The organism is Herbihabitans rhizosphaerae, from assembly GCF_004216555.1.
Lineage (GTDB): Bacteria > Actinomycetota > Actinomycetes > Mycobacteriales > Pseudonocardiaceae > Herbihabitans > Herbihabitans rhizosphaerae.
Genome location: NZ_SGWQ01000003.1, coordinates 618,274 through 672,644, shown reverse-complemented (window position 1 = coordinate 672,644; position 54,371 = coordinate 618,274). Strand labels below are relative to the sequence as shown.

General features: G+C 70.1%; 65 protein-coding genes and 1 tRNA gene (2 of these 66 only partly in view). 35 read left to right on the top strand and 31 right to left on the bottom strand.

The genetic code is table 11. The annotated features are described in order from the left end of the window. On the top strand, positions 1-136 hold the end of the coding sequence (gene arfB, locus EV193_RS12925; protein ID WP_242613332.1) for an alternative ribosome rescue aminoacyl-tRNA hydrolase ArfB. Its footprint begins 290 nt before the window's first position; the window shows 136 of its 426 coding nt (coding positions 291-426); the start codon falls outside the window, past its left edge; the stop codon is at positions 134-136. A 13-nt stretch (positions 137-149) separates the two neighbouring features. Here the strand turns inward: arfB and EV193_RS12920 are convergent, their stop codons facing one another. Then, the gene (locus EV193_RS12920; protein WP_130344269.1) at positions 150-335 is read right to left on the bottom strand and encodes a DUF3073 domain-containing protein; all 186 of its coding nucleotides are present in this window, start codon (positions 333-335) and stop codon (positions 150-152) included. A gap of 204 nt (positions 336-539) precedes the next feature. Between EV193_RS12920 and EV193_RS12915 the strand changes: the two genes are divergently transcribed. Beyond that, the gene (locus EV193_RS12915; RefSeq protein WP_130344268.1) at positions 540-1,433 is read left to right on the top strand and encodes a DUF8083 family protein; all 894 of its coding nucleotides are present in this window, start codon (positions 540-542) and stop codon (positions 1,431-1,433) included. 188 nt (positions 1,434-1,621) lie between these two features. Here the strand turns inward: EV193_RS12915 and EV193_RS12910 are convergent, their stop codons facing one another. The 5 genes from EV193_RS12910 to EV193_RS12890 all read right to left on the bottom strand — a co-directional run bounded on the left by EV193_RS12910 (position 1,622) and on the right by EV193_RS12890 (position 6,308). Further along, complete coding sequence (locus tag EV193_RS12910; protein WP_130344267.1) at positions 1,622-2,185, bottom strand: RsiG family protein; 564 nt, start codon at positions 2,183-2,185, stop codon at positions 1,622-1,624. A gap of 46 nt (positions 2,186-2,231) precedes the next feature. Next, on the bottom strand, positions 2,232-3,083 hold the full coding sequence (locus EV193_RS12905; RefSeq protein ID WP_130344266.1) for a beta-keto acid cleavage family enzyme: 852 nt from the start codon (positions 3,081-3,083) through the stop codon (positions 2,232-2,234). A 106-nt stretch (positions 3,084-3,189) separates the two neighbouring features. Then, a complete protein-coding gene (locus EV193_RS12900) occupies positions 3,190-3,684 on the bottom strand; it encodes a LysE family translocator (RefSeq protein ID WP_242613355.1) in 495 nt (164 codons plus the stop codon). A 97-nt stretch (positions 3,685-3,781) separates the two neighbouring features. After that, complete coding sequence (locus EV193_RS12895; RefSeq protein ID WP_130344264.1) at positions 3,782-5,050, bottom strand: epoxide hydrolase family protein; 1,269 nt, start codon at positions 5,048-5,050, stop codon at positions 3,782-3,784. A 67-nt stretch (positions 5,051-5,117) separates the two neighbouring features. Then, positions 5,118-6,308 (bottom strand): MFS transporter, encoded by a 1,191-nt coding sequence (locus tag EV193_RS12890; protein ID WP_242613331.1) that lies wholly within the window; start codon positions 6,306-6,308, stop codon positions 5,118-5,120. Between the two features lie 115 nt (positions 6,309-6,423). On the opposite strand from EV193_RS12890, the gene EV193_RS12885 reads away from it, so the two are divergent. From EV193_RS12885 to EV193_RS12860, 6 genes are all read left to right on the top strand, one after another. Continuing rightward, the gene (locus EV193_RS12885) at positions 6,424-7,950 is read left to right on the top strand and encodes a DHA2 family efflux MFS transporter permease subunit (protein WP_130344263.1); all 1,527 of its coding nucleotides are present in this window, start codon (positions 6,424-6,426) and stop codon (positions 7,948-7,950) included. Then, positions 7,931-8,533 (top strand): acyl-CoA-like ligand-binding transcription factor, encoded by a 603-nt coding sequence (locus tag EV193_RS12880; protein ID WP_130344262.1) that lies wholly within the window; start codon positions 7,931-7,933, stop codon positions 8,531-8,533. Before EV193_RS12885 ends, EV193_RS12880 begins: the two co-directional genes overlap by 20 nt. 270 nt (positions 8,534-8,803) lie before the next feature. After that, the gene (locus EV193_RS12875; protein WP_130344261.1) at positions 8,804-9,043 is read left to right on the top strand and encodes a hypothetical protein; all 240 of its coding nucleotides are present in this window, start codon (positions 8,804-8,806) and stop codon (positions 9,041-9,043) included. A gap of 50 nt (positions 9,044-9,093) precedes the next feature. Continuing rightward, complete coding sequence (locus EV193_RS12870; protein ID WP_130344260.1) at positions 9,094-9,417, top strand: ArsR/SmtB family transcription factor; 324 nt, start codon at positions 9,094-9,096, stop codon at positions 9,415-9,417. Beyond that, positions 9,414-9,887 carry an SRPBCC family protein gene (locus EV193_RS12865; protein WP_130344259.1) on the top strand — a complete coding sequence of 158 codons (474 nt, stop codon included), beginning with the start codon at positions 9,414-9,416 and terminating at the stop codon, positions 9,885-9,887. The genes EV193_RS12870 and EV193_RS12865 overlap by 4 nt, the downstream gene beginning before the upstream one ends. Before the next feature lie 5 nt (positions 9,888-9,892). Beyond that, on the top strand, positions 9,893-10,519 hold the full coding sequence (locus EV193_RS12860; protein WP_130344258.1) for a maleylpyruvate isomerase family mycothiol-dependent enzyme: 627 nt from the start codon (positions 9,893-9,895) through the stop codon (positions 10,517-10,519). A gap of 2 nt (positions 10,520-10,521) precedes the next feature. On the opposite strand, the gene EV193_RS12855 is transcribed toward EV193_RS12860, so the two are convergent. Beyond that, complete coding sequence (locus EV193_RS12855; protein ID WP_130344257.1) at positions 10,522-10,944, bottom strand: hypothetical protein; 423 nt, start codon at positions 10,942-10,944, stop codon at positions 10,522-10,524. A gap of 202 nt (positions 10,945-11,146) precedes the next feature. Here EV193_RS12855 and EV193_RS12850 point away from each other — a divergent pair, with 202 nt between their 5' ends. Beyond that, the gene (locus EV193_RS12850) at positions 11,147-12,199 is read left to right on the top strand and encodes an aldo/keto reductase (protein WP_130344256.1); all 1,053 of its coding nucleotides are present in this window, start codon (positions 11,147-11,149) and stop codon (positions 12,197-12,199) included. 12 nt (positions 12,200-12,211) lie between these two features. On the opposite strand, the gene EV193_RS12845 is transcribed toward EV193_RS12850, so the two are convergent. From EV193_RS12845 to EV193_RS12835, 3 genes are all read right to left on the bottom strand, one after another. Further along, positions 12,212-13,060 carry an NmrA family NAD(P)-binding protein gene (locus EV193_RS12845; RefSeq protein ID WP_130344255.1) on the bottom strand — a complete coding sequence of 283 codons (849 nt, stop codon included), beginning with the start codon at positions 13,058-13,060 and terminating at the stop codon, positions 12,212-12,214. Between the two features lie 150 nt (positions 13,061-13,210). Further along, a complete protein-coding gene (locus EV193_RS12840; protein WP_130344254.1) occupies positions 13,211-13,603 on the bottom strand; it encodes a PPOX class F420-dependent oxidoreductase in 393 nt (130 codons plus the stop codon). 52 nt (positions 13,604-13,655) lie between these two features. Then, positions 13,656-14,753 carry an alpha/beta hydrolase gene (locus tag EV193_RS12835; RefSeq protein WP_130344253.1) on the bottom strand — a complete coding sequence of 366 codons (1,098 nt, stop codon included), beginning with the start codon at positions 14,751-14,753 and terminating at the stop codon, positions 13,656-13,658. A gap of 79 nt (positions 14,754-14,832) precedes the next feature. Here EV193_RS12835 and EV193_RS12830 point away from each other — a divergent pair, with 79 nt between their 5' ends. The 4 genes from EV193_RS12830 (at position 14,833) to EV193_RS12815 (ending at position 17,413) form a co-directional block, all read left to right on the top strand. Continuing rightward, positions 14,833-15,804: an SDR family NAD(P)-dependent oxidoreductase gene (locus EV193_RS12830; protein WP_130344252.1), complete on the top strand. Its 972-nt coding sequence runs from the start codon at positions 14,833-14,835 to the stop codon at positions 15,802-15,804. Positions 15,805-15,841: 37 nt separating this feature from the next. Then, the gene (locus EV193_RS12825; RefSeq protein WP_130344251.1) at positions 15,842-16,399 is read left to right on the top strand and encodes an NADPH-dependent FMN reductase; all 558 of its coding nucleotides are present in this window, start codon (positions 15,842-15,844) and stop codon (positions 16,397-16,399) included. Between the two features lie 63 nt (positions 16,400-16,462). Continuing rightward, positions 16,463-16,888, top strand: a complete 426-nt coding sequence (locus tag EV193_RS12820) for an organic hydroperoxide resistance protein (RefSeq protein WP_130344250.1) — start codon at positions 16,463-16,465, stop codon at positions 16,886-16,888. Positions 16,889-16,936: 48 nt separating this feature from the next. Then, positions 16,937-17,413, top strand: coding sequence for a Dps family protein (locus EV193_RS12815; protein WP_130344249.1), 477 nt, complete (start codon positions 16,937-16,939; stop codon positions 17,411-17,413). A gap of 25 nt (positions 17,414-17,438) precedes the next feature. Here the strand turns inward: EV193_RS12815 and EV193_RS12810 are convergent, their stop codons facing one another. Then, complete coding sequence (locus EV193_RS12810; RefSeq protein WP_130344248.1) at positions 17,439-18,290, bottom strand: S1 family peptidase; 852 nt, start codon at positions 18,288-18,290, stop codon at positions 17,439-17,441. A 136-nt stretch (positions 18,291-18,426) separates the two neighbouring features. Between EV193_RS12810 and EV193_RS12805 the strand changes: the two genes are divergently transcribed. Next, positions 18,427-18,972, top strand: a complete 546-nt coding sequence (locus EV193_RS12805; RefSeq protein ID WP_130344247.1) for a GNAT family N-acetyltransferase — start codon at positions 18,427-18,429, stop codon at positions 18,970-18,972. Here the strand turns inward: EV193_RS12805 and EV193_RS12800 are convergent. Genes EV193_RS12800 through EV193_RS12790 form a run of 3 tightly spaced genes read right to left on the bottom strand, consistent with a single transcriptional unit; the run spans position 18,959 to position 22,671 of the window. Beyond that, entirely contained in the window at positions 18,959-20,785 is a 1,827-nt protein-coding gene (locus tag EV193_RS12800) for a S9 family peptidase (RefSeq protein WP_130344246.1), read from the bottom strand. The genes EV193_RS12805 and EV193_RS12800 overlap by 14 nt on opposite strands. Before the next feature lie 51 nt (positions 20,786-20,836). After that, the gene (locus tag EV193_RS12795; RefSeq protein WP_207222600.1) at positions 20,837-21,835 is read right to left on the bottom strand and encodes an NADP-dependent oxidoreductase; all 999 of its coding nucleotides are present in this window, start codon (positions 21,833-21,835) and stop codon (positions 20,837-20,839) included. Then, positions 21,832-22,671, bottom strand: a complete 840-nt coding sequence (locus EV193_RS12790) for an NAD(P)H-binding protein (protein WP_130344244.1) — start codon at positions 22,669-22,671, stop codon at positions 21,832-21,834. Before EV193_RS12790 ends, EV193_RS12795 begins: the two co-directional genes overlap by 4 nt. Positions 22,672-22,751: 80 nt before the next feature. On the opposite strand from EV193_RS12790, the gene EV193_RS12785 reads away from it, so the two are divergent. Further along, positions 22,752-23,684: a helix-turn-helix transcriptional regulator gene (locus EV193_RS12785; protein ID WP_130344243.1), complete on the top strand. Its 933-nt coding sequence runs from the start codon at positions 22,752-22,754 to the stop codon at positions 23,682-23,684. Between the two features lie 189 nt (positions 23,685-23,873). On the opposite strand, the gene EV193_RS12780 is transcribed toward EV193_RS12785, so the two are convergent. Further along, positions 23,874-24,086: a KTSC domain-containing protein gene (locus EV193_RS12780; RefSeq protein ID WP_130344242.1), complete on the bottom strand. Its 213-nt coding sequence runs from the start codon at positions 24,084-24,086 to the stop codon at positions 23,874-23,876. Between the two features lie 44 nt (positions 24,087-24,130). Between EV193_RS12780 and EV193_RS12775 the strand changes: the two genes are divergently transcribed. After that, a complete protein-coding gene (locus EV193_RS12775; RefSeq protein ID WP_130344241.1) occupies positions 24,131-25,681 on the top strand; it encodes a nucleotidyl transferase AbiEii/AbiGii toxin family protein in 1,551 nt (516 codons plus the stop codon). Positions 25,682-25,831: 150 nt separating this feature from the next. On the opposite strand, the gene EV193_RS12770 is transcribed toward EV193_RS12775, so the two are convergent. Then, positions 25,832-25,905, bottom strand: a tRNA-Pro gene (locus tag EV193_RS12770). A gap of 37 nt (positions 25,906-25,942) precedes the next feature. Further along, the gene (locus EV193_RS12765) at positions 25,943-26,857 is read right to left on the bottom strand and encodes a metallophosphoesterase (RefSeq protein ID WP_130344412.1); all 915 of its coding nucleotides are present in this window, start codon (positions 26,855-26,857) and stop codon (positions 25,943-25,945) included. A gap of 126 nt (positions 26,858-26,983) precedes the next feature. Here EV193_RS12765 and EV193_RS12760 point away from each other — a divergent pair, with 126 nt between their 5' ends. Beyond that, complete coding sequence (locus EV193_RS12760; RefSeq protein ID WP_130344240.1) at positions 26,984-27,454, top strand: GatB/YqeY domain-containing protein; 471 nt, start codon at positions 26,984-26,986, stop codon at positions 27,452-27,454. Here EV193_RS12760 and EV193_RS12755 read toward each other — a convergent pair. Continuing rightward, positions 27,451-27,957: a permease-like cell division protein FtsX gene (locus tag EV193_RS12755; protein WP_130344239.1), complete on the bottom strand. Its 507-nt coding sequence runs from the start codon at positions 27,955-27,957 to the stop codon at positions 27,451-27,453. The genes EV193_RS12760 and EV193_RS12755 overlap by 4 nt on opposite strands. Positions 27,958-27,988: 31 nt before the next feature. Then, positions 27,989-28,669: a FadR/GntR family transcriptional regulator gene (locus tag EV193_RS12750; protein ID WP_130344238.1), complete on the bottom strand. Its 681-nt coding sequence runs from the start codon at positions 28,667-28,669 to the stop codon at positions 27,989-27,991. 47 nt (positions 28,670-28,716) lie between these two features. Between EV193_RS12750 and EV193_RS12745 the strand changes: the two genes are divergently transcribed. Continuing rightward, complete coding sequence (locus tag EV193_RS12745) at positions 28,717-29,970, top strand: CynX/NimT family MFS transporter (protein ID WP_130344237.1); 1,254 nt, start codon at positions 28,717-28,719, stop codon at positions 29,968-29,970. Here EV193_RS12745 and EV193_RS12740 read toward each other — a convergent pair whose 3' ends face one another. Together EV193_RS12740 and EV193_RS12735 are read right to left on the bottom strand one after the other, a co-directional pair. Further along, positions 29,971-30,636 carry a thiaminase II/PqqC family protein gene (locus EV193_RS12740; RefSeq protein ID WP_242613330.1) on the bottom strand — a complete coding sequence of 222 codons (666 nt, stop codon included), beginning with the start codon at positions 30,634-30,636 and terminating at the stop codon, positions 29,971-29,973. It abuts the gene before it with no gap. A gap of 417 nt (positions 30,637-31,053) precedes the next feature. Next, entirely contained in the window at positions 31,054-33,588 is a 2,535-nt protein-coding gene (locus EV193_RS12735) for a penicillin-binding protein (protein ID WP_130344236.1), read from the bottom strand. A 227-nt stretch (positions 33,589-33,815) separates the two neighbouring features. On the opposite strand from EV193_RS12735, the gene EV193_RS12730 reads away from it, so the two are divergent. After that, on the top strand, positions 33,816-34,118 hold the full coding sequence (locus EV193_RS12730) for a WhiB family transcriptional regulator (RefSeq protein WP_165401329.1): 303 nt from the start codon (positions 33,816-33,818) through the stop codon (positions 34,116-34,118). Here EV193_RS12730 and EV193_RS12725 read toward each other — a convergent pair whose 3' ends face one another. From EV193_RS12725 to EV193_RS12710, 4 genes are all read right to left on the bottom strand, one after another. Further along, entirely contained in the window at positions 34,119-34,712 is a 594-nt protein-coding gene (locus EV193_RS12725) for a dihydrofolate reductase family protein (RefSeq protein WP_130344235.1), read from the bottom strand. Between the two features lie 215 nt (positions 34,713-34,927). Further along, entirely contained in the window at positions 34,928-36,043 is a 1,116-nt protein-coding gene (gene bagB, locus EV193_RS12720) for an ATPase BagB (protein ID WP_130344234.1), read from the bottom strand. Next, on the bottom strand, positions 36,040-37,044 hold the full coding sequence (gene bagA, locus EV193_RS12715; protein ID WP_130344233.1) for an ATPase BagA: 1,005 nt from the start codon (positions 37,042-37,044) through the stop codon (positions 36,040-36,042). The genes bagB and bagA overlap by 4 nt, the downstream gene beginning before the upstream one ends. A gap of 57 nt (positions 37,045-37,101) precedes the next feature. After that, positions 37,102-37,353, bottom strand: coding sequence for a hypothetical protein (locus tag EV193_RS12710; protein ID WP_130344232.1), 252 nt, complete (start codon positions 37,351-37,353; stop codon positions 37,102-37,104). Between the two features lie 126 nt (positions 37,354-37,479). Between EV193_RS12710 and sp36 the strand changes: the two genes are divergently transcribed. From sp36 to EV193_RS12690, 4 genes are read left to right on the top strand one after another with little or no spacing between them, the layout of a single operon-like run. Then, entirely contained in the window at positions 37,480-37,638 is a 159-nt protein-coding gene (gene sp36 / locus EV193_RS12705) for a Sp36 family protein (protein WP_130344231.1), read from the top strand. 4 nt (positions 37,639-37,642) lie between these two features. Then, positions 37,643-38,098, top strand: coding sequence for a RidA family protein (locus tag EV193_RS12700; protein ID WP_130344230.1), 456 nt, complete (start codon positions 37,643-37,645; stop codon positions 38,096-38,098). Between the two features lie 31 nt (positions 38,099-38,129). Next, a complete protein-coding gene (locus tag EV193_RS12695) occupies positions 38,130-38,759 on the top strand; it encodes a hypothetical protein (protein WP_130344229.1) in 630 nt (209 codons plus the stop codon). 34 nt (positions 38,760-38,793) lie between these two features. Continuing rightward, positions 38,794-40,134, top strand: coding sequence for a hypothetical protein (locus EV193_RS12690; RefSeq protein WP_130344228.1), 1,341 nt, complete (start codon positions 38,794-38,796; stop codon positions 40,132-40,134). Between the two features lie 116 nt (positions 40,135-40,250). On the opposite strand, the gene EV193_RS12685 is transcribed toward EV193_RS12690, so the two are convergent. Then, positions 40,251-41,153 (bottom strand): Gfo/Idh/MocA family protein, encoded by a 903-nt coding sequence (locus EV193_RS12685; protein ID WP_130344227.1) that lies wholly within the window; start codon positions 41,151-41,153, stop codon positions 40,251-40,253. A 31-nt stretch (positions 41,154-41,184) separates the two neighbouring features. Between EV193_RS12685 and EV193_RS12680 the strand changes: the two genes are divergently transcribed. From EV193_RS12680 to EV193_RS12655, 7 genes are all read left to right on the top strand, one after another. After that, positions 41,185-42,054 (top strand): NUDIX hydrolase, encoded by an 870-nt coding sequence (locus EV193_RS12680; RefSeq protein WP_242613329.1) that lies wholly within the window; start codon positions 41,185-41,187, stop codon positions 42,052-42,054. Between the two features lie 52 nt (positions 42,055-42,106). Then, complete coding sequence (locus tag EV193_RS12675) at positions 42,107-42,889, top strand: MBL fold metallo-hydrolase (protein WP_130344409.1); 783 nt, start codon at positions 42,107-42,109, stop codon at positions 42,887-42,889. 52 nt (positions 42,890-42,941) lie between these two features. Next, positions 42,942-43,088, top strand: a complete 147-nt coding sequence (locus EV193_RS33245; protein ID WP_165401328.1) for a hypothetical protein — start codon at positions 42,942-42,944, stop codon at positions 43,086-43,088. Positions 43,089-43,340: 252 nt separating this feature from the next. Continuing rightward, positions 43,341-43,673, top strand: a complete 333-nt coding sequence (locus tag EV193_RS12670; protein WP_130344225.1) for a hypothetical protein — start codon at positions 43,341-43,343, stop codon at positions 43,671-43,673. Continuing rightward, complete coding sequence (locus EV193_RS12665; protein WP_130344224.1) at positions 43,670-44,236, top strand: DUF3558 family protein; 567 nt, start codon at positions 43,670-43,672, stop codon at positions 44,234-44,236. Before EV193_RS12670 ends, EV193_RS12665 begins: the two co-directional genes overlap by 4 nt. 18 nt (positions 44,237-44,254) lie before the next feature. After that, a complete protein-coding gene (locus EV193_RS12660; protein WP_130344223.1) occupies positions 44,255-45,730 on the top strand; it encodes a hypothetical protein in 1,476 nt (491 codons plus the stop codon). A gap of 3 nt (positions 45,731-45,733) precedes the next feature. Then, positions 45,734-46,492 carry an ESX secretion-associated protein EspG gene (locus EV193_RS12655; RefSeq protein WP_130344222.1) on the top strand — a complete coding sequence of 253 codons (759 nt, stop codon included), beginning with the start codon at positions 45,734-45,736 and terminating at the stop codon, positions 46,490-46,492. A 10-nt stretch (positions 46,493-46,502) separates the two neighbouring features. Here the strand turns inward: EV193_RS12655 and dnaN are convergent, their stop codons facing one another. Together dnaN and EV193_RS12645 are read right to left on the bottom strand one after the other, a co-directional pair. Beyond that, a complete protein-coding gene (gene dnaN / locus EV193_RS12650; protein ID WP_130344221.1) occupies positions 46,503-47,624 on the bottom strand; it encodes a DNA polymerase III subunit beta in 1,122 nt (373 codons plus the stop codon). 10 nt (positions 47,625-47,634) lie between these two features. Next, entirely contained in the window at positions 47,635-48,204 is a 570-nt protein-coding gene (locus tag EV193_RS12645) for a TetR/AcrR family transcriptional regulator (RefSeq protein ID WP_130344220.1), read from the bottom strand. Positions 48,205-48,316: 112 nt separating this feature from the next. Here EV193_RS12645 and EV193_RS12640 point away from each other — a divergent pair, with 112 nt between their 5' ends. Further along, positions 48,317-49,144 carry an alpha/beta fold hydrolase gene (locus tag EV193_RS12640; RefSeq protein WP_130344219.1) on the top strand — a complete coding sequence of 276 codons (828 nt, stop codon included), beginning with the start codon at positions 48,317-48,319 and terminating at the stop codon, positions 49,142-49,144. A gap of 1 nt (position 49,145) precedes the next feature. Here the strand turns inward: EV193_RS12640 and EV193_RS12635 are convergent, their stop codons facing one another. The 3 genes from EV193_RS12635 to EV193_RS12625 form a co-directional block, all read right to left on the bottom strand. Then, complete coding sequence (locus tag EV193_RS12635; protein WP_130344218.1) at positions 49,146-50,378, bottom strand: MFS transporter; 1,233 nt, start codon at positions 50,376-50,378, stop codon at positions 49,146-49,148. 537 nt (positions 50,379-50,915) lie between these two features. Further along, a complete protein-coding gene (locus EV193_RS12630; RefSeq protein WP_130344217.1) occupies positions 50,916-51,590 on the bottom strand; it encodes a Crp/Fnr family transcriptional regulator in 675 nt (224 codons plus the stop codon). A 154-nt stretch (positions 51,591-51,744) separates the two neighbouring features. Next, positions 51,745-51,987, bottom strand: coding sequence for a hypothetical protein (locus EV193_RS12625; RefSeq protein ID WP_130344216.1), 243 nt, complete (start codon positions 51,985-51,987; stop codon positions 51,745-51,747). A 209-nt stretch (positions 51,988-52,196) separates the two neighbouring features. Between EV193_RS12625 and nth the strand changes: the two genes are divergently transcribed. The 4 genes in view from nth to EV193_RS12605 are tightly spaced (each overlapping or abutting the next) and all read left to right on the top strand, a layout consistent with a single transcriptional unit that may run on beyond the window. Beyond that, positions 52,197-52,931, top strand: coding sequence for an endonuclease III (gene nth / locus EV193_RS12620; RefSeq protein ID WP_130344408.1), 735 nt, complete (start codon positions 52,197-52,199; stop codon positions 52,929-52,931). After that, a complete protein-coding gene (locus tag EV193_RS12615) occupies positions 52,928-53,539 on the top strand; it encodes a TlpA family protein disulfide reductase (protein ID WP_130344215.1) in 612 nt (203 codons plus the stop codon). The genes nth and EV193_RS12615 overlap by 4 nt, the downstream gene beginning before the upstream one ends. Beyond that, complete coding sequence (locus EV193_RS12610; protein ID WP_130344214.1) at positions 53,536-54,243, top strand: NUDIX hydrolase; 708 nt, start codon at positions 53,536-53,538, stop codon at positions 54,241-54,243. Before EV193_RS12615 ends, EV193_RS12610 begins: the two co-directional genes overlap by 4 nt. Continuing rightward, positions 54,240-54,371, top strand: partial view of a MarP family serine protease gene (locus tag EV193_RS12605; RefSeq protein WP_130344213.1) — the 5' portion only. It continues 1,053 nt past the right edge of the window; 132 of the gene's 1,185 nt are visible here — the first part of the coding sequence; its start codon is at positions 54,240-54,242; its stop codon lies beyond the right edge, outside the window. The genes EV193_RS12610 and EV193_RS12605 overlap by 4 nt, the downstream gene beginning before the upstream one ends.

The window sequence follows — 54,371 nt, the reverse complement described above, 5'->3', positions numbered from 1 at the left end:
CAGAGAAGCAGCCGCCCCGCCGCCACGTGAGCGCAGGCAGACGAAACCGAGCAGAGGTGCTCGGGAGCGTCGCCTGACCGACAAGCGTCGGCGGGGTGACACCAAGCGGGCGCGGCGCGCCGGGTTCGACGAGTGAGGGGGACGGGCGCTCAGCGCCGGTCGTAGTCCTCGTACTCGTCGGCCGTGTCGTCGGAACGGTCACCGTCGTGGCCATCGCCACGGGACTCCGACCCTGACAGCTCGCGCTGCAAGGCATCGAAGTCTGTATTGGGAGTGCTGTACTTGAGCTCCCTGGCCACCTTCGTTTGCTTGGCCTTAGCTCGGCCGCGCCCCATGGCTCGACCCCCTCGCACAAGGACGGGGCGGCCGGGGGATCGGCGGCCCCGCTCATCTCGACAACTGATTCCTGCTAACTACCGTACCGTGCCGACCCGGTTCCATGCGACGCGGCACGGTGTGCGGAGCCCGACATTACGTCGAGATCCGCCGGCCGGTGGGTCAGGCGCGAGGCGCGCCGGCGGTCGTGACACGATGCCGAGGTGCCTCGTCCGTTCGTCGCCTACCTCAGGGTGTACGAACCGCTGTCTTCTTTCGACGCTCCGTGGCGGGACCGGCTCCAAGCAGTGGTCGACGCGGGTCCGATCGACCGAACGGTTGCCGGTAGTCGCGAACAGGAAATGTGGCTCAAGTCACAGTTCTCTCTGCCGGCTTCACTGTTCCCTGGCGAGCTTCCGGACGGCCGCGCGCTCCCGCCCACGCCGAACGACGTCCTCGTGCTCGACCCGGCCGTGGTACCGGTCGAGGAGGGCACGACCGTAGGGCCGGGGCCGCTGGTGTGCCCGCTGGACGTGCGCACCCGCTCGGCCGCGGCACTCGTCGGGTTCCTGTCCACCGCCACGCCCACGCTGCGCGAGGCCGCGCTGCCGGCCTCGGTGGCGACGATCCGCAAGCGCGCGACCGAGGTGCTGTCCGGGCAGTCGAAAAGCGCGGTGCACGTGGTCTCGATGACCTGGACGGTGCCGCTGCCCTGGTTCTCGATGGTGGACCCGGACCGCCGGCACGTCGTGGTGGCGACCCGGGACGATCCCGCGCGGACGTGCTGCTGGCGGATCGCCATTGTCGACGCGCGCAAGCGGATCGACCGGGCACACGCGCTCGCCGTCGACACGTTCGGCGACGAGGGGCCGACCAAGATCCTGGCCGACACTGACCGGTGGCTCGCGAACTTCGACGAGGCGTCGGCGGTGGAGCTGGACTACGGCGGGCTGGTCCAGTTGCTCGACGACGACGAGCTGGTCGGTGACACCTCGGCGCAGGACGTCAACGCGATCGTGGACGCGCTGGAGAACGGCGACGCCGAAGAGGTCGCCGAGCGGTTCGAGCGCCTCCGCGACTTCTGGGGCGAGCTGGCCCTGCGCGAACGCTTCAACTAGGGGCCTTTTCCAAGTTGCGTGGGTGGTTGCTTAGGGCACGCCCAGGCGGCGATCTACGGCGTTGGCGCCCGCTCGAGTATGCCCAATACGAGTCGCTCCCATCACACGACCCGATGTAGCTCAGCTCATCCACCTGGACGCGCCCGGTGGGTCACCCTGCGAGGACGGGAAAGAAAATAGCCTCGCGGTCAGGCGTCGTCGCCGCGTTCGGCGGCCAGCAGCTCGTCCACCGAGGCGCTGCCGGCGCGGTACCGGCTGCCGATCTCCTCGTTGAGCCGGTCCATCACGACCTGCACCTCACGCCGGCGCGTGGACACCGACCCCTCCTCCTCGCGGTACGTGCGCAGCGCGAGGTCGAGCTTGTCGTCGGCCAGGTTCGACACGTCGGACAGGTCGGCGTCGGACACCAGCGCCTCCACGTGCCGCCGGTGCGCCTCGGCGCGGGACGGCTCGAGCGTCTGGTGGCGGCCCGATCCCATGGCCGGCCCGACCGCGTTGTCGGCCAGGATCGTGGCGAGATGCTCCAGCACCGACGAGGTGTCCCCGGTGGCGCGCCGCTTCTGCTCGGCGAGCACGATGTCGATCCGCCCGTGCAGCAGCCGGCGCAGGTAGGACAGGTCGGTCTCCTCCTGCGCCGCGTCGTCACGGCGGGCCCGCACCTCGGTGAGGTCGAGCGAGGCGAGGTCGGTGACGTACTCCGGGTCGAGCACCCGGTCGATCCGCCGACGTCCCCCTGGACGCACTTCGATCACGAGGCCATCCTCCGGTAAAGGGCGGCGTGATGCCACCTTGTTTGGCTCAGCCGGCACGCACGCCGAGCAACTCCCGGACCTCGTCGACCGGCAGCGGCGGGCGCTGGGCGATCCGCGCGATCCCGGCCGCCCTGGCGACGAGCTGCGCGTTGTCCTTCACCCGCTCGCCGCGAGCGTAGGAGATCGTGTCCTCCATGCCCACCCGTACGTGACCGCCGGCGGACAGCGCGGCGAACATCACCGGCAGCGTGGAGCGGCCGACGCCGGTGGCGGAGAACGTGGCGCCCTCGGGGATCATGCGCAGCGCCGCGACCACGGTCTCGGTGTCGCCCGGCATGCCACCCGGCACGCCCATCACCAGGTCGAGGTGCACGTGGCCGCCCGCGGGCAGGCCGTGCTCGTCGAGCAGCCGGCGCAGCGCGGCGAGGTGGCCAAGGTCGAAGATCTCGTACTCGGGGACGATCTCGCGCTCCCGCATGCCCTTGTGCAGCTCGACGATGAACTCCCAGCGGTTCATGAACACGTCGTTGCCGAAGTTGACGGTGCCCATCGTGCAGGAGGCGGAGTCCGGCATCGCGTCGAGCACGCGCAGCCGGTGCTCCTCCGGATCGGTGACCGCGCCGCCGGTGGAGAGCTGGACGATCAGGTTGGTCTGCTCGCGCAGCGCGGCCACGGTGTCCTTGAGCCGCTGCGGATCGAGCGAGGGCTTGGCGTCCTCGTCTCGGATGTGCACGTGGATCATCGACGCGCCGACGCGCTCGCAGTCCTGTGCGGTGGAGACGAGCTCCTCGATCGTGACGGGCAGGTTGGGCACGTCGGACTTGGCGTGCTCGGCACCGGTCGGCGCGACCGTGATCACCGTGCCGTGTCCACCGGGGCGTGCTGTCGACGATGACATGCCGCGATCCTGACACATCCCATCGGCCCGGGGACCGGCCAGGCGTATCCCGATAGCGTGGACATCGTGGAGTTCGCCGAGGTTCTCAGGCGGCGCCACTGGGGTGCTACTGGTTCGTGAAGGCGAGCTTGGCTCCCATCGCGGCGAACGCGCCGGCGAACGTGCGGCGCATCCAGGTGAGTACGGCCGGCCGGGAGATCACCCGGTCGCGGATCAGCGCGGCGAACGTGCCGTAGCCGACGAACACGACGAACGTGAGCGCCATGAACACCGCGCTCAGGCCGACCATGTGCGGCACCGCGCCGGACTGGCCAGCCGGCACGAACTGCGGCAGGAACGCGAAGAAGAACAGCGTCAGCTTCGGGTTCAGCAGGTTCACCAGCACGCCGGACATGATCACCTTGCGCACCAGCAGCGGCTGCTTGTCCTGCTCGACGGTGAGCGCGCCCTTGTCCCGCCAGGTCGCCCATGCCATGTACAGCAGATAAGCCACGCCCAGGTACTTGATCACCTGGAACGCCACCGCGCTGGTGTGCGGCAGCGCGGCGAGACTTGTCCGCCTCCCCGCGATTCCCCAGTATTGGGTGCCTTTCGCGGTCAGCGGCGGTTGCGTCGTCACCGTGGCTGAGTCGCGTCACGTTCCCCTTGGGTGCGGTTGACAAGGTGTCAGCGTTGAATCTCCTTGTGTGTCAACGGGTTCAGCGCAGGGCTCGGGCGAACGCGCGCAGTTCGGAGGTGAAGATGGCCGGCTGCTCGAACGCGGCGAAGTGCCCGCCGCGCGCCACCTTGTTGAAGTACACGAGCTTGTCCTTGAAGACGCGCTCCGCCCACACCTTCGGCATCGGCACGAGCTCCTTGGGGAAGGTGGTGTACCCGACCGGCACCGTGACCTCGGACGGCTGCGTGGGGTCGCGCATCGCCTCCCAGTAAATACGAGCCGACGACGCACCGGTACCGGTCAGCCAGTACAGCGTGATGTCGTCGAGGATCTTGTCGTAGCCGAACTCGTCCTCCGGGCGCCCGCCGCTGTCGGTCCAGTCCACGAACTTCTCGAAGATCCACGACGCCTGGCCGAGCGGCGAGTCGACCAGCGCGTAGCCGACGGTCTGCGGCCGGGTGCGCTGCTGCTCGAAGTAGCCGGATCCCTCCTCGGCGAACCACTTGAAGCGATCCAGCGCCGCCTGCTCCTCCGGCGTCGGCGGGCCCTGCAGCGGCGGCTCGGAGATGAACGCCATGTTGAGGTGGATCGCGGTGAGGCCGGGCGCGCCCATCTCGGCCATGCGCTGGGTGATGCCGGCGCCCCAGTCGCCGCCCTGCGCGAGGTACCGGCCGTATCCGAGGCGCCGCATCAACTCCGTCCACGCGCGCGCGATCCGGGTGAGGTTCCAGCCGGTTTCCGTTGGCTTGTCGGAGAATCCGAACCCGGGCAGCGACGGCGCGATGACGTGGAACGCGTCCTCGGCACGGCCGCCGTGCGCGGTCGGATCGGTCAGCGGGCCGATCACGTCGGCGAACTCCAGCACCGAACCGGGCCAGCCGTGCGTGAGCAGCAGGGGCGTGGCGTTCTCGTGCCGCGAGCGCACGTGCAGGAAGTGGATGCCGAGCCCGTCGATCTTGGTGCGGTACTGGCCGAACGCGTTCAGCCGCGCCTCGGTCCGCCGCCAGTCGTACCGGTTGAGCCAGTGCCGCGCGAGGCCGCGAACCTGCTCCAGCCGCGCGCCCTGCGAGATGTCCGGCACGGTCTCGCGCTCGGGAAACCGTGTGGCGGCGAGCCGCCGCCGCAGGTCCCGCAGCACTGCCTCCGGCACGTGCAGACGGAACGGCGTGATCGCACCGGTGGCCGGCGGGACGGCGAACTCGGCCGCGCCGTCCTGCTCCGCGCTCGCGGCCAGCGAGCCGAGCGGAACGGCGGCGATCCCGGCCGCCGCCGAGGTGAGCATGCCTCGTCGTGAGATTCCCTCTACCATGGTTGGCCCCCTCTTGGTCGACTGATGTGGACGCTACGCGGCGGGTCCGACAAAATCGACGCTTGGCTTATGGCGCAACGGTTTCCGGGGTTCGCCTGCCGCGAACAACGGCGACGGCGGCGATCGCGGCGATGATCAGCCCGCCGATCCCGGCTGCCGCGTAGCCCCAGCTCGGCGAGGAGTGGTCCATCACGAACCCGATCACCGGGGTGCCGGCCGCGCCGCCGAGGGTGAGCGCCGCGCTCTGCAGGCCCATCGCCTCACCCCGGACCGCGGCCGGCGCCAGCGTGCTGACCGACTCGGCGGTGGCGGCCAGCGTCGGCGCGCACATCAGGCTCATCGGGAGCACGGCCAGCGCGAGGATCCACCAGGCGTCTCCGGCGAGCCCGATCGGCACGCAGAGCGCACTGAGCAGGGTCAGCAGCACGACCGAGGGCAGTGATCGCCGCACCACGCCGTGCACCAGTCCGCCGACCATCGACGCCACGCAGCTCGCCGCGATCACCACGCCGGTCAACGGCAGTTCGCCGTAGGCGCGCAGGTCGGCGATGATCGCGACCTCCATCCCGGCCAGCACGAACACCGCGGCGCCGCCGACGAGCAGCACGGCGATCAGCCGACCGGTGAGCCACTCCTTGCGCGGCGGGCGGGCCTGGCCGACCGGTGCCTCGTCCTCGCTGCGCACGGCCGGGTTGACCAGATAGACGGCGGCGCCGAGCACGACGATCGTGATGCCGAGCCAGGTCAGCGCGGCTCTGGTGCCGGCCTGGGTGCACAACAGCACGGCGAGCGTGGGGCCGAACATGTAGGTGAGTTCGACGGAGATCGAGTCCAGCGAGTACGCGGTGCGCCGGGACTCCGGCGGTACGAGCGCGGCGATCGCCTGCCGGCCGATCGACATCGCCGGCAGGATCAGCATGCCGCCGACGAACCCGAGCGCCAGCAGCAGGGCGTAGGGCACGCGCGGCGCGACGATCCAGAACAGTGCCTCGCCGATCGTGGTGATCAGGACCAGCGTGCGCAGGCCGTACCGGTCCACGAGCCGGCCGGCGATCGGCCCGCCGACCGCGTGCCCGATGGTGACCACCGCGCCGGCGAGGCCGGCGGCGCCGTAGGAGTGGCCGAGCCCGACCGCGACGTGCAGCGTGACCGCCATGCCGCTGGCCGTGGACGGGATGCGCGCGAAGAACATGAGCACCAGCAGCGACTTGATTCCCGGCGTGGCAAGTAGCCGGCGGTAGTGCTGCATACCCGGCATCAGAGCACAGTGGTACGACGGTCCCAAACCTCGTTTCGGCACCGGGCCACTGGCGCGCTCGCCAAACTGACAGCTACTATCAAAATCAAGCAACTATCAGTTTGGGGTGACTGTCATGACGGATACACGAAGGTGGTGGGCGCTGGGCGCGCTCTCGCTGGCCATGCTGACCTTGGGGCTGGACATCACCGTGCTGAACGTCGCGATGCCGACGCTCGCGGTGGACCTGTCCGCGTCGACCGGCGAGCTGCAGTGGTTCAGCAACGCGTACACGCTGGTGATGGCCGCGCTGCTGCTGCCGGCCGGCATGCTCGGCGACCGGTTCGGACGCAAACGGCTGCTGCTCGGCGCGCTCGCGATGTTCGGGCTCGCGTCCGCGGTGTGCGCCTGGGCGTCCGACCCGGAGACGCTGATCATCGGGCGCACGCTGCTCGGGCTCGGCGCGGCGTTCATGATGCCGCTGTCCATGGCCGTGCTGCCGGTGATCTTCCCGGAGCCGCGCGAGCGGTCGCGGGCGATCACCATCTGGGTCACGTCCACCTCGATCGGCATGCCGCTCGGGCCGATCCTGGGCGGCTGGCTGCTCGACGAATTCTGGTGGGGCTCGGTGTTCCTGATCAACCTGCCGCTGATCGCCGCCGGCATGCTCGCGGTGGCGCTGTTCGTGCCGGAGTCGCGCGGCCAGGAGCGGCGTCGCGTCGACGTACTCGGCATGATCACCTCGGGCGTCGGCCTGCTCGGCGTGACCTACGGCCTCATCGACGCCGGCGAGCGCGGCTGGACCGATGCCCGCGCGCTGCTGACGATTGCCGGTGGCATGCTGGTGCTCGTCGGTTTCGTGTTGTGGCAGCGGCGGGCGCGGTCCCCGCTGATCGACCTGTCGCTGTTCTCCTCCGCGCGGTTCACCTGGGCGACGGTGCTCTCCACGATGGTCAACTTCGCCATGTTCGGCCTGCTGTTCGTGATGCCGCAGTACTTCCAGGCGGTCGGCGGCTCGGACGCGCTGGAGACCGGGCTGCGGCTGCTGCCGATGATCGCCGGGATCGTGGTCGGCGCGAAGGTCGCCGGCGCGCTGGTCCCCCGGTTCGGCGCGAAGATCACGATCGCGGTCGCGTTCGTCCTGCTTGCGATGGCGTTGACAGGTGGTGCGACCACTGGGATGACGACACCATATGGCTACGTCGGTGCGTGGATGGGTGTGCTCGGCGTCGGAGTCGGTATGGCGATGCCGACGGCGATGGACGTCGCCACCGGCGAGCTGAGTACCGAGCGTGCCGGCGCCGGTTCGGCGCTGATCCAGTCGCTTCGGCAGGTCGGCGGCACCATCGGGGTGGCGATCCTGGGCACGGTGCTCAGCTCCGGGTACCGCGCGCGGCTGGACCTGGACGGGGTGCCGGCCCAGGCGGTGGACGCCGTGCGGGACAGCGTCAACTCCGGTGCGGCGGTGGCCGACGCGCTGCGGTCGCCGGCCCTGCTCGACTCGGTGCGCGGCGCGTTCACGCACGGCATGTCGGCCATGATGTGGACGTGTGCGGGGCTTGCCGTGCTGGGCGCGGTGCTCGCGGCGGTGTTCCTGCCGAGCCGTGTTGAGCGATCCGATGTCCGGCAAGGAGAATCGAGGGATGACCTCGTCGCCATCTGACCATGTGGGGCTGCGCGAGCGGAAGAAGGCCAAGACCCGCGCGGCGCTCCGCGAGCACGCCATGCGGCTGTTCGAGGAACAGGGCTACGCGGCGACCACGGTCGAGCAGATCGCCGAGGCGGCGGAGGTCTCGCCGAGCACGTTCTTCCGGTACTTCCCCACCAAGGAGGAGGTCGTGCTGGCCGACGACGTCGACCCGATCGCGTTCGCGGCGTTCCAGGCGCAGCCGGCCGAGCTGTCCCCGCTCCAGGCTCTGCGGGCGACGATCACCGACGTGTTCGGCGCGATGTCCGAGGATGTCTGGGAGTGGGAGCGGCGCAGGCAGGTGTTGATCGCGAGCGTGCCGGAGTTGCGGGCGGCGATGGCGCTGCGACTGTTCGACCTGGCCGAGGAGTTGGCCGAGCAGGTGGCCGAGCGGGTCGGTCGGGACGCCGGCGACTTCGAGGTGCGCAACTTCGCCGGCGTGATCATGGGCATGTCGCTGGGGCTGATGTCGTCGAAGGGATTGCCCGCGGGACAGCCTGACTACCGCGTGTTCGTCGACCGTGCCCTCGCACATCTCGAGGAGGGCCTGCCGCTCTGAGCCACGGTGCGGCGGGACCCCTCCCGGGGCCTCGCGGGCATGCTTCGTCCATGTCCGACTCCACCGCGAGCCCAGTCGCCCCGGTCGGCGCGTTCGTCGCCGGTCTGCTGTTCGCCGCCGGTCTGCTGTTCGCCGTCGGGGCCCTGCCGTGGGCGATGCAGTACGGCTACGAACTGCGGCCCTACGACACGGCGAACAGCCTGGCCTTCGCCTTTCTGTTCGTCATGCTCGGCGTGATGACGGTCATCGGCGGCCGGGGGCGTGCTGATCATGGCGCCGATCTTCGTGGTGGGCTTCGGCGTGCTGCTGGCGATTCCGCTGTTCGAGACGCTGCCGAAGCTGGACGGCGCCTCGCCCGACGTGACGCTGGTGTTCACCGTGTCGGCGGTGGTGCTGCCGGCGAACCTCGTCGGGCTGGCGCTGTTGTTCAGCTCGACCGTGCGCGCGTACTGCACGGCGGTGGACGCACACCGCAAGTCTCTGATCGAGCAGCGCCGCCGCAGTCGGTAAGCTACCGCGAACGGTTGACTTACACTTACCGTTAGTCCAGACTTACCGACATGTCGACCTCCGCCGCCACCGTTCTCGACGCGCTCGGGGACGGCCACCGCCGCTCGATCATGGAGCACCTCGCCGAGGGGCCGCTCGCCGTCGGTGTGCTGGCCGATCGGCTGCCGATCTCCCGGCCGGCCGTCTCGCAGCACCTGCGGGTACTCAAGGAAGCCGAGCTGGTCGTGGAGTCCGCGGCCGGCACGCGCCGCTTCTATCGCGTGAACCCGGCGGGGCTCGCCGCCGTGCGCGAGTACTTCGACCGGTTCTGGTCGACCACCTTGGACAACTTCGCCGCGCTGGCCGAAACCGAGAGCACGAGGAGCACGTCGTGAGCACCAACTCGACCACCGAGATCCAGGTCCACCGCACGGTGAGCGTGCCACTCCCGCCGGAGCGGGCGTTCGACCTGTTCACCGCGAGAATGAGCGAGTTCTGGCCGTCGGAGCACTCGATCGGCGAGTCGGCGCTCGCCGAGGTCGTCGTGGAGCCGAGCGACGGCGGCCGGTGGTTCGAACGGGGTGTGGACGGTGCCGAGTGTGACTGGGGCAGGGTCGCCGAGTGGGCGCCGCCCGGTCGGCTCGTGCTGTTGTGGCAGATCGGCGCGGACTGGCGGTTCGACCCCGAGTTGGAGACCGAGGTCGAGGTGACGTTCACCGAGGAGTCGCCCGGGCGCACGCGCCTGGACCTGCGGCACCGGCACCTGGAGCGGATGGGTGACAAGGCCGAGGTCATGCGTGGCGTGTTCGACTCGCCCGGCGGCTGGGCCGGAACGCTCGCCAACCTCGTCGACCTGGTTGGCTGACACGTATGGCAGATATCAAGAGCCTCGCCCGCGACGAACGGCAGGCGCTCGCCGACTTCCTCGCCACGCTGTCGCCGAGCCAGTGGGACGTGCGGACGCTGTGCACCGAGTGGACCGTCCGCCAACTGGTGGCGCATGTGGTCAGCTACGAGGACCTGGACCGGCGCGCCCTGGTGCGTCGGTTCGCCGAGGGGCGGTTTCTGCCCGGCAAGATCAACGCGGTCGGCGTGGCCGAGGCGGGCGGGCTGGAGCCGGACGAACTGCTGGCCAAGCTCCGCATGTGCGTGGATCCACGCGGGTTCACCACGGGGCTCGGCGGTCGGATCGCGCTGGTCGACGGCATGATCCACCACCAGGACATCCGCCGGCCGCTCGGCCTGCCGCGCGAGATCCCGGCCGAGCGGCTGCTGCCCGCGCTGAGCTTCGCCATGAAGGCACCGCCGATCCGCGCGTTCTGGCGGGCGCGCGGCCTGCGGCTGGTGGCGACCGATCTGGACTGGAGCAGCGGTCGGGGGCCGGAGGTGCGCGGCGCGGGCGAGGCGATCATGATGGCGGCCGCCGGCCGGCGTGGAGTGGTCGGTGAGCTGACCGGGCCCGGTCAGCCGACACTCGCGCGCCGGCTCGGCGGCTGACCTCAGTTCGATGCGGGCAGGCCGAACCCGTTGCCGCGCAACAGTTCCAGCACGGCGTCGAGTTTGCCGTCCACGGTTTCGAAGCGTCGGTCGACAACCTCGAACCTGCTGTCCATGTCGGCTCGAAGGCCGTCGAACTTGGTTTCGAGACGTTCGAACTTGGCCTCAAACTTTGTGTCCATGCCGTCGACCTTGGTGTCGAGGCCGTCGACCTTGGTGTCGAGGCCGTCGAACTTGGTTTCGAGACGTTCGAACTTGGCTTCGAGACGTTCGAACTTGGCTTCGAACTTCGCGTCGATTCCGTCGACCTTGGTGTCGAGGCCATCGAACTTCCGATCAAGCAGCATGATCTTGCGGTCCAGCGCGGTGTATCGGGCGTCGACCAGGTGGTACAGGTCGTGTACGTCGTTGCGCAGCTGATTCACCGCGTGGTTGAGCTCTGTCTGACTCCGCACGGGCTTCCCTTCGTGTCGAGCGCCGGGCGTCCACTGTGCCGGCGCGAGGTGTCGTGACCCAAGGATCGCCCGGCGACAGGCCGTGGTTCGGCGACGAGTGGCGATCTGTGGATAACACGGACCTTGTGGATAACTTGACCTGGAGCGCGCTCCAGCTTCTAACGTTCCGCGCATGCGCTACCGAAAACTGGGCCGTACAGGCATCGAGGTCAGCACGCACTGCCTCGGCACGATGATGTTCGGCTCGGTGGGAAACTCTGATCACGACGATTGTGTGCGGATCGTGCACGCCGCACTCGACCAGGGAATCAACTTCGTCGACACGGCGGACATGTATTCCACCGGCGAGTCCGAAGTCATAGTCGGAAAGGCGCTGCGCGACCGCCGCGACGACGTGGTGCTGGCGACGAAAGGGCATTTTCCGCTGAGCGAGGGCCCGAATCGAAGCGGCAATTCCAGGCGCTACCTGACCACCGCCGTCGAGGGCAGCCTGCGGCGGCTGGACACCGACTGCATCGACCTCTACCAGGTGCATCGGCCCGACGCGGACACCGATATCGAGGAGACGCTGGGCACCCTGACCGACCTCGTGCGGCAGGGCAAGATCCGCGCGTTCGGCTGCTCGACGTTTCCCGCCGAGGAGATCGTCGAATCGCACAATGTCGCAGAGCGGCGCGGCCTGTACCGTTTTCGGACCGAACAGCCGCCCTATTCCCTGCTGGCCCGCGGAATCGAACGCGACATTCTCCCGGTCTGTCAGCGGTACGGAATTGGTGTACTCACCTGGAGTCCGCTCGCCTACGGGTTCCTGACCGGAAAGCACCGAACGGCCGGCGGCACCGATTTGTCCACCGGCCGCGCGGCGTTGAAGCCGGCGCATTTCGACCCGGAGAACCCGGAGACCGCGGTCAAGCTGGCCGCGGTGGAGCGGTTCGCCGAGGTGGCCGACGGGCTCGGCCACACGCTCCCGCAACTCGCGATCGCGTTCACCGTGGCGCACCCCGGCGTGACGTCGGTGATCACCGGTCCTCGGACGATGGAGCAGTTCGAGGACCTGCTCAAGGGCGCCGCGCTCACCCTCGACGACGAGACGCTCGACCGGATCGACGAGATCGTGCCGCCCGGCACCAACCTCTACGAGCCGAACCGCGGGTTCCCGTCGCGGGTGATCACCGACCCGACGCTGCGCCGCCGCCCGCTCGGAGAACGGGCGGCGGCCAGCTGAGTCACCGGAAAGTCACCGGAAATCGTCGGCGTGGTCGGCCGCCCATTGGGCGAACGTTCGGCCACGCCGGCCGGTGACCTGCTCGAAGTCCGGCGCGACATGGGCGTTCGACTCGGGGTCGGCGCCCATGTCGAGGAACCATTCGATGACCTCGTCCGGATAGACCGACTGCCATTCCTCGCGCGCCTGTTCCGGAGTGAGCTCGTCGAAGGTGACCTCGGCGCCGATCGCCTCGCCGATCAGGCGCACGGCGTCGCGGCGGCGGACCGGCTCGGGACCGGTCGGCCAGTACGTCGCGCCGGCGTGGCCGTCCTCGAGCAGCGCGGTCATGATCACCGCCGCGATGTCCGCCTCGTGGATCATCGCGCTGTTCCACCCGCCGAACGGCGCGCGCACCCGGCGGCCGGACTTGACGGACTCCGCCCAGTCCAGTGTGTTGGCCATGAACTCGCCGGGGTACACGTGTGTCCACTCGAGACCGGAACGCTCGATCGCTTGCTGCACAAGGCGATTCGGCTTCTCCAGCGGGTGTTCGTCGTCCTTGCTCGGGTCGTTGTGGCCGAGGTGGGTGAGCCGCCGCACCCCCGCCCGCTCGGCCAGCGCGACGATCTGCTCCGCCGTGCTCAGCACGCCGTAGCCGTTCATCGCGATCAGGTGCATCCGCTCGACGCCGGTCAGCGGATCGACCAGCGTCTCCGGCTTTCCGAGGTCGCCGTAGACGACCTCGACGCCGGCCGGCGGTTTCCGCCCGATCGCTCCGGGGTAGCGGGTCAACGCGCGCACCTTCTCACCCGCGTCGACGAGCTGGCGGACGAGGCTGGAGCCGACGGTTCCGGTCGCGCCGGTAACCAGGATGGGCATTCTGTCCTCCATTAAGGCATGCCGAGAAACCCCACGTGGGGGCGAATTGGCGATAACCCATCCTTAATCATGCGGCACTCGAAAGTCAAATGTGAAATGTCGGTTCACGTTTCAATTCGCGAATGTATGTTCGCGTTTATGTAGACGAATTCAGACCGCGAAGTCGATCACCTTGTGCGGCCGCACGCGCACGATGTACCGCACGACCTCCGGCGGCTCCGGCGGCGCGTCCTCGCCCACGTACTCGTGGGACAGCCGGTTGCCCAGCGTGTTGCCCGGATCCTCGACCAGCTCGGCGATGCCGCGGATATCGCTGGTGCGGTACGGGTTCGCGGTGTCGAACAGCGAGATGCTGACCCGGGGATCGCGCGCCACATTGCGTGCCTTGCGGCGATCCGCGCGGGTGGTGAACAGCACGTCGTCGCCGTCGCTGGTCACCCAGATCACCGACGTGTGCGGCGATCCGTCCTCGTTCAGCGTCGCGATCGTCGCGAAGTTCTTGCCGTCCAGAAGGTCCCGAGCCTGCTCGGTCAGTGTCGTCATGCCCTGGTCAACACCGGTCGAGCGACGAGACTTCCCTTGTGCGGCAGGGAGTTCAGGTCGTCGGGCGGAACAGGTCGTAGTGCGTGGTGGTGCGCGGGCGCAACTGCAATCCAGTACGCAGCGCGGACGCGGCGTCCAGCACGGCGGCGCGCCCGGCGGGGATGACCGGGAACAGGTTGGCGTAACCGTGGATCAGCGAGTCGAACCTGCGCGCCACCACCGGCACCCCGGCCTCGGCCAGCTTCTTCGCGAACGCCTCGCCCTCGTCGCGCAGCGGATCGAATCCGGCGGTCGCCAGGTAGGCCGGCGGCATCCCGGACAGGTCGCCGAGCAGCGGGGACAGCCGAGGATCGGACACGTCGCCGGGGGCCGCCGCGTACTGGTCGAGGAACCAGGTCATGTCCGCGTCGGTGAGGAAGAACCCGTCGCCGAACAGCTCGCGGGAGCGCCTCCGCACGGTGCCGTCCACGGCCGGGTAGATCAACAACTGGAACGCCGGCAGCGGCCCGCCGCCGCGCGCGGCCTGGTAGCTGGTGACCGCCGCCAGGTTGCCGCCCGCGCTGTCGCCGCCCACCGCGATGCGTGACGCGTCCACGCCCAGCTCGTCGGAGTTCGTTGTGGCGTAACGGAAAGCGGCCAGCGCGTCGGCCGGTGCGGCGGGGAACGGGTGCTCGGGGGCGAGCCGGTAGTCCACCGACAGCACCCGAACACCGGCCTCGACGGCCAGCAGCCGGCACAGGTTGTCGTGCGTGTCCAGGCTGCCGATCACCCAGCCGCCGCCGTGGAAGTAGACGAGCAGTCCGGACCCCTCGGCGAGCCCGTCCGGCGTGTACAGCCGCGCGTCGCGCGGGCCGGCGCCACCGGGCACCTGGAGGTCGCGCACCGCCACCGGCTCGATCGGGTCGCCGGGCAGCAGTGACCGGGACTCCTCCAGTGCCGCCCTGGCCTCCTCGGGCGTGCCGGACGCCAGGTCCCGGTCGGTCAGCTTCTGCATCTTCAGCAGCAGTTGCGCGTCCAGGTCGAGTTCGAGGCCGTCGATCCGGACCGGACGTCCGGCGATGCGCCGCCGGGCGATCTTCGGCAGGGCGAACAAGGTGCGCAGGGTCGCCCGCTGCGCACTCGGCGGAACCTTGCTGATCAGCGTCGACATCGGGCCTCCATGGCAGGACGGTCTCCTGATATTACTTTTCGGTTGACCTGGAGCGCGCTCCAGCTCATAGCGTCGAATCATGCTGAACGACCAACACAAGATCGGCTCCGGATTCGGACACGAGAGCACCGCACGCGATGTGCTGAGCGGGATCGACCTCACTGGCAAGCTCGCCGTGGTCACCGGCGGATACTCCGGCCTCGGTCTGGAGACCACCAGGGCGCTGGCCGGCGCGGGTGCGCACGTCGTGGTGCCGGCGCGGCGGAAGGCGACCGCCGAGGAGGCGCTGGACGGAATCGACGGCGTGGAGATCGATGAGCTGGACCTCGCCGATCTCGACAGCGTGCGGACCTTCGCCGAGCGGTTCCTCGCCTCCGGCCGCGACATCCACATCGCGATCGACAACGCCGGGATCATGGCGTGCCCGGAGACGCGGGTCGGTCCCGGGTGGGAGGCGCAGTTCGCCACCAACCACCTCGGCCACTTCGCGCTGATCAACCGGCTGTGGCCGGCGATCGTCCGCGGCGGCGCACGCGTGGTGTCGGTGTCCTCGCGCGGCCACTCGCTGTCCGAGATCCGGTGGGACGACGTGCACTTCGAGCACGGGTACGACCGGTGGCAGGCCTACGGTCAGGCGAAGACCGCGAACGTGCTGTTCGCCGTACACCTCGACGCGGTCGGCCGCGACGCCGGCGTGCGCGCGTTCTCGCTGCACCCGGGCGCCATCCTCACGCGGTTGGTCCGGCACCTGAACAAGCAGGACATGCTCGATCGCGGGTGGATCGACGAGGACGGCAACGTGATCGACCCGACGTTCAAGACGCCCGAGCAGGGCGCGGCGACCCAGGTGTGGGCGGCGACCTCGCCCCAGCTCGCCGGGCGGGGCGGCCTGTACCTGGAGGACTGCGAGGTCGCCGAGCCGGCGACCGCGCCGGAGGGCACCATCGCCGCCGGTGTTCGCGGCTACGCCGTGGATCCCGAGCGGGCCGCGCGGCTGTGGACACTGTCGGCCGAGCTGACCGGCGTGGACGTGTTCGCCACCACGGCGTAGGTCACGCGCCGCCGGGCGACTGGCAGGATCGGGCGGCATGACGGTTCGCATCGTTGGCATCGGCGGGTCGCTGCGCGAGGACTCGCAGTCGGAGCGGGCGTTGCGGATCGCCCTGTCCGCCGCCGAACGCGAGGGTGCGGACACCACGGTGGTGTCCGGGAAGGACCTGGTGCTCCCGTTCTACGACCCGGCGGTGCCCGAGCGGTCCGATGCGGCGTGCCGGCTGGTCGAGGCGCTGCGCACGGCCGACGGCGTTGTGCTGGTCTCGCCCGGCTACCACGGCACGGTGTCCGGCCTGGTCAAGAACGCCCTGGACTACGTGGAGGACCTGCGCGCCGACGAGCGGGTCTACCTGGACGGACGCGCGGTGGGCTGTGTGGCCACGGCCAGCGGGTGGCAGGCCTCGGTCACCACGCTCACGGCGCTGCGCCAGATCGTGCACGCGCTGCGCGGGTGGCCGACGCCGCTGGGTGCCGCGGTCAATTCCGCCGAGGTGGTGTTCGACGCCGACGGCGGGTGCAGCGACGCGCAGGTGGTCGAGTCGCTGCGCACGATCGGCCTGCAGGTGCTGGACTTCGCCCGGACTCGCCACTGACTGCGCCGGCCGCCGATGTGCGAGACGCTGGTGGCGTACCGACGAACTCGCGGAGGTTTACGCATGTCTGAGCCGCTCTACGTCGCTGAGGCGACCGCCATCGGAGACGGGCGCAACGGCGAGGTGCACTCGTCGGACGGAGTGATCGACGAGAAGCTGGCCGTGCCCGAGGCCATGGGCGGGCCGGGCGGGCTCAAGACCAACCCCGAGCAGCTGTTCGCCGCCGGGTACGCGGCCTGCTTCCACGGCGCGCTGCGCCTGGTCGCCGGGCAGAACGGGGTGCGGCTCGGCGAGCAGTCGTCGATCACCGCCAAGGTCGGCATCGGCAAGGGCGGTGGCTCGTTCGAGCTGTCGGTCGAACTGACCGCGCACCTGCCCGGCGTCGAGCAGGGCAAGGCCGACGAGCTGGTCGCGCAGGCACACCAGGTGTGCCCGTACTCGCGGGCCACTCGTGGCAACATCGAGGTGAAGCTCACCGCCACCGTCTAGGTTTCCCCGGCCCCACCGATGGGAAAACCCGGATACAGGAGGTAGGACATGGGCAAGTCACCGATCACCGGCCCGTTGGGCGACGCCGAGCGGGACGCGACGGGCGCCATTCTGCAGAGCACGCTCGTCGACCTGATCGACCTGTCACTGCTCGGCAAGCAGGCGCACTGGAACGTCGTCGGGTCGAACTTCCGCAGCGTGCACCTGCAACTGGACGAGCTGGTGTCGACCGCGCGGACGTTCGCGGACCAGGTCGCGGAGCGGGCCAACGCGCTGGGCGTCTCGCCGAACGGCAAGGCGCGCACGGTGGCGGAGAGCTCGGGCGCGCCGGACTTTCCGGACGACTGGCAGTCCGACAAGGACACCATCGCGGCCATCGTGTCCATTGTGGACGGTCTGATCAAGCGGCTGCGCAAGCGGATCGAGGAGACGGACAAGACCGATCTGGTGACGCAGGACCTGCTGATCGAGATCGCGGCCGAGCTGGAGAAGGCGCACTGGATGTGGCAGGCGCAGATGGCCTGAGTGTTCGGGTCGTCCGCGGGCGTTCTCAGGCCGTGAGTACCCACCGCCGTACCGAGGTGGGGTCGGCGAACGCGCTCGCCGCGGGGTCACCGCAAAGCTTGCCGGCGGTCTCCCCACCGAACGAGAACACACCGACCAGCTCGTCGCGGCCATTCGTGGTGGCGATCGCCGGGCCGCCGCTGTCCCCGTAGCAGGGGCCGACGACTGGCGCGCCGGCCGGATCCTGGGCGCAGACCGTGGATTTCTCGTCGACGACAGCCGGTGTGCTGGCCACACAGGAATTGTGGTCGATCGTGGTCAGATCGCCGCGCCGCAACACGTCTCCGCGGATGTCGCCGTTCGACGGTTTGCTCGGGTCGGCGGTCAGGCCGTGGCCATAGACCGCGATCGGTGTATCCGGTCCCGGTCGCGTGCTGCCGATCGGAACCGGCCGTACGTCGGTGACCGGCGTTTCCAGCACCACCACGGCGAGATCGTTCTTGGCGCTGGCACGGTTCGGGTCGTTCGGGGCGAGCGGTGACGGGATGATCTCGTACCCGGGCGCGATCACGGCGCGGGAGATTTCCACGACCTTCCCGGGATTCGTCGACAGAACCGAGGCGCCCAGGTGCACTTCCAGTTTCGCCGGGTCGAGGCCGGCCAGGCAGTGGCCGGCGGTGAGCACGCGGTCGGGCGCCACCAGCGTGCCGCCACAGGAGGCCCGGTCCAGCAGCGGCTGGGTGCCCTTGACGGCGAACGTCGCCATCCACGGCGCGGCACCCGGCTCAGGGAGTTCCCGTCCACCGGTCATCGCGGCCGCCGGAGACGGTGAGAACGCCAGCCCGATGCCGGCTGCCGCCGCCAGCACCACCGCCGCAAGGGGATTCCTTCGATTCATGGGTGTGGACCGTAGTGATCCGTGGCGAGACTCGTCATCCAGGGAAACCCTGAAGATCGCCCTTAGGGGCACGAAATCCTTATGGCAGCCGGAAAACCGATATGTCGCAACGGGTCTCGCACGGCACACTCGGGGTGTGGAGCGACCGAGGGAGACGTTGACCGACGGTGTCGTCACGCTGCGCCGCTGGCGCGCGGGCGACGCCGACCTCGCGTTGCGGATCGTGCTGGAGTCGATGGACCACCTGCGCCCGTGGATGGTGTGGGCGGAGGGCTACGACGCTCGCGCGGCCGCCGAGTTCGTGGCGACCTGTGAGCGCAACTGGACGTCCGGCCAGACCTTCGACTACCAGATCGTGGTGTCCGACGTGGTGGTCGGCTGTGCCTCGCTGATGCGGCGCGGTGACCCGCGCGGCATGGAGACCGGGTACTGGCTGCACCCGGCGCACACCGGCCACGGCTACGCCACGACGGCCGCGAAAGCCTTGACGGACGAGGCTTTCCGACTGTCCACAGTGGACTCGGTGGAGATCGTGCACGAGATCGAGAACCATCCGAGCGAGGCCGTCCCGCGCCGGCTCGGCTTCACCAGGATCGGCGAGGCGAAGATGGCCACGCCGCCCCCGGTGAGCAAGGACGGCATCGGCGTGGTCTGGCGGCTCGAACGGGTTACCGCCGCTTGATCGCCCGCAGCGCGAAGTGCACCTCGATCGCCGTCTGCTTGATCGTCTCGGCCACCACGAGCGACCCGTGGCCCGCCTCGTACCGGTACATCTCGTGCGGCGCGCCGCGCTCGGCCAGCCGGTCGAGGTAGTTGTCGATCTGCCTGATCGGGCAGCGCGGGTCGTTCTCACCGGCCAGGATCAGCACCGGCGCGTGCACCGCGTCCACGTAGGTGATCGGCGAGCACTCGACGTACCGCTCGTGCACCTCGTCCGGCGACCCGCCGAACAGCGCGCGGTCGAACGCCCGCAGTGGCTCCATCTCGTCGGCGTAGGCGGCCAGGTAGTCGGCGACCGGCACGCCGGCCACCCCGGCGGCCCACCGCTCGGGCTGCGTGCCGAGCGCGAGCAGGCTGAGGTACCCGCCCCAGGACGCGCCGTTCACCACGCAGTGGTCCGGGTCGGCGACGCCGGTGCTCACCGCCCAGTCGTGCACCGCGGCCACGTCGGCCAGCTCGGTCAGACCCGGCCGGCCCTCGATCGCGTCCCGCCAGACCGAGCCGTATCCGGTGGACCCCCGGTAGTTCACGTGCACCACGGCGAACCCGGCGTCCACCCACACCGCGCGGTACGCGGAGAAGCGGTCCTCGTCGGCCGAGTGCGGCCCACCGTGCAGCGCGAACACGGTCGGCAGCGGGCCGTCCACGCCGTCGGGCCGCGCGACCAAGGCGTGCACCGTGCCGTGCTCGGTCTCCACGTTCGCGTCGGTCATCGCGACCGACGCCGGCGCGCGATCACCCGGCGGCGTGAGCAGCACCCGCTCGGTGCCGGCGGTGTCCAGCGCGCGCACCATCGACGGCTCGGCCGCGTTGGACCAGGAGTACTCCACGGTCCCGTCCGGGCGCACGTGCGCCGAGCCGATCGTCCCATGTGGAGTGTCCACAGTGGACAATTCGCCGGTCGCGATGTCGAAGCGGTGCACCGTGTTGCGGCCCTGGTAGGTGTGCACGACGAGCAGTGCCGAGCCGTCCGGGTACCAGTCCGCGGCGACCTCGCCCGGCAGATCGACGGTCAGCTCGGTCTCCGTGTCGGCGACCACGTCCCAGATCAGCAGCTCCTCGCGGCCGCGCCGCTCGTGCAGCACGAGCAGCCGCTGATCACCGGAAACCGGGCTGAACCCGAGCGCGTCGAGGCCCTTGCCCTCGCCATCCCACTTCTCGGCCACCGTCGTGTTGCCGGCGGTGGACAGCACGCGCAGCGCCGGGTGCCGGTTGTCGCCGTGCTCGGAGTGCGCGATGGCCAGCAGCGACTCGTCCTTGGAGAGGCCCGCCACCCCGCCGTCGTGCTCGTTCGCGTACACGACCTCGGCTGGTTTCCCTTGGCGCGCCAGGAAGATCGTGGTGCCGTCGTCGTCGGACACACCCACCGCGTTCAGCGTCAGCCCGAGCACCGCGCCGGCCGGGTAGCCGGGCTTGTCACCCTGGACGGCGACGGTGTGCGTACCGCCGCCGAACGGCTCGCGCACCCACGAGCCGAACTCGTCGCCGTCGCTGTCGTTGAACCACCAGATGTGCTCGCCGTCCGGGGAGATCGCGGAGATCGAGGTGCCGTTCGGGCGGTCGGTGACCTTGCGGTGCTCGTCGGCAGCGCGGTCCCAGGCGTAGATCTCCCACACGCCGCTGGCGTTGGACAGGTACACGTTGCGGTCCGGCGCGTCGTCGGCCCAGTTGGGCAGCGACACGCGGGCCGCGGTGAACCTGGCTCGCCAACGTCGCTCCAGATCGGCGTCGTCGAACAGGCGGTCGGGCACTTCGGCGGCAGGGTGCGTGGTCACACCCCGATCCTGCCGCACTCCGCCGACAGCGGCACCCACAGCACCCGTCACTCATAGGCGGACGAGCATCTTGCCGACGTTGACCCCACGCAGCACGCCGAGGAACGCGTCCACGGCGTTCTCGATCCCGTCGAACACGGTCTGCTCGGTACGCAGCGTGCCGTCGGCGAGCCAGGTCGCGGCCTGCTCGATGTATTCGGGGAACATGTGCAGGTACGAGCTGACCAGAACGCCGCGAACCTCCAGCTCTTTCGTCGCGATCTTCAACAGGTTGCTCGGTCCGGGTGTCTCGCCGTTGTAATCGCTGATCGTTCCGCTGATCACGACCCGGCCGCCGACCCTCAGCGATTCGAGTGCCGCGGCCAAATGGTCGCCGCCGACGTTGTCCAGATAGAGGTCGATACCGTCCGGCGCGATCGCGGAAAGCTGATCGGAGACCGGGCCGGCCTTGTAGTCGATCGCCGCGTCGAATCTGAAATCGCTGACCAGCTTGCCGGTTTTCGCCGGCCCGCCCGCCGAACCGATCACAGTCGAGGCACCGTACTTCCGCGCGATCTGCCCTGCGACGCTCCCGACCGCGCCGGCCGCGGCCGATACGAACACCACGTCGCCCTCGCGGACCGGTGTGACCTGCGTGAACGCCGCCCACGCGGTCAACCCGGTGGTGCCGAGCGGTCCGAGGTAAGCCTCCGCCGGCGCGAGATCGGTGCTCACAACGGAGAGCATTGGATTCCCGTCGTCCACCACCGCGTACTCCCGCCAGCCCTGGAAATGGGTGACCGTCGCGCCGACGGGAATTCGCGCCGACCGCGATTCGACGACCTCGCCGACCGCGCTCCCGTCGAGCGTCGACCCGACCTCGAACGGCGCGATGTACGACTTTCCCGCGTTCATTCTGCCGCGCATGTACGGATCGACCGACATCCACGTGTTGCGCACCAGAATCTGGCCTTCCGCCGGCTTCGGAACCGATGTCTCGACCAATTCGAAGTTGTCGTGGCTTGGTATTCCGTCCGGCCGGGACGCGAGTTCGATCTCTCGGTTGTTCACCGGTTCGCCTCCGGGTTCCAGACGCCGGTGGCCGCCGTTTCCTTGATGTACTCGCCGACGTCGCGCGGCTCTCGCCCGAGCACCCGCCGCACCCCGTCGGACAGGTGCTCGTTGCGGCCCTCGGCGATCCAGCCGTGCAGTGTCACGAAGACATTGGCCACCTCCTCGGGCAGGCCGCCGGCCACGGCGTTGGCCACGAACTCCTCCTTGGACACCGGCACGTAGGCGATGTCGCGTCCGGTCGCCTCGGCGATCTCCCGCACGATGTCGCGCCAGCTGATCAACCTCGGCCCGGACAGCTCGTAGATCTGGCCCTCGTGCCCGTCCTCGGTCAGTGCCACGGCGGCGACCTCGGCGATGTCCTCGGCGTCGATGAACGGGTCCTGCCCGTCACCGGTGGCCTGCGCGATCCGTCCGTCGAGAATCGGCTGCAGCAGGAACGCCTCGGCGAAGTTCTGCACGAACCAGGTCGGCCGCAGGATCGTCCACGCCGCACCGGATTCGCGCAGCGCGCGCTCGGTGGCCAGCGCCGGCTCGCCGCCGGAGACGGCCCAGTCGCGGGCGGAGAGCAGCACCAGGCGGGAGACCCCGCGGTCCACGGCGAGCCGGGCGAACGCGCCGACCTGCTCGGGTGCCTCCGGGCTCTCCGAGTCGACCAGGTACGCGGCGGTCACGCCGTCCAGTGCCGGCGCCCAGGTCGTGCGGTCGTTCCAGTCGAACCTCGTCTCGCCGCTTCGCGATGCCGGCTTGGCCGCCGCGCCGCGCCGCCGCACGTGCTCGACCACTCGCCGTCCTGTCTTGCCGGTGCCACCAAGGACCAGTACATGTTGAGTCATACATCCAGATAACCGGCAATCATGAGCGGATGGAATGGTTGATCGACTCGGCTCGATGTCCGATCGTCTAAGCTGATCTCGTGGACGTTCTCGCCGGCCTGCTCAGCGACGTGCGCTCGGACAGCGCGCTGCTCGCCCGCACCATCCTCGAACCGCCGTGGTCGGTGCGGTTCGAGAGCCTTCCGTCGCTGTCGCTGTTGACCATGGTTCGCGGCGAGGGCTGGATCGTGCCGGACGGCGGCGAGCCGGTGCACCTGCCGACCGGCGCGGTCGCGATCGCGGTCAGCCTGCCGTCGTGCACCGCGGCCAGCTCGCCCGAGGAGGCCGGGCCGCCTCGGTATGTCATGCACGGCTCGCACGACTGCTACACCGCCGACGGTCGCGAACTCGGCGACGAGCTGGCACTCGGCGTGCGCACCTGCGGCGACAGTTTGAACGCGAGCACCGTCCTGATCACCGCCGGCTACCAGGTGCGCGGGCGGGTGTCCGACCGGCTGCTGCGCGCGCTGCCGCCGCTGCTCGTGGTGCCACCGGAGGGCGAGCACTCGCCGATCGTCGAGCTGATGACCACGGAGCTGAGTCGCGAGGAGCCCGGCCAGCAGGCGATACTCGACCGGCTGCTGGATCTCGTGCTGCTGACCGGCCTGCGCCAGTGGCTCACCCGCGAGGACGCCTGCCCGCCGAAGTGGTACCTCGCGATGAGCGATCCGGTGGTCGGCAGGACGCTGCGGCTGCTGCACGACGAGCCGGCCCGACGGTGGACGGTGGAGTCGCTGGCCGAGGAAGCGGGTGTCTCCCGGGCCACCTTCGCGCGCCGATTCACCGATCTGGTGGGTGAACCGCCGATGAGCTACCTGACCAACTGGCGGCTGTCGGTGGCGGCGGATCTGCTGCAGCGCACCGACGCGACCGTCGAATCGGTCGCCCGACAGGTCGGATACACCAGCGCGTTCGGGCTCAGCGTGGCGTTCAAGCGAGTGCATGGCACCCGCCCCAGCGAGCTGCGCTCTTAAGCTGTTCCCAATTTGCGTGGGTGGTTACTTAGGGCACGCCCAGGCGGCGATCTACGGCGTTGGCGTCCGCTCGAGTATGCCCAATACGAGTCGCTCCCATCACACGACCCGATGTAGCTCAGCTCATCCACCTGGACGCGCCCGGTGGGTCACCCTGCGAGGACGGACAAAGACACCTCGAAACAAGGCCTAGCCGACCTGGCGCATCGGGTAGCGGTCCCTGATCCGCTCGTTGAAGAACCGGCCGGGGCTGGAGGAGTCCATCAGCTCGGCGAACACGCTGCGTGGCACGACGAAGTAGTGGTAGACGTCGGTCGAGCTGAACTCGATCTCGAGGACCTTGCTGTCCTTGTCGTAGCCGATGGAGCGCAGCACAGACGACTTCACGGGCTTGCGCTTCATGGTTCAAGCCTGCCATGGCGATCGGCTGTGGCACAGTCCGTGACATGCCAGAACACTCCGGTGACTTCGATATTCACCTGACTGTCTCAGCGCGGCGCGACGTGTCGCTGGACGCGCTCGCGGACAGGTACGGGTTGAAGCTCACGCACATCGTGCTGGACCGCGGCCGGTTGCCGTCGCAGCCGATGCTGAGCCGTACCGGGAGCGGCACGCTCGCCGAGCAGATCTCCGCCGCGGAGGCGTTGCGGACGGCGATGCGGGCCGACGGCGTGTCGGTGAACCGGATCAAGATCGAGGCGGCGCCGTGGAACCCCGGCGTGCCGGAGACACCAGAGGCGGTGATCGCGGAACCGCGCGGCCGGTATTTCGAGCACCACGTGAAGCTGCTGCTGCCGGACGCCGAGCTGGATCGCATTCTGGCGTTGACCGATCTGGTGGTCCCGCATGGCGCGCGGCCGTCCCGCAACGCGCGCCGAAAGCGATCGGACGGGCGCGACGAGCGGTTCGTCACGCAACGCTGTTTCGGTGTCCCGTTGCCCGAGGCGACATCGCGGCTCGACGCGCTGCTGTCGGCATTGCGCGACGCCGGCCACGAGATTCTGGAATTCGAACAGGAATACGTCGTGCACGACGATCACCTGTGGCTGGACGACGGGTGGATCGACCCGCCGCGATCGGCCACCGCCGTGGGCGAGAACCAGACGGGAATCGTGCCGGCCGGTCGCCAGGGTTATCCGTCGACATATCAGCCGGTGTACGGTGACGACGTGGCTCAGCGCGCGGCCTTCGATCCGGCGTTGAAGCAGTTCATGAACGCTTTCCGGGCCGGCGAGCCGGTGTTCGCCGATGCCGATGCCGGCCGCCGGTGGCTGGCCGCCCGCCGTGCCGCGATGACACATGTGCTGTCCATTATCGTCGCGTCGGAGTGGGCGAACTCGTTGGTGCTGCGCGGAAGCGTGACGATGCGCTCCTGGTTCGGCGACGCGGCGCGCGAGCCCGGCGACCTGGACTTCGTGGTGTTGCCGTTCTCCCGCCACATCCACGCCCCGGAGTCGGCCGCGATGCTCGACGGAATCGTCGCCGCGGTGCGCGCCAATCCCGCCGGCCTGCGTCCCGACGAGGTGAAGGTCGAGGACATCTGGACCTACGAACGCGCCGACGGCCGCCGCCTGGTGTTCCCGTTCACCGGCGATCCGGACGGAGCGGTACAACTCGATTTCGTCTTCAACGAATTCCTCCCCATTCCACCCGAGCCGATCACCGTGCCCGGCATTTCCGACACCATGCTCGCCGCCACTCCCGCCCTGTCGCTCGCCTGGAAACTGCTCTGGCTCGAAACCGACATGTATCCGCAAGGCAAGGACCTCTACGACGCCGTCCTACTCGCCGAACACACCACGATTTCCCGTAGCATCGTTGTCGACCTCCTCCGCCCCGAACTCGGCGCCGAAGCCGACGGTTTCGGCCACGAATCCGTCCTCGCCTGGGACGTCGACTGGGAAAACTTCCGCACCGAATACCCCACAATCACCGGCGAAGGCGAACAATGGAAACGCCGACTCGCCCGCACCCTCGAAACAATGTGGCGCCCATGAGGGCGCCCCGCGCCCGAATAGGGCGAATAGGACGCACCACGCTGGTTGGTGACCCGGTAGGAACGTGGGGGTCCGGGGGGCTCGGCCCCCCGGGAATAATGAAGGGCGACGCGGTCTGCGCTTTCCGCAGACACACGTCGCCCGAGCCCGTCGGGGTGACAGGATTTGAACCTGCGACTTCTTCGTCCCGAACGAAGCGCGCTACCAAGCTGCGCCACACCCCGGTGGTGCACCGATCGTTCTCGGTGACCGCGGGAGAGTCTAGCGGACGTGCGCGCTGGCTCCGAATCGGGCACGGCGTCGGCCGTTGTGCAGGTCGGACAGCGGTGTCTCGCGTGGCACGAGGGTGAGCAGACTGGCCTCCGGTGGGCACGCGAATCGCACTGGGGCGTAAGGAGAAGTGCCGAGTCCGGCGGACACGTGCAGCCACATGTCCGCACCCCACCGGGACGCGCCGCGGGCCCGCGAGCGGTCCAGGTCGCAGTTGGTCACCAGCGCCCCGTAGCCCGGCACGCGCAGTTGTCCGCCGTGGGTGTGGCCGGCCAGCACGAGGTCGTAGCCGTCCTGGGCGAACGCGTCCAGCACGCGCGGCTCCGGCGAGTGGGTGAGGCCCAGCCGCAGGGTCGCCGAGCGGTCGGGCTTGCCGGCGATGTCGGAGTACCGGTCGCGCCGCAGGTGCGGGTCGTCGATGCCGGCGATGGCGACGTTCTGCCCGTCGATGGTGAGCAGCCGCCGAACGTGCGTCAGGTCGTGCCAGCCGCGCTCGATCATGGCCGCGCGCAGGTCCCGCCAGGGCAGCGGCACGCCGTGGATGCGCTTCTCGCTGGGGAACAGGTAGCGCGCCGGGTTCTTCGGCTTGGGCGCGTAGTAGTCGTTGCTGCCGAACACGAACACGCCGGGCCGGTTGAGCAGCGGGCCGAGCGCGCGCAGCACGGAGGGCACGGCGCTGCGGTGCGCGAGGTTGTCCCCGGTGTTGACCACGAGGTCCGGGTCGAGCCGGTCCAGCTCGGCGACCCAGCGCTGCTTGGACTGCTGACCAGGCATCATGTGCAGGTCGGACAGGTGGAGGATGCGCAGCGGCCGGGCACCGGCGGGCAGCACGGGGAGGCTGGCTTCGCGCAGCGTCCACCGTCTGCGCTCGATGCCCGCTGCGTAGGCGACGGCGGCGGCACCCATCGCGGTGCCGCTGAGAGCGATTCGACGTACGGTCTGTCCCACACTGGTCACACTACGAGGGTATGCCGTAACTACGCAGTGACACAGATCCGTTATCGGCTTGTAGCGGAGGGTAATGTTCACCACATGTCCGATTTGAAGGCACGACTGCAGGCCGACATGACCGCCGCGTTGAAGAAGCGCGACCAGGTGACACTCGGCGCGTTGCGGATGGCGATCGCCGCCGTGCGCACCGAGGAGGTGGCCGGGAAGGTCGCGCGCGAGCTGGGTGACGACGAGATCATGAAGGTGCTCACCCGCGAGGTGAAGAAGCGCAAGGAGGCCGCCGAGGCGTTCGACGGTGCCGGCCGCGCGGAGCAGGCCGCCACCGAGCGCGCCGAGTCGGAGGTGCTGTCCGCGTACCTGCCGGCGCAGTTGGACGACGCGGCGCTCGGCGAGATCGTGGACGCCGCGGTGGCCGAGGTCGCCGAGCAGACCGGTGAGCGGCCGGGGCCGAAACAGATGGGTCAGGTCATGAAGATCGCCAACGCGAAGGTGGCCGGACGGGCCGAGGGCGGTCGGGTGGCCGGCGTGGTGAAGGCCCGCTTGACGAGCTAGCGCGGGCACATGTCCTGGGTGACGACCTTGCTGTCCGGGAACTCGGCCCGCAGCTGCGGCTCGACCTGCTTGGAGGTCGTGTTCTCGCGCACGACCAGCAGGACCGACGCGGGCAGCGACTCGGGCCGGGCCGTTTTCAGCAGGTCCGGCTGGTTGGCGAAGATCCGCTTGAACTCCTCCCACGACTCGGCGCGGGTGCGGGGTTTGACGCTCTCGAAGCGGGGGTCTTCGCCCAGGCGGGTCGCCGCCGCGCGCATCCGATCGTCGGTGTCGGCGCCGTCGAAGTGGACGGTGACACCGCGGATGCACCGGTCGTAGTCCGCCGGTGAGAGCCGGACGAATCCGTCCGGCTGGTACGGCTCGGCCATCGTCTCGGGGTCGCCGGCCCAGATGAGCGCGCCGATGCCGAAGCCGACACCGGCGGCGAGCACCAGGGCGACGGCGAATACCCACCACGGCAGGCCTCGCCGCGGTGGGACCACCGCGGGTGTTTCCTCTGTCACCGCGCCAGTTTGGCACGGGTGGCCCGGGACCTCACCCGTGCTCGTGCAGCAGTTCGTCGAGGAATCCAGCGGCCTCGGCGGCGGCGCGATCGGGATCCCGCGCGGCGATCGCCTCGACGAGTCCGCCGTGGCCGACGTGCTCGACGACCGTGCCCTCGGCGATGTCCTTCTCCGAGGTCGCGGCCACGCTTCCGGCTACCACCTCGGAGATGCCGCGGTACAGCTCGGTGAGCAGCTCGTTGTGGCCGGCGCGCACCACGGCCAGGTGGAACTCGGCGTCGGCGCGCACGAACTCCTCGAACTTCCTGGCGTGCCCGGCCGCGTCGCGCCTGGTGAGCAGTTCGGTCACCTGGCGCAGTTCGGCGTCGGTGCGCGCGACCGCCGCCAGCCGGGCCGCCTCGACCTCGAGCGCGCGGCGAACCTGCAGCGCCTCGCGCAGTTCGGACCCGCACAGGCTGCGCACGGCCCCGGATACCTCGCTGGTCGCCGTGACGTAGGTGCCGTCGCCCTGGCGGACCTCGAGCAGGCCGCTGTGGGCGAGCGCGCGCACGGCCTCCCGGACGGTGTTGCGGCCGACGCCGAGCGTGGTGGCCAGCTCCGCCTCGGTCGGGATGCGCTCCCCGAGCGCCCATTCACCGGTGGTGATCGCCGATCTCACCTGCTCGATCACCTGCTCGACGAGCCCAGCACGGCGCGTTGTGGCCAACGGCACGGATAGATCCCTTCATCCAATCATCCTACGTATGACACAGTACAAACATGAGAGATTCAGCGGCTGTCTCCGAACGCTCTCTCAGTCATGGTCTCGAACTTGAGCTGGACGGCGCTACGGAGGACATCGGCGGCCGTGTCTCCGCCGTCACGGGCGGCACGCTGCTGGCCGTCGCCGTGGTGCTCACCGCGGTGAACCTGCGTCCGGCGATCACCAGCGTCGGCGCGCTGCTGGACAAGGCGCGCGACTCACTCGACGCCTCGACGAGCTGGGCCGCCGTGCTGACCACGATCCCCGGCCTGTGCTTCGCCGTCGCCGGTCTCGCCGCGCCCGTGCTCGCGCGGCGGATCGGACAGACCACCGCGATCGGGCTGGCGCTCGCCGTGCTCAGCGGCGGGCTGGTGCTACGCGTGCTGGACGGTCCGCTGGTCGTGCTCGGCGGAACGCTCGCCGCCACCGCCGGGATCGCGCTGGCCAACGTGCTGGTTCCGGTCGTGGTGAAGTCGTCCTTCCCGGCCAGGGTCGGCCTGATGACCGGCGTGTACACGGCCGCGTTGCAGGGCGGCGGCGCGCTCGGGTCGACGTTCACGCCGCCGCTGGACGACGCGCTGGGTGGCTGGCGGCAGGCGCTCGGCGCGTGGGCGGTGCTGGCGCTGGTCGCGCTCGTCGTCTGGGTGTTCGCCACCCGGCGGCCGGCCGGCGCGGAGCGGGCCGAGCAGCCGGAACGGCCCGGTCGTTCGCTGTTGCGCAGCCCGCTGGCCTGGGCGGTCACCGCGTTCTTCGGGTTGCAGGCGCTGCTCGCGTACGTGGTGATGGGCTGGCTGCCGCAGGTGCTGATGGACGCCGGCGTGACCAGGGCCGGCGCCGGGCTGCTGCTCGGGCTGGTGTCGGTGATCGCGGTGCCGATCAGCCTGGTGGTGCCGGCGCTGGCGGCGCGCCAGGGCGGACAGAGCCGCTGGATCGTCGGGCTTGGCGTGTTCGGGCTCAGCGGGTTGCTCGGGCTGATCGCCGCGCCGTCGTGGTCGCCGCTGCTGTGGTCGATCTTCATCGGCCTGGGGATGAGCGTGTTCTCGCTCGTGCTGACCGTGATCGCGCTGCGGGCGCGCACGGCGGAGGACACCGCGGCGCTGTCCGGCATGGCGCAGGGCTTCGGCTACCTGCTCGCCGCGGTCGGGCCGTTCGTGTTCGGCCTGCTGCACGAGGCCAGCGGCGGGTGGACGGTGCCGCTGATGATGCTGTTCGGCGTGCTCGTGGTGCAGATGATCTTCGGCGCGATCGCCGGGCGTGACCGGTACGTGTGATCACGTGTCGGCCAGCGTGTTCCAGAACATCAGCTCGTAGCTCTGGAACAGCCGGCCGTACCGGCGGGCCCTGCGCTCGTCGAGCCGGCCGGTGTCGATTCCGGCCTGCACGGCGGCGACGGCCTGATCCTCCACATCGGGCACCGGAACGGCGAAGAAATCGAAGAACGCGCAGGCTTCCGCGTCGAATTCATAACGCTCTCGCATGGCGATCGCGATTCTGGAGCAGTAGTCGCCCCAGGCGCTGAAATTCGCCACCACACCGATCACGACATCGCATGGTTCGCCGTTCAGCGCGAGCCACGCGAAGTACGACGGGTACGCCTGACACCCGGCGCGCGGCTCGTAGTCGTCCAACTCCTGCTCGGTCATCCCGGCGGCCAGGGCGAGCGCCGGCAGCTTGCCCAGCGCGAGCGATTCCCCTTGTGCCACACCGGAAAACCACGCACGGGCGGTCGGCTCCCCGGCGCGCGTGGCAAGCTGGAGACAACTGCGCCAGTCGCTGCGCACGATGTGCGTCTCCTCGGCCGCGATCGCCGCGAACACGGCACGGTCCGCCGCACCGCTCTCGATCAGCGGCACGAGCCGGTTGTCACTCTCCGCCGGCGCCAGTTCGGCACGAATTGATCGCAACAGTTCACGCGCGTCACTCGTATCACTGCCCACGCACGACGATCTTACGTGTGACCGAGCGAGAATTACCCCAGACGCCGGGACTGAGACCCTCCGACTTGCGGATCTCCGGACCTGACTGTCTCCTCGTGTTCTTCTGGTCGGTGATCGTGGCAGCGGCGGTGCTCGTCGTCGGAATCGTCGTCTTCTTCGACCAGGTGAGGGACCAGATGAGGTCAGTGCCACCGGAAGAGTCGCGAGGTATCCACACGGGGGCGTCCGAGGCCTACACGCGGCTGGGCCTGCTGCGGCCGCCGCCCGACGACGTCGCGTTCACGGCGAAATTCGGTGCCAGGCCTGGCGCGGCGTCCACGCCCGGTGACGAACGCTGCTACCACTTCGAGGTGGTCAGGCAGCCGGCGTCGACCCGGCGTGCGGATGCGCGAGGTGACGCCGTGCGGGTAGCCCGGCCTACGGCGGGCCGCCGGGGTTGCCGTTGCCGGGTCTGCCGCCCGGGCCCTGGCCAGGCGGTATCACCGGGATGGTGAAGCCCGGCGGGGGTGTGCCACCAGGTGGCGGCGTGCCACCTGGCGGTGGCTGACCACCCGGCGGCGGGACGACGGTGCCCGGCGGTGGCGGCAACGGCGGCGGCACGTAGCCGGTGCTCACCTGGATGGTGATCGTGTCGCCCGGCAGCGCCGACCGCGGGGTCTGACCCACGACCGTGCCCTTCTTCCTCGGGCTGTTGCGGTCCTTGGCGACCACGTTGTAGCCGGCGGCCTTCAACTCGTTGGTGGCGTCGCCCTGGCTCTTGCCGACCACGTTGGGCACCTTGATCTCCTGGCCGCCGTCCACGTATCTCGGATCGGGCGGCGGCAGCCCGAGGTCGGGCTGGCCTTCCATGATCTTGGTCATCGCGTCGAACCAGGTGCGCGCCGGCACCTTGCCGCCGAAGATGTTGCCCTCCGAACAGTTCGTGGGCGGACCGTCGCCGGGGTTGTCGCAGATGCCGCCCTGCCACGGCGGCCCGTCCTTGAAGGTGAGGACCGCGCCGGCCATCTGCTTCACCGCGCCGACGAACCCGGCGGACTTGTTGTCGTTCGTCGTGCCGGTCTTGCCGAGCATCGGACGGGTCCACTTGGCCCTGTTGGCCGCCTGGTGTGCGGTGCCGCCGAGCAGGTCGTCCTTGCTCATGCCGACGGCCAGCGTGTTGGCCAGTTGGGGAGACACCGCCTCCTCGCACGGCTCCTCGTTGATCGCGACCGGCTTGCCGTAGCGGTCCTTCACGTCGGCCAGCGGGGTCGGTGGGCACCAGGTGCCCTCGCTCATCAGCGTCGCCGCCACGTTCGCCAGCTCCAGCGTGCTCACCGGCGAGACGCCGAGGGTGAACGACGGGTTGCCCGGGCTGTTCGCGTTGCTCTTGAAGTTGGCCGTCTGCGCCACCTTGTCGTGCTGGTCCTTGGCGTCGGGATCCGGTGCTCGGCCGCGGTTGTTGGACGCCATGGTGTCGCGCAGCCCGAGGCGGCTGGCCATGTCGACGGCGAGGTCCATCATTCCGGCGCGCTCGAGCATGATCACGAACGCGGTGTTCGGCGACTTCGCCAGGGCGTCCTGCAGGCTCATGTTGCCGCCGGAACCCGAGTTCTTCAGGCAGTACCACCGCGCTCCGTAGCGTCCGGCGGACGGACACGATGTCGCGCCGTTCTTGAAGACGTTGGACACGTGGAAGTCGGGCGCGGTGACCTGGTTGTTGATCCCCATGCCCTTTTCCAGCGCCGCCGCCGCGGTGAAGATCTTGTAGATCGACCCGGCGCCGAACTGGTTCGAGTACACCTCGCTGGGCAGGCCGTAGGTGGTCTCGCCGGATCGCGCGTCGAGGCCGTAGTTGCGGTTCGCGGCGAGCGCGGTGACCTCGTGCCGGTCTTTGCCCGGCCGCACGAGCGCCATGGTGTTGGCGATGCCGCGCACGCTCTGCGGCACCTCCTGCAGCACCGCGCGGCGCGCCTCGTCGTTGGACTTGCGGTCCAGCGTGGTCTTGATCGTGTACCCGCCGGTCTGGATCTGGTCCTTGCTGAACCCGATCTTCTGCAGGTAGTCGTACACGTACTGGCAGAAGAACCCGTAGGCCTCACCCGCGCCGACGCACGAGCTGGCCGGCTTGCGCACCTGCGGCAGGATGCCGAGCGGCTCCTTCATGTAGGCGTCGCCCTGCTCCGGCGTGATCGCCCTGTTCTGCACCATCTGGTGGATCACGAAGTTGCGGCGGTTGAGCGCCTCGGGCGCGTGCTTCCACGGGTTGTTCGCGATCGGGTTGTTGACCATGCCGGCGAGCAGCGCGCCCTGCGGCACGGTCAGCTTGTCCGACGTGGTGCCGAAGTACGCCTGCGCGGCCGCGCCCACGCCGTACACCTGCTCGGCGAACTCCACCACGTTGAGGTAACCCGTGATGATGTCCTCCTTGGACATCTTCTGCTCCAGTTGCACGGCGATCCGCGCTTCCTTGAGCTTTCGGGTGACGGTCGGCTCCTGTGCCTTCTTCTGCTCGACCCTCTTCTCCGGCGAGTCGCCCCGGTGCACGACGTTGATCAGGTAGTTCTTCACGTACTGCTGGGTCAGCGTCGAGCCGCCCTGCGTGTCGCCCGAGGTCTGGTTGGTGATCGCGGCGCGGATGGTGCCCTTCCAGTCCACGCCCTGGTGCTCGTAGAACCGGCGGTCCTCCACGGCGATCAGCGCGGCCTTCATGGCCGGTGAGATCTGCTCGGCGGTGACCGGGATGCGGTACTGGTCGTACAGGTACGCGATCGGCGTGCCGCCGCTGTCGGTGACCGTGCTGATCAGCGGCACGTCGGTGGTGATCAGGTCGGCGGAGATGCTGTCGATCGTGTCGCTGGCTCGGTTGGACACCACCCCCAGCGCCCCCACGACGGGGAACAGCATGCCGGCGACGAGTACACCGGCGAGGAGACAAAGCCCGACAAGCCGCACTAGCCCGGATCCAAGACGCACGGCAACAGAGTACGCGTCGCGTCCGAAAACCGTCGTCAGCGCCGGATCGGCGGGCGGCGATGTGTAACGGGTCTGTATCCCGGTGTCAAGCGTGGAACCGATAACCCCTAAAGTCCGTCGATGTCTGACGACAGGGGCCGAACACCGGGTTGCCGGTGGGAGGCACCTCGATGCCGGGGGGTATCGGGGTTGAGGGTCGCGACGACGCTAGGAGCCGGGGGGTCATTATGACTGACCAGCAGGATTGGCGAGTTCGCGCTTCTTGCCGCGACGAGGATCCAGATGGGCTCTTCGTGCGGGGGGCAGAGCAGCGAAAGGCGAAGCTCGTATGCATCGCCTGTCCGGTACGGACCGAGTGCCTCGCCGAGGCTTTGGACAACCGCGTCGAGTTCGGCGTATGGGGCGGAATGACGGAGCGGGAGCGCCGTGCGCTGCTGCGACGGCGTCCCGACGTCACCTCGTGGAGAGAGCTGTTGTCCGCCGCCCGTCAAGACGCTCTCGGAGAGTTCGAGGACGAACGGGTCGGCTGATCATCGACGGCTGTAACGGAGGCCCACGGCGCTGCCATGTGCGAGCGTCGTGGTCTCCGTCAGCCGCCAACTCGTCTCGGCGATGCCGTCCGGCCACAGCCGCAGGCCGCCGCCGAGCAGCACCGGGGCCACGAAGAATCGCAGCTCGTCCAGCAGATCGGCGCGCAGCAGCGCCTGGATGACGCTCGCGCTGTTCAGCACCAGGACGTCCCTGCCCTCGGCCTGCTTGAGCGCCCGCACCTCCTGCTCGAGGTCGCGCGCGATCCGCGAGTTCTCCCACGGCGCGTGCTCGAGCGTTCGGGAGACGACCACCTTCTCCACGCTGTCCAGCCAGCGGCCGAGGTCCCTCGTGCGCGGATCGGTGGCCGGGTCGCGGGTGATGCCGGGCCACACGGAGTGGAAGCCCTCGTAGTTCGTCCTCCCCGTCAACGCGGTGTCCGCCCCGCGCCACACGCCCTCGAAGTAGGCCAAGATCTCCTCGCGCATGGCCTGTTCGTGCAGCCACGTGTCGTGCGCCGGGCCGTTCGGGCCGCTGGTGTAGCCGTCCAGCGAGAGGCCGGCCCAGGCGACGATCCGGCGAGTCCGCTCCGACATGGTGATCTCCGTTCTCCGGTGGCCGGGTTCTCCCGGCCGTTCGCGGAGACATCGGAGCCGATCGCGCGATTTCGACAGTGCGTGTGATCGCGCCGTTTCGCGTGACCCCACGTGCCACATTTGCGACGAGCGTTCACATTTTGCGTACTTTAGCGGGCTAAAGTACGCAAAACATGAATGGATCGATCGCTAAGTTTCGGACACTGCAGCGTTGATCAGCCGCCGGCGAGGCGCAGGCCGATCTCGCGCAGTCCTTCGAGGTCGTGCACGTCCGACGGCATCGCCGGCACGTGTGTCACCGCGACCGACGGGTGCGCCTTGGTGAACCGGGACACCAGCCGCTTCTCCCGCTGCGCGACCGCCACCCGGTCGGCGTGCAGGCGCAGCACCGCGGCGGCCAGCGGCGCGCCGCCGTCCAGCTCGTCGGCCGCCGCCAGCGCCTTGGTCGCGGTCAGGCCGGCCAGCAGCGGGTGCGTCCGGTTGACCACCAGCCCGGCCAGCGGCATCGACTCCGACTCCAGCCGCTCGGTGAAGTAGCTGGCCTCGCGCAGCGCGTCCGGCTCGGGCGCGGCGACCACCAGGAACGCGGTGCCGCCGGAGCGGAGCAGCTCGTAGGTCTTGCGGGCGCGCTCACGGAAACCGCCGAACATGCCGTCGAAGGCCTGCACGAACGCCGACGCGTCGGCCAGCATCTGCCCACCGACGATCGTGCCGACGGCCTTGGCGAACAGGGTGAACCCGGCGCCGACGACCTTGCGGATGCCCCAGCCGCCCGCACGCCCCGGCGCGGACAGCAGCTTGATCATCCGGCCGTCCAGCGCGCGGGACATGCGCTGCGGCGCGTCCAGGAAGTCCAGCGCGGACCGGCTCGGCGGGGTGTCCACGATGATCAGGTCCCAGGAGCCCTCGGCGGCGAGCTGGCCCAGCTTCTCCATCGCCATGTACTCCTGCGTGCCGGAGAACGACGAGGAGATCGTCTTGTAGAACGGGTTCGCCAGCACCTCCTTGGCCCGCTGCTCGCCCGCGTGCGCCAGCACCATGTCGTCGAACGTGCGGCGCATGTCCAGCATCATGGCCGACAGCTCGCCCTTCGGCGAAAACCCTTCCACCGCAACGGTTTTCGGGGTGTTGCCGAGTTCGCGCAGGCCGAGTGACTGGGCCAGCCGGCGGGCCGGGTCGATGGTCAGCACGACCGTCTTGCGACCCCGTTCGGCGGCGCGCAGGGCCAGTGCCGCGGCCGTGGTGGTCTTGCCGACGCCGCCAGAGCCGCAGCACACGAGCACCCGGGTGTCGGGGTCGTCGATCAGCTTGTCGATGTCGAGGACGCTCATCGAGCCCCCTGGTCCAGCAGCACGTCGGCGAGGTCGTACAGAGCGGCCACGTCGAGGCCCTCGGTGACCTCGGGCAGTTCGAGCGTGGGCAGGTCGGCCTCGTCGAGCTGGGTGCGGGCGCGCAGCTCGGCCTGCACCCGGATGGCGTGCTCCACGGTCTCCTCGACCAGCCCGTCCAGGTCCGCCGTGGACAGGTTCAGCCCGGCGGCGGCCAGCCCCTCGCGCACCCGGGAGGCGTCCACCCGCCCGTCGGCCGCGGCGGTCACCGAACGCGCGGGCAGCCGTGGTGGGCGGACCCGGTTGACGAACACCGCGCCGGGGCGCAGGTCCGCGCCGTCCAGCTCGGCGACCGCCTCCAGCGTCTCGCGCACCGGCATCTCCTCCAGCAGGGTCACCAGGTGCACGGCGGTGTCCTGCGAGTGCAGCAGCCGCACCACGCCCTCGCTCTGGCCGCGGATCGGCCCCACCTTGGCGAGGTCGGCCATGGCGCGGGTGACGTCGAGGAACTTCACGATCCGGCCGGTCGGCGGCGCGTCCAGCACGACCGCGTCGTACACGTGCCGGCCGTTGTCGTCGGTGCGGCCGACGCACTCCTTGACCTTGCCGGTGAGCAGCACGTCGCGCAGGCCGGGGGCGAGCGTGGTGGCGAACTCGATCGCGCCCATCCGGCGCAGCGTCCGCCCGGCGAACCCGAGGTTGTAGAACATCGCGAAGTACTCGAGCAGCGCCGCCTCGGCGTCGATGTGCAGCGCCTTCACCTCGCCGCGGCCGGGGGTGACGGCGATCCGCTCCTCGGCGTAGGGCAGCGGCTGGGTGTCGAACAGCTGCGCGATGCCCTGGCGGCCCTCGACCTCGACGAGCAGCACGCGCCGGCCGCCGGTGGCCAGTGCCAGCGCGAGCGCCGCCGCGACCGTGGTCTTGCCCGTGCCGCCCTTGCCGGTGACCACGTGCAGCCGCGCCCTGGCGATCTGGTCGGTCCAACCGACGACGGGGAGGGTCACTTGCTCAGGGTAAATGTCCGAAATCGATTCGCACCCGTCAGCACGGGCAGGCGTGCGCTAGCTCACCAGCACGAGTACGGACACGATCACCCCGACGGCGACCACGATGCCCCACACCAGCCACGCCGGGAACACAGTCGCGCAGAGCACGCCGATCAGGACCAGGACGGTGAGCGCGATCGCGCCGGACAGCGCGACCTGGCCGCTCGTGCTGCCCTTGCGGTCGCGGACCTGGGCCATCGTGACGAGCACGAGCACGATGCCGCCCGCGGCGAGCAGCGAGGTCGCGATGATCCGCCATGCCTCCACGGCGCACACGGTAGCGGTCGGCGGGCGTGAGTGTGGGTCATCGCTCGTACGGGTGATGCCCGATTTCGCCGGTAACACCGGAGGCGGAGGTCGGCGGGGTGGCGCGGGGCTCTACGCTCCCAATCCATGACCAAGTGGGAGTACGCCACCGTTCCCCTGCTGACGCACGCGACGAAGCAGATCCTCGACCAGTGGGGCGAGGACGGGTGGGAGCTCGTGGCCGTGATGCCCGGGCCGACCGGCGAGCAGCTGGTGGCCTACCTGAAGCGGCCGAAGGGGGCCTGAGTCGATGGCGTGGCGTGAACGGCTCGCCGAGGTCGGGATCAAGCTGCCGAGCGTGGCGACTCCGGCCGGCGCGTACGTGCCGGCCGTGCGGGCCGGCTCGCTGGTGTTCACCGCGGGCCAGGTGCCGGTGGTGGACGGAAAGCTCGCGGCGACCGGCAAGGTCGGCGCCGAGATCACCGTCGACGAGGCGCAGGCGCACGCTCGTACCTGCGCGCTGAACGGGCTGGCCGCGGTCGACTCGCTGGTCGGGATCGACAACGTGGTGCGGGTGGTCAAGGTCGTCGGGTTCGTGGCCAGCGCCGAGGGCTTCACCGATCAGCCCGAGGTGATCAACGGCGCGTCCGAGGTGCTCGGCGAGATCTTCGGGGACGCTGGGAAGCACGCGCGATCGGCGGTCGGCGTGGCCGAGCTGCCGCGTGGCGTTCCGGTCGAGGTGGAGATCGTCGTCGAGGTCTCGTAGCTCAAGCGAAAGCGGACCCTTGGAGGGCAGCGTGTCGGGTGACGGAAGAGCGCGGAAACCGGAGGACGCGGCGCACGAGCTGCTGCTGAGGCTGGCCGGGAGGCTGTCCGACCGGCACCTGTGGCGGTGCCGCGACTGGCTGGCCGGCGGGGCGATCGACGTGCTCGCGCGCAGCCTCCCCCTCACCCTGCTGAGGGAACGGGTGGGAATCACCGCACAGGAGTCACTCCTGGTCAACGCGGCCTTTCTGCAGGCAGGGGCGGACGCCGGACGGCTGTCCGCGCTGCCCTGGGTGGACGAGATCGCCGATCTCGACTACACATTCACGTCTGAGTCGCCCGATCGGGTGAATCTGGGTGACTCGGTGGCGGTCGTGCTCGGCGCGACGCTTCGGGGGCGTCCCGAGGTGAAGTCGGCACGGACGTCGTGGCGGCACGGACGGTACGGCGATGGCCGGACCGAGCCGGTGCGGGTCGTACTGGTCACCGCGACACACGGGTACAGGAAGTTGACCGGCGAGATGCAGCGCGTGCTGCGCGCGCTCGGTCAGCACGAGCCCAGTGTCGAGGTGCTGCCAGAGGGCATGGCACCGCCGCCGTACCAGGAGGCGGCGCTTGCGGAGTCGACTCCGCTGATGCCGGAGCTGGCCGGCGTCAGCTGACCCGTCGGTACCGACGAGCCGGAAGGAGATCACCGTGACCCAGGTGGTCGACCGTGTATCCCTGCCGATCAGAATCCACGATCTGCTGCTGGCGCTCGCCGGCCGGATCGACGACGACGGGCTGAGCGACGCCCGCGAGCTGGTCGCCTCCGCCGAGCTGGACCGCTCGCTGGAGATGATCGCCGGGTGCCTCACCGCCGGTGGCATTCCGGTGACCCCGACCGAGCGGGACGAGCTGCGCCGGATGTTCTCCGAGGCGCACTGCGACGACAGCGTGATCGAGAATCTGGTGGTCGCCACCGTGGCCGCGCCGCCGCACCGGTTCGCCCCCGGCGAGGCCGGACCGGCCGGCGCCGACCAGGGCGTGGCCGATGCCGTGCGCCGGGTGCTCGATGTGCTGCCGGACGTGCGCGCGGTGCACGCCGTGTGGCGGCTGACGCCCGCGGGCGCGGCGACCGGACCGGTGCCGCACCGGGTCGTGCTGATCGAGATCGGCGCGGACGGATTCGCGCCGGCCACCTCCTACCGGGTGGAGAACGCGCTGCGCCGGGCCGGCATCAGGGCGACCGTCGAGGTCGTGGCCGCCAACGGCCGGCGGCAGGAGTACCACCGGGCCGCGCTGGCGAAGGCTCGCATGATCGACGTCGGGGTGTCCGCCGGGTCCTCGTTACCCGAGCGGACCTCCAGACCGAGCACCCCGCCGCCGGCCAAGCCGGCCGCGCCCGCCGAGCCGGCTCCCCGCGCGGAGACGCCGCCGCCCGCCCGCCGGAGTGTCGAGGAACCGGTGCGGGACAAGCCGGTCAGCCAGGACAAGCCGCGCGAGACCGTGCCGCCGCCCACCCGGGTGGAGTCCACCGCGCAGATCCCGAAGGTGCCCGCAGAACCGGCTCCCCGCGCGGAGAAGCCGGTCGCGCCCGCCGAGCCGCCCAAGCCGGTCGAGGAGCGCAAGCCGGAACCGGTCGCGGAGGCGACCAAGCCCGAGCCGACCACGCCGTCGAGCACACCATCGTCGACCGACTCGGCGATGTCGTCGTTCCAGTCGTTCACCGATCGTCCGGATCTGACCGAGCGCACGGATCGGACCGATCCTCCCGAGCAGCGCCCCGACCGGACCGAGAGCGTGGCGAATCCGAAGCGCGGCGATTCGGCGTCCCGGCGGTCCAAGGACGTGGACGCCGACCTCAGCGATCAGGAGCGTGACCTGCTCCGCCAGTTGCACGAGGAGCTGGCCAAGCGGGAGCAGGCCGACTCGACCCCGTCGGCCAGCCGTTCGTCCAGCACGGGCCGCTGGCAGGTCGACCGCTCCGGCCGGGAGCGCGGCGAGTCCTCGATGATCAACGGGATCCCGCCGGAGCAGCCGCCCTACCCTGGCTGAGGCAGCGCCAGGCCACGGCCGTCACCGCGATCATGACGGCGGCCGCGACCCAGAACGGCGTGGTGATCCCGAACAGCCCGGGATGGTGGACCGACCGCCGGTCACGCGTCCACTTGTTATCCGAGCTTGCGCAGTACCGCGTCGAGCACCTTCTGCAGGTGCACCCCGCGGTGCACGTCGCACGGGTGTGAACGGTCGCCAGAACTGATCAGCTTGCCGAAGTCGTCCAGCAACACGGAGAACGCCTCGTTCGGCGTGCCGTCGCCGGCCTGCAGGTCGCGGTAGCCGTGCTCGCCGAACACCGCGAAGTCGATCACGGTCGGCTGCACCGGGAGGCGCATGCACATCGTGACGGTGCTCGTGGCGCCGCCTTCGTGTTCGAGCAGCAGGTGCCACAGGTCGTCCTCGGCCACCCGGTGCGCGGCCAGCACGCCGGTGATCGGGCCGAGTGCGGCGTCGAGCAGGTCCAGCGTGTGCGGGCCGATGTCGGCCAGCGCGCCGCCGTCGTGCCGCCACGGCGAGTGCGAGTACACCCCGCCGAGCAGCGCGCCGGACAGCCACTTCGCGTTGCCGCCGGTCCATCCGCCGGTCGAGCGCACGCCGTCCAGCCAGCTCGCGACGGCCGGCGTGAACCGCCGGGTGAGCATCACCAGACTGGCCACTCCGGCCTCGGACACCTTGTCCGCCAAGCGTTCCGCTTCGTCCACAGTGGACGCGATCGGCTTCTCCAGTACCACGTGTTTGCCGGCTTCGGCGGCGCGCACGGCCAGGTCCGCCTGGATCGCCGGCGGCACGGCGAACGCCACGGCGTCCACAGTGGACAGCAGCTCGTCGAACGTGCCGACCGCCGTCGCGCCGTTCGCGGAGGCGACCTCGGCGGCCGCCTCCGGCCGGCGCGCCCACACCGCGGCGAGCGTGGTGCCGGAGTGCTCGGCGAGCCCCGGCGCGTGCACCGACCGCGCCCACGGCCCCGCGCCGACCAGTCCGACCCGAATGGAGTGCACCTCATGTGTAGCCATGTGGCCAATCCTGCCGGTTACCCTCGGCGGCGTGCCAGATTTGCCGAAGGAGCTGACCCTGCCGGAGGGGTTCGTGCCGCCGGACGTGCCCGAGAACCCGGTCACGCCGAAGGACGCCGCGACCGTGGTGCTCGCGCGCGACTCCGCCGACGGGCTCGAGGTGTTCCTGCTGCGCCGGGTGATGGGCATGGCGTTCGCCGGTGGCATGACCGTGTTCCCCGGCGGCGGGGTGGACCGGCGCGACGCGGATGTGAGCAACTGGGCAGGTCCGGAGCCGGCATGGTGGGCCGAGCGGTTCGGCTGCGACGTGCCGCTGGCGCGGGCACTGGTGTGCGCCGCCGTGCGCGAGACGTTCGAGGAGTCCGGCGTGCTGCTGGCCGGACCGGACGGTGACAGCGTGGTGTCCGACGCGGAGCCGTTCCACGGCGTGCGGCAGGACCTGGTCGACCGCAAGATCTCGCTGGCCGGCTTCCTGGCCGACGCCGGCCTGGTGCTGCGCGCGGACCTGTTGTCGCCGTGGGCGAACTGGGTCACGCCGGAGGCCGAGCCGCGCCGCTACGACACGCGGTTCTTCCTCGCCGCGCTGCCGGATGGCCAGCGTGCCGACGGCGTGACCAGCGAGGCGGTGGACGCGGACTGGCAGCGCCCGTCCGAGGCGATCGCCGACTGGAAGCACGGGCGGCGCGGCCTGCTCCCGCCGACCTGGATGACGCTCGCCGAGTTGGCCGAGTGCACTGGCCTGTCCGACGCGATGACCCGCGAGCGGACCGTGGACAAGATCATCCCCAAGGTGGTCCGCGACGGGAACGTGGTGCGGGTCGTGCTGCCCGGCGATCCCGCGTACGCCGGCGCGGCGGGCCACCTGGACGCCGGACCGGACGACGAGTTGGAGCTCGAATGAACACAGCAAGGCGGAGCCTTTCGTTGAGAGGGTGGGGGCGGGGCAGAGGATGGTGAGTCACCCCGCCTACGGACAGTTCCGCGAGGTGGCGCCGTTCGCGTCGGTGCTGCTCGCGGACAACCCGTCGATCATGACGCTGGACGGCACGAACTCCTGGGTGCTGCGCGCGCCCGGCGCGTCCGCGTCGGTCGTGGTGGACCCCGGGCCGCACGACACCGTCCACTTGGCACAGTTGGCGGACGCGGGAGCGGTGGAGCTGATCCTGGTGACCCACCACCACGGCGACCACACCGGCGGGATGGCGGCGTTCGCCTCCCGGGTGCGCGCGCCGGTGCGCGCGTTCGACCCGTCGTGGTGCCTGCGCGGCCCGGCGCTGTGTGATGGCGAGACGCTGGAGGCCGGCGGGCTCGAGCTGCGGATCATGCACACGCCAGGGCACACGTCGGACTCGATTTCCGTTGCGGTGCAACACGATGGCGCGTCCGCGACGCTCACCGGCGATACCGTGCTCGGGCGCGGCACCACGGTGATCGCACACCCCGACGGCACCCTCGGCGAGTACCTCGACTCGCTGCGCCGGCTTGCCGACTGTCCACAAGGGACACTCGTGTTGCCGGGGCACGGGCCGGAACTGCCTGATTTGGCGGCCACCGCGCACGAGTACCTCGCGCACCGCGAGCAGCGCCTTGACCAGGTGCGCGCCGCGCTCGCCCAGCTCGGGCCGGACGCGTCGCCGCGCGAGGTGGTGGAGGTCGTCTACGCCGATGTCGACCCGGCGCTGTGGGGGCCGGCCGAGTACTCGGTGCGCGCGCAGTTGGAGTACCTGCGCGGCTGACACCCTTGTCGAAAGACAAGGTGAGCGCGTTCCGTTCGGCAGAGGATGGCCGGTGGCCGCCATGGCCCGCGTGCTCGCCGTGCCCGTGGTCACCGTGATCGCCTACGCCGCGAGTGAAGTGCTCAAGATCGTGGTGCGTGAGGACCGACCCCGCGGGCTTGATCCCGGGTGCTGGTCTGTCCGGGTGAACCGGGCGTGAGGGTGACACGCGGGCCGGTGGGCGGTCGTACGGTGACTCTGCGGGTGGGCAGCGGTACGGGGTGTGCCGCAAACCACATTTAGCGATCATTTAGCGACGCGCTGCGACAGCTCGCTAACCTGTCGCGCTGGGATACGACTGAGGGGAGTCACTGGGGTGGCCGAAGAGGGGGAGCGCCCGACCGGGAGCTATCGGGCGAGGCCGGCACCACAACCGATCGCCGCACCGCCGCCCGGCGGTGAGGTGCACTCGATGGCACACGGCGGCGATCTTGAGATCGCACCAGAAGCCGGCGGAGGCCGCGCGCTTCTCGCTGCGGTCGACCACTGTATCGATGTACTCGACAAGTACCGACGCCAACTCAGGAACCTGGAGTACGGGCTCGCACTGGGCAGCAGCGATGGCGCCAGGGTGGTGGCGCCACTGATGACCAGCGCTGCGATCGACGAGCAGGGCTTGCGGCCACAGATGGGCAAGGCGGCTCAGGAACTGCTGGCGTACCGGCAGGCCGTCGAGGCTGCGATGCGTAGCTATGAGGCTACGGAAGGGAAGATCAGGAGCGACATGAACCGAGCGGACTCATGACGCGGATCGCGATTTTCGCGGCCACCATGCTCATTGCCGGCCTGACGCTTGGTGGCTGCTCCGATGGCGCCGGCCAGGCGTCGTCGCCAGATCCGACGTCGCCGCCGCCGGCGACCTCCGTGCCACAAATCGGCGGCACGGCTGCGCCCCCAACGACGATGACACATCCGCAGCGGGACGCGAGGTTCAGCAAGGTCGATGCGTGTGCCTTGTTGAGTTCCGCTGAACTCGCTTCTCTCGGTCTCGGTGCAGGCCAGCCGACGAATAGGGCGTCAACCCGGTACGCGGTCAGTGGCTGTGAGTGGCAGCAGCCGGGGCGCGGGGGCACGGACGTGGTCGTGTACGACCAGGCGATTACCGGACCGGGCGTTGAGACACCCATTGGGAAGGTGGGGCGTTACGACGCGATCCGTAGGGCCGACGATGTCGGCGTTTGTGGTGTCGAGTTGATACCTAGCCCGTATTCGCGGGTCGTCATCAGTGTCGTCTCATCGCGCGAGGCGGAAAAGAACTGCGATCGCGCTTTGGCGATGGCGCAAACGGTTGAGCCGAAATTGCCGTGATTTTCTGGGGGAGAATCGATGAGTCCGACGAGTAGACCAGGTGCGAACGAGCACGGAATCTACGTGTCTCAGGCGAAGGTGGCCTCGAGCGAAACGCTCAACCGCGAGGCCAGTCAGGCAGCGAAGAGCCGTGAGGTGGCCAGCGCCGGGCAGTTCAGACTGGACTACCTGAACGCCGAGAAGAACATGCTCGCGAACGGCAAGGGGCTGCGACCCGTTTCCTTGCCGGGTTCGCTGTATCAGTCGCGGGCGCACGCGGATCTGGAGCGAATGGTGCGGGACGGCGATCCCGCTGCCGTTCAGGGAACCGCGGACATGTGGATGGAGATCGGCGGTGCCTTTCTCGAACTTCAGCAGGCTATTTCGGATTCTGTTGGAAAGAGCAAGGCCGGTTGGCGCGGGCAGGCCGCGGAGAAGGCGCACCAGGGCATGGCGAACTTCGCGAACTGGGCCGGGCCGGCGGGTGAATCCGCCATGCTCGCCGGAAAGACCGCGCAGGCGCAGGGCGAGGCGCTGGAACTGGCGCGCAGGAACATGCCGCCCGCGCCGGCGAGTCCGATCGACCCGAACAAGGTCAACGCCGAGCTGCGCGCGATGCCGATCGAGCAGGCGAACGCACTCGCCCCCAAGATGCAGGCCGAGTTCGACAGGCAGAAGGCCGAGCACCAGCGCGCGGTCGACGTGGTCAGCGGCTTCGATTCGGCGCTCGGCGGATCGTCCGTCCCGATGTTCGCGCCGCCGCCTCGGCTGGCCGCGGGTGGCGGCGGATCGGTCCCGCCAGGCGGCTCGGGCACCACTCCTCCCGGAGGTGGCAGCCGTGCCGGGATCCCCCAGGTGCGCGACGGCGGAGGCGGCACGACCGGGCGACCCGGCGACGGCGGTGGCAGCACGGTCGCGCCGCCGCCCGGCACGGGTGACCACGGCGCGCCACCACCGGGTAGCGCGGCACCGCCCGGCGGCGGATCGCCGGTCACCAGGCCGGGCCCTGGCGCTGGCTGGCCGGGCGGCACCAGTCCGGAGTGGCACGACCCGAGCCTCGGCGGCGGCCAGGACATCGGCCGCGGCCCCAGCCAGGGCGGCCCAGGCCAAGGGCTTGGCCAGGGGCTTGGCCAGGGTTCCGGACCGGGTGGCGGCATGATGCCTCCGCTCGGCGGCGGGTTCGTCCCCGGCGGTGCGAGTGGCGACAGTGGCACTCGCGGTCGCTCGGGCTTCGGGCCACTCGGGTCGGGCGGCACACCCGCGCCCGGCAGCCGGGCCGGCGGTATGGGCGGCTACGGCGGCGAGCACGCCACTGGTCGCGGCGGCTACGGCGGGGCCGCGAGCGGGCGAGGCGGCGCCGCGGGCATGGGCGGCATGCCGTTCGGCGGCGGAGCCGGCTCACGCGGCGAGGACGATCAGGAGCACCGGCGCCCGAAGTGGCTCGTGGAGGGAGACCCGGACAGCCTGTTCGACACCGACCAGGTCACCGCGCCCCCGGTGATCGGCCTCGACTGACCGATGCCAGCGAAGTTCGCGCTGTCACTCGCCGCGGTGGATGTACTGAGCGAGTGGCTCGAGGTCGACGTCCGGCAGTTTCCGCTGAATATCCCATTCTTCGGTGACTACATCGAGGACCGCACGCGCATCGCCGACGCGGTGTGGGCCGACATGGAACACCGCGGCCTCGCGCCGGGCGGCAAGCTGCACCCCGACGTGTCCGACGCGCTCACCGTGCTCGCCCGGTACGAGATCGGCGTCGCGATCCTCGGCACCAGCGGCGACGAGGAGATCCGGGCGCGCGCCGGCGTCGCGGGGAACCACGGCGCGATCGCCCGACTCGGCGAGAACCTGGTCGACTTCGAGCTGATCCGCCCGGAGTCGCTCGTCGGCACGATGGTCGGGCTCCTCCCCGACGCGCGGCCAGGCCCCGGCCGGTCCACCACGATCACCACCGAAGTGTCCACAGTGGACGATGAGTCGGACGGGATCATGGTGTCGGCCAACGCATCGCGGAACACGGCCGGCGGCAAGCTGCGCGCATCCGGCATCGCCATCGATCAGCCGCACACGGGTGCCGGGTTCTTCCTGATCACCACACGCGACGGCATGGGCAGGCAGGCCACCGCGCCGTCGCTGTCCTGGTTCGACATCGACGCCGGCCGCTACGTCGCGGTCGAGCACCCCGCGCGGCCGGACACACCCGCCTCCAGCACGATCGCCCCCTCGGACAACTCGCGCATCGCCGGTCACCTGCAGCGGATGCTGAACTCCTTGTGAGACAAGGAGATCAGGCTTTGGGTGGCAGCATCGGCATCACCACGTAGCGCAGGTCCACCTCGTCCGGCTCGACCGCGGTGATCACCGTGGCGCGCATGCCGGGCTGGATCGCCAGCGTGATCCGCCGTCCGGAGAACGGCCGCAGCGCGTCGGACAGGAACCGCGCCTGGAACGACGGGCTCGTCCGCCCACCGTCCACAGTGGACTTGACGGACTCCTCGGCCTCACCGGCGGTGGCGTCCGCGCCGCGCAGCCGCACCTCGTTCTCGCCGATCTCGACGGTCAGCACGCCACGCGGATCGGTATACAGCCCGACCCGGCGCACGGCACCGGCCAGCGCGTCCGCGTCCAGCTCCACCGTGGTGTCCACTTCGGACATGACCACCTTGGACTCGGACAGGAAAGCGCCGTCCAGCAAGGAAGTCGTGGCCGTGACGCCGTCCCAGGAGAGCCCGATCCGGTCCTCGTCGGCGTGCAGCACGACCCGCCCGGACGCCGGCAACTGCTTGGCCGCCTCGGCCAGCAGCGACGCCGGGATCAGCGCGTCCAACTCGCCCTGCCCGGACTCGCGACACGTCCACGGTACGGACGCGATCGCCATCCGGAACCGGTCGGTCGCCAGCAACGCGAGCCGCTCGCCGTCCCCGACGCGGTCACTGCGCAGGCGCACACCGGTGAACAGCGGCAGCGCGTCGTCGCGGGACGCGGTGGCGGCGACCGTGGCGAGCGCCGTGGCGAAGAGAACGGCGTCCACCTCACCGGCGACCGCGGGCGGCTCCGGCACACCGGGGTGGCTGTCGGCGTCCAGCAGCGGCAGCGCGAACCGGGCACCGGGCGCGCGGATCGCCAGCCGGGCACCCTCGACCACGAGCCGCACGTCCGGCTGTTCGAGCGCGCGCAGCGTCTCGGCGAGCGGCTTGGCCGGCACCAGAACACGCCCCTCGGTGTGCACGGTGGCACCGGCGCGCACCCGCGCCGACCGCTCGCGATCCGTTGCGGCGTAAAGGATTCCGTCCGCGTCGGCAGTGATCAGCAGCCCGCTGAGCACCGGGTCGATCATGCGGCCGGGCACCAGGCGCACGGCGTCGGCGGCCGCGGCGGCGAGCTCGGCGGTGGTGGCGGTGACGTCCATGCGGGCCACATTACGGCCCGGGACCCACGATCCGCTGGACGGCGTGGTGCAGGGTTTCGCGTACGTCGCGCGGGTCGGCGAGGTAGCCGGCGACCAGCGCGCCGTCGTGCAGCAGTGTCAGCTCGCGGGCGGTCACGTCCGGAGCGGGGTGGCCCTGGGCGGTGAGGATCTCGGCGAGCGTGTCGCGGAGCCAGGTGCGGTGCTCGTGGATGGCCCGGCGCACCGGGTGCGCGGCGTCCGGGTACTCGGCGGCGGCGTTGATGAACGGGCAGCCGCGGAATCCCGGGCGGCACGCGTTCGCGGCCAGGCCGGCGAAAATCGCGCCGATCGCCTCGCCGGCGGGTAGTTCGCGGGCGCCGGCGATCTTGCCGCGGATGGTGGCGTCCTCGGCGCGGATGTAGGCCAGCACGAGGTCGTCCTTGGTCGGGAAGTGTCGGTAGAAGGTCGCCTTCGTGACTCCCGCCTCGGCCGCGAGCCGGTCCACCCCGACCGCGTGGATGCCCTCGGCGTAGAACAGTCGCGCGGCTGTCGCCAGTAGCCGTTCTCTCGGCTCTGAGCGTCGTCGCGCCGAACCCACCATTCGCACTTCTTACCAAACGCTTACCGACCGGCGTGTGCGACCGTCAGCGCGCGAAGATCATGTCTACTCGTGTTCATAAGACAGAACGGTCTGTCTCCTGAGGAGGACACGCATGTCGCAGAACCGCCGCCACACCCGCCGCGCCGTACTCGGCGCACTGCTCGCCGCCGTCCCGATCGCGCTCGGCGTCTCCGCCGGGCAGAGCGGAGCCGCGGAACCCGTCGCCGAACGGCATCACGGCCCGAAGCCGACCGTGGTGCTGGTGCACGGCGCGTTCGCCGACTCCAGCTCGTGGAACGGCGTGATCCGCGAGCTGACCCGGGACGGCTATCCGGTCGTCGCCGCCGCGAACCCGCTGCGCGATCTGGCCGCCGACTCCGCCTACGTGGCCGGCGTGGCGGCCGCGGTGAAGGGGCCGGTGCTGCTCGCTGGCCACTCCTACGGCGGCGCGGTGATCACCAACGCGGCTCGTCAGGCGCCGAACGTGGCGGGCCTGGTGTACGTCGCCGGGTTCGCGCCGGACACCGGGGAGAGCGTGCTCGGGATCAGCGACAAGTTCCCCAGGACACCGCTGGCCGACGCCGTGCGTCCGCAGCCGATCCCCGGCGGCGTGGACATCTACATCGACCGGGCGGCCTTCCGGTCCGTGTTCGCGCAGGACGTGCATCGTGGCGCGGCCGAGCTGATGGCGATCACCCAGCGCCCGATGGCCGGGGCCGCGGGCGGCACGCCGTCCGGTGAACCCGCGTGGCGCACGCTGCCGAGCTGGAGTGTGATCGCCCGGCACGACAACGCGCTGCACCCCGAGGCGCAGCGGTTCTTCGCCCGGCGGATGGCGGCACGGGAGACCGTCGAACTGGACGCCTCGCACGCGGTGATGGTGTCCCGCCCGGACGCCGTCACCAGGCTGATCGAGAAGGCGGCCCGCTCGATCGCGTGAGCTATGCGGAGACCGGGACGGCGGCCGGTGCGGGAACGCCGGCCGCCACCGTGCCGCGCCGCGCCCACACGACGGCGGCGATCAGCAGGCCGGCCAATGTCGCGGCGAGGAACGAGGCGTCGGGGCTGTGGTGTTCCACGAGATAGCCGCTCATCGACTGGCCGGCGGCGAGCCCGAGGGTCACCGAGGTGACGATCCAGCCGAACGCCTCGGTCGCCGTGCCGTTCGGCGCGACCAGCTCGATCGCGGTCGAGTGCGCGGTGGCCTGCGGTGTGATCAGCGTGCCGACGACGATCATCGCGATGGTCAGGCCCCACAGCGTGCCGGGCACCGCGAGCAGCGACACCATGATCGCGAACCCGCCGAGCAGCACGGGCAGCCGCAGGTGCATCTCGCGTGGCCACGGCCGCGTGCCGTACGCCACGCCGAAGATCACCGAGCTGACCGACCAGATGGCCAGCAGCATCCCGCCGTAGGCCTTCTCGCCGGCCATGGTGGTCACCGCGGGTACCGCGACCTCGACGAATCCGACCACGACGCCGAACCCGCCCGCGGCCAGCGCCAGCGTGACCATGCCAGGGCTGGACAGCGCGCCGAGCAGTCTACGGTCGGGGTGCGGCTCCGGCCGGACCGCGCGCACGGCCGGCGTCAGCGCGAAGAACGTGCCGCCGGCGATCATCACCGCGGAGCCGAGCACCACGCCGGTGCCGGCCCACGGCGCGTCGGCGAGCAGACCGGCGAAGGCCGGCCCGAGGATGAAGAACACCTCCATGCTGATCGCCTCGTAGGCGTAGGCCGCGTGCCGGACGGGCCCCGCCGGGACGAGCGTCGCCCAGAGCGCGCGGGACGCCGCGCCGACCCCGGGCTCGGTGAGGCCCACGCCGAAGGCCACCGCGATCAGTACGGGTGTCGGGGCGTGCGACTCGATGGCGATCACGGCCAGCGTGACGAACAGGGCGAGGGCGGCGACCACCACGAGTAGCGGCCGGGTCGGTCCGATCCGGTCCGCGATGCGGCCCTGGGCGACGGCACCGGTCGCGACGCCGACCAGTGCGCCCGCGCTGACCAGTCCGGCGATCGCGAAGGAGCCGGTCTCGCGCTGGACGTAGAAGAGCAGCGACAGTCCCACCATCGCGATCGGCATCCTGCCGAACAGCGCGCCGATGACCGGACCGCGGGCGCCGGGGGCGGTCAGCGCGGTTCGGTAGTCGGCAAGGCTCGCGGAGTGGGACACGCGTGCCAGTATGGCAATTTTGGTACGTCTGTACCAGTTACTTTCTGTGTGAGTTCCGCCCCAGTCGTGCGGCGTTGACCGCGATCAGGTCTCGGTTGGGTAACAGTGTGCCGATTTTGAGCCCGACTCGCGCAACGCAAGGGCCCGTTGGTGAGTCCTTGAGGGTGAAAAGACTTGAGTTACAGGGGTGGGTTCGTGCGATGGTGGTAACGAACCTGTCGAGATTTCGACGGTACCGCTGAACGCAGTAACGCGTTCACTGTGAAAACTTGATAAGTCTCCCTCCGGGCACGGGTCGGGGCCACACACCGGAGGGCGGGGAGCGCGGGTCGTCGGGGGATGGTCCGCGCACAGCGAAGGGCCGGTGCGCCGCGTCGGGGGCGGCGCCCGGCCCTTCGACTCGTCCGCCTCCCCGAAATTTTGCCCCGGTTACCTTTGGCGGCACCCTGCGGTTGGCCTGTCACCGTGGCTGGGTTGCGTCACGTTCCCCTTAGGTGCTGTTGACGCGAGTGCGGTTTGTCCCGGTTATGTAGATCCTCAGCGGGCGCGGCGGGCCAGGCGTTCGGGGTCGAGGATCAGCACGCTCTTGCCTTCCAGGCGCAGCCAGCCGCGGTGCGCGAAGTCGGCGAGCGCCTTGTTGACCGTCTCCCGGGAGGCGCCGACGTACTGCGCGATCTCCTCCTGGGTCAGGTCGTGCGTCACCCGAAGCAGGCCCGCTTCCTGACTACCGAACCGCTGCGCGAGCTGCAGCAGCGCCTTGGCCACGCGGCCGGGCACGTCGGTGAAGATCAGGTCGGCCAGCATGCCGTTGGTGCGCCGCAGCCGGCGCGCGATCACGCGCAGTAGCTGCTCGGCGATCTCCGGGCGGGTCGCGATCCACTGCCGCAGTGCGGGACGATCCATGGTCACCGCCTTCACCTCGGTGACCGTGGTGGCCGTCGAGGTGCGCGGGCCCGGGTCGAAGATCGACAGCTCGCCGAACATGTCCGCGGGGCCCATGATGCCCAGCAGGTTCTCCCGGCCGTCCGGGGACTTTCTGCCGAGTTTCACCTTGCCCTGCTGGATGATGTACAGCCGGTCGCCCGGCTCGCCCTCCGCGAAGATCACATGTCCCCGCGGGAACTCCACGGCCTCGAGCGTCTGCGCGAGCGCTTCCGCAGCGGCCGGCTCGACACCCTGGAAGATGCCGGCCCTGGCGAGGGTCTCGTCCACCTCGTCCCTCCCGTCAGGTGGCGACCGCCGGGCCCACGACGTGGGACGGCGGGACGCCTGTCACTAAATGCAGTGTAGAGCTGTGTGCAGGATCACCGTGCCAGGTGGCACCGGGGAGTCGTCACACAGTGCCCGATCTGGTGGACACTATCGCCTAGTTCCGAACGCGGCGACCTCGCGCGCGCCCGCCGACGCGGCGCAGCCTGAACAGCTCGAGCGCCCGGCCGATTCCGTGCCCGTACAACGCCTTGACCTCTTCCGGCCGGGCCTGCTCGAGCAGCTCCTCGACCTCGCTCTCCTGAACGGCCACGTGCCGCAGGCGGGTCTCCACGCGCTCCATGAACAGCGCGAAGAACATGATCACGAGTGGGACTACGAACACCATCCAGACAGTCATGATGCGTTGAATCCTCGCGCATGGTCGGTTGGCCGGTGCGCACGGGGCACACCTCGGGCGTGTCCGCTCGCTGTGTTAAGTAGACGCCCGAGTCGGGCTCGGGGTTGTCCCGAGGTTGTCCCCGAAATCCTGTCGGTCGTGGCGGGTAGTTTGTCGGTGTGCCAGCGGGTAGTGAGACCAAGATCGGCCTGTCCCGACGTGCGCGCCGGATGACCCGCGCGCTCGCCGAGGCGTTTCCGGACGCGCACTGCGAGCTGGATTTCAGCACGCCGCTGGAGCTCGCGGTGGCCACGATCCTGTCCGCGCAGTGCACCGACGAGCGGGTCAACCTGACCACGCCGGCCCTGTTCGCGAAGTACCGCACCGCCGCCGACTACGCCGGCGCCGACCGCATCGAGCTCGAGAAGATGATCCGGCCGACCGGCTTCTACCGGAACAAGACGACCTCGCTGATCGGCCTCGGCTCGGCACTCGTCGAGAAGTTCGACGGCGTGCTGCCGAACAAGCTGGACGACCTGGTCAAGCTGCCCGGCATCGGCCGCAAGACCGCGAATGTGATCCTGGGCAACGCGTTCGACGTCCCCGGCATCACGGTCGACACGCACTTCGGCCGGCTGGTCCGGCGCTGGCGGTGGACCGAGGAGACCGACCCGGTGAAGGTCGAGCACGCGATCGGCGAGCTGATCCCGCGCAAGGACTGGACCATGCTGTCGCACTGGGTGATCTTCCACGGCCGGCGCGTGTGTCACGCCCGCAAGCCGGCCTGCGGCGCGTGCCTGCTGGCCAAGGACTGCCCGTCCTACGGCGACGGCCCGGTGGAGTTCGACGCGGCGGCCAAGCTGGTCAAGGGCGTCGAGGCGGAGCACCTGCTGGACCTGGCCGAGCGCACCCGCAACGGGTACCAGCCGGGCCGGGTGACCGCGAAGGCGAGCGAGGGCGCTTGACGTCTCGTGCTCGGTGGGTGATCGCGGGACTGGTGCTGGCGGTGGCAGCGGTGGTCGCGCTGTGGCCGCGTGACTCCGGGGAGCCGTCGCCGACCGTGTCCGCGCCGCCTCCCGGACCGGACATCACCACCGCGCGTGCGGCCGCCGCGTTGCCCGGCTGCCAGGTCGGTCCCGGCGGGCCGGCCGAGCTGCGCGGGGCAAGCGCCATGTGCCTCGGCGACGGGTCCACTGTGGACAGTGCGGCCGCGCTCGGCGGGCGGCCGGTACTGCTGAACGTCTGGGCCACCTGGTGCCAGCCGTGCCGCGAGGAACTGCCGGTACTCGCCGCGTACGCCGCCGAGCCGAACGCCGTCCCGGTGGTGACGCTGGCCGTGGAGAGCAAGCCGGCGGACAGCCTGGACCTGCTCGCGGCGCTGGGCGTACGGTTGCCAACCCTGCACGACGGCGACGGCTCGGTGCGTCGCGCGCTGCGGGTGCCGGCCGGTCTGCCGGCCTCATACCTGATCACCGCGGACGGCACGGTCAAGCGGATCACCGACCCGCTGGTGTTCCGGTCCACGGCCGCGGTCCGCGAGGCCGTCGCCCGCGATTTGGGGGGAGCACGATGATCGGCCCGCTGGTCGAGGTGGACGACGTCCCGGAGTGGATGCGGCCGCTGGTCGCCGCCACCGCCGACCTGGACTCCGAGGTGTTCCGCCGGCTCTCGCCACCCGACGGCGAGGACACGCGCGCCGCCGCCGTGCTGATCCTGTTCGGCTCGGAGCTGCCGCACGGCCCGGACGTGTTGCTGCAGTTGCGCGCCGACGGGTCGAGCGCGCACTCCGGCCAGGTCGCCTTCCCCGGCGGCGCGGCCGAGGACTACGACGAGACGCCGGTGGCCACGGCGCTGCGCGAGGCCACCGAGGAGACCGGCCTCGACCCGGCCGGCGTGCGCCCGGTCGCGGTGCTGCCGGAGCTGTTCATCACGCCGTCGCGATTCCTGGTGACACCGGTGCTCGCGCACTGGGACAAGCCGTCCGAGGTGTCGGCCGTCGACCCGGCGGAGACGCAGGCGGTGGCCAGGGTGCCGATCGCCGAGCTGGCCGACCCGGCCAACCGGTTCATGGTGCGCAGGAGCGTCTACATGACCCCGGCGTTCGGTGTCCGAGGCACGGCCGCCGAGCCGATGCTGGTGTGGGGATTCACCGCGGCGATCATGACCGTGTTGCTCGCCATAGGTGAGTGGGAAAAGCCGTGGGATCACACCGATATACGGGATCTTGACGTAGCGTTGCGGTCCGCCGGGCAGCTTGGCTCTGGAGGGCGCCGATGAACTGGGTCGACCTGCTGGTGATCCTGCTCGCCGTGGTCGCCATGGTGTCGGGCGCCAGACAGGGCGTGATCATCGCGTTGCCCGCGTTTGTCGGTGTACTGATCGGCGCGATCATCGGGATCAAGGTC

Coding starts and splice junctions, on each gene's coding strand:
- EV193_RS12885 (WP_130344263.1), top strand. CDS start 6,424: ATGACGGATACACGAAGGTGGTGGGCGCTGGGCGCGCTCTCGCTGGCC.
- EV193_RS12760 (WP_130344240.1), top strand. CDS start 26,984: ATGTCCGATTTGAAGGCACGACTGCAGGCCGACATGACCGCCGCGTTG.
- EV193_RS12780 (WP_130344242.1), bottom strand. CDS start 24,086: ATGAAGCGCAAGCCCGTGAAGTCGTCTGTGCTGCGCTCCATCGGCTAC.
- EV193_RS12830 (WP_130344252.1), top strand. CDS start 14,833: ATGCTGAACGACCAACACAAGATCGGCTCCGGATTCGGACACGAGAGC.
- EV193_RS12890 (WP_242613331.1), bottom strand. CDS start 6,308: ATGCCGGGTATGCAGCACTACCGCCGGCTACTTGCCACGCCGGGAATC.
- EV193_RS12655 (WP_130344222.1), top strand. CDS start 45,734: ATGCCAGCGAAGTTCGCGCTGTCACTCGCCGCGGTGGATGTACTGAGC.
- EV193_RS12700 (WP_130344230.1), top strand. CDS start 37,643: ATGGCGTGGCGTGAACGGCTCGCCGAGGTCGGGATCAAGCTGCCGAGC.
- EV193_RS12840 (WP_130344254.1), bottom strand. CDS start 13,603: ATGACGACACTGACCGAGCAGGCTCGGGACCTTCTGGACGGCAAGAAC.
- EV193_RS12850 (WP_130344256.1), top strand. CDS start 11,147: ATGCGCTACCGAAAACTGGGCCGTACAGGCATCGAGGTCAGCACGCAC.
- EV193_RS12870 (WP_130344260.1), top strand. CDS start 9,094: ATGTCGACCTCCGCCGCCACCGTTCTCGACGCGCTCGGGGACGGCCAC.
- EV193_RS12845 (WP_130344255.1), bottom strand. CDS start 13,060: ATGCCCATCCTGGTTACCGGCGCGACCGGAACCGTCGGCTCCAGCCTC.
- EV193_RS12905 (WP_130344266.1), bottom strand. CDS start 3,083: ATGTCATCGTCGACAGCACGCCCCGGTGGACACGGCACGGTGATCACG.
- EV193_RS12665 (WP_130344224.1), top strand. CDS start 43,670: ATGACGCGGATCGCGATTTTCGCGGCCACCATGCTCATTGCCGGCCTG.
- EV193_RS12790 (WP_130344244.1), bottom strand. CDS start 22,671: ATGACTCAACATGTACTGGTCCTTGGTGGCACCGGCAAGACAGGACGG.
- EV193_RS12730 (WP_165401329.1), top strand. CDS start 33,816: ATGACTGACCAGCAGGATTGGCGAGTTCGCGCTTCTTGCCGCGACGAG.
- EV193_RS12895 (WP_130344264.1), bottom strand. CDS start 5,050: ATGGTAGAGGGAATCTCACGACGAGGCATGCTCACCTCGGCGGCGGCC.
- EV193_RS12775 (WP_130344241.1), top strand. CDS start 24,131: ATGCCAGAACACTCCGGTGACTTCGATATTCACCTGACTGTCTCAGCG.
- EV193_RS12660 (WP_130344223.1), top strand. CDS start 44,255: ATGAGTCCGACGAGTAGACCAGGTGCGAACGAGCACGGAATCTACGTG.
- EV193_RS12820 (WP_130344250.1), top strand. CDS start 16,463: ATGTCTGAGCCGCTCTACGTCGCTGAGGCGACCGCCATCGGAGACGGG.
- EV193_RS12825 (WP_130344251.1), top strand. CDS start 15,842: ATGACGGTTCGCATCGTTGGCATCGGCGGGTCGCTGCGCGAGGACTCG.
- EV193_RS12625 (WP_130344216.1), bottom strand. CDS start 51,987: ATGACTGTCTGGATGGTGTTCGTAGTCCCACTCGTGATCATGTTCTTC.
- EV193_RS12685 (WP_130344227.1), bottom strand. CDS start 41,153: ATGGCTACACATGAGGTGCACTCCATTCGGGTCGGACTGGTCGGCGCG.
- EV193_RS12920 (WP_130344269.1), bottom strand. CDS start 335: ATGGGGCGCGGCCGAGCTAAGGCCAAGCAAACGAAGGTGGCCAGGGAG.
- EV193_RS12860 (WP_130344258.1), top strand. CDS start 9,893: ATGGCAGATATCAAGAGCCTCGCCCGCGACGAACGGCAGGCGCTCGCC.
- EV193_RS12810 (WP_130344248.1), bottom strand. CDS start 18,290: ATGAATCGAAGGAATCCCCTTGCGGCGGTGGTGCTGGCGGCGGCAGCC.
- bagB (WP_130344234.1), bottom strand. CDS start 36,043: ATGAGCGTCCTCGACATCGACAAGCTGATCGACGACCCCGACACCCGG.
- EV193_RS12670 (WP_130344225.1), top strand. CDS start 43,341: ATGGCACACGGCGGCGATCTTGAGATCGCACCAGAAGCCGGCGGAGGC.
- EV193_RS12880 (WP_130344262.1), top strand. CDS start 7,931: ATGACCTCGTCGCCATCTGACCATGTGGGGCTGCGCGAGCGGAAGAAG.
- EV193_RS12645 (WP_130344220.1), bottom strand. CDS start 48,204: ATGGTGGGTTCGGCGCGACGACGCTCAGAGCCGAGAGAACGGCTACTG.
- EV193_RS12765 (WP_130344412.1), bottom strand. CDS start 26,857: ATGGGTGCCGCCGCCGTCGCCTACGCAGCGGGCATCGAGCGCAGACGG.
- EV193_RS12610 (WP_130344214.1), top strand. CDS start 53,536: ATGATCGGCCCGCTGGTCGAGGTGGACGACGTCCCGGAGTGGATGCGG.
- EV193_RS12835 (WP_130344253.1), bottom strand. CDS start 14,753: ATGTCGACGCTGATCAGCAAGGTTCCGCCGAGTGCGCAGCGGGCGACC.
- EV193_RS12875 (WP_130344261.1), top strand. CDS start 8,804: ATGGCGCCGATCTTCGTGGTGGGCTTCGGCGTGCTGCTGGCGATTCCG.
- EV193_RS12815 (WP_130344249.1), top strand. CDS start 16,937: ATGGGCAAGTCACCGATCACCGGCCCGTTGGGCGACGCCGAGCGGGAC.
- dnaN (WP_130344221.1), bottom strand. CDS start 47,624: ATGGACGTCACCGCCACCACCGCCGAGCTCGCCGCCGCGGCCGCCGAC.
- nth (WP_130344408.1), top strand. CDS start 52,197: ATGACCCGCGCGCTCGCCGAGGCGTTTCCGGACGCGCACTGCGAGCTG.
- EV193_RS12640 (WP_130344219.1), top strand. CDS start 48,317: ATGTCGCAGAACCGCCGCCACACCCGCCGCGCCGTACTCGGCGCACTG.
- EV193_RS12745 (WP_130344237.1), top strand. CDS start 28,717: ATGAGAGATTCAGCGGCTGTCTCCGAACGCTCTCTCAGTCATGGTCTC.
- EV193_RS12725 (WP_130344235.1), bottom strand. CDS start 34,712: ATGTCGGAGCGGACTCGCCGGATCGTCGCCTGGGCCGGCCTCTCGCTG.
- sp36 (WP_130344231.1), top strand. CDS start 37,480: ATGACCAAGTGGGAGTACGCCACCGTTCCCCTGCTGACGCACGCGACG.